The 49,916-nt window shown below is 70.0% G+C and carries 51 protein-coding genes and 1 pseudogene; 30 read left to right on the top strand and 22 right to left on the bottom strand.

The window, feature by feature from the left end; translation table 11 throughout:
• Positions 1-90 precede the first annotated feature (90 nt).
• Positions 91-1,548, bottom strand: coding sequence for a PA domain-containing protein (locus ACIA8G_RS42560; RefSeq protein WP_396424514.1), 1,458 nt, complete (start codon positions 1,546-1,548; stop codon positions 91-93).
• Positions 1,549-1,655: 107 nt separating this feature from the next.
• Between ACIA8G_RS42560 and ACIA8G_RS42555 the strand changes: the two genes are divergently transcribed.
• The 5 genes from ACIA8G_RS42555 to ACIA8G_RS42535 all read left to right on the top strand — a co-directional run bounded on the left by ACIA8G_RS42555 (position 1,656) and on the right by ACIA8G_RS42535 (position 6,152).
• Positions 1,656-2,264, top strand: coding sequence for a hypothetical protein (locus tag ACIA8G_RS42555; RefSeq protein WP_396424513.1), 609 nt, complete (start codon positions 1,656-1,658; stop codon positions 2,262-2,264).
• A gap of 22 nt (positions 2,265-2,286) precedes the next feature.
• The gene (locus ACIA8G_RS42550; protein WP_396424512.1) at positions 2,287-4,572 is read left to right on the top strand and encodes a GH92 family glycosyl hydrolase; all 2,286 of its coding nucleotides are present in this window, start codon (positions 2,287-2,289) and stop codon (positions 4,570-4,572) included.
• Positions 4,573-4,632: 60 nt separating this feature from the next.
• A complete protein-coding gene (locus ACIA8G_RS42545) occupies positions 4,633-5,124 on the top strand; it encodes a phosphatase PAP2 family protein (RefSeq protein ID WP_396424511.1) in 492 nt (163 codons plus the stop codon).
• A gap of 40 nt (positions 5,125-5,164) precedes the next feature.
• Positions 5,165-5,488, top strand: a complete 324-nt coding sequence (locus ACIA8G_RS42540; protein WP_396424510.1) for a plasmid stabilization protein — start codon at positions 5,165-5,167, stop codon at positions 5,486-5,488.
• Positions 5,489-5,597: 109 nt separating this feature from the next.
• Positions 5,598-6,152: a hemerythrin domain-containing protein gene (locus ACIA8G_RS42535; RefSeq protein ID WP_396424509.1), complete on the top strand. Its 555-nt coding sequence runs from the start codon at positions 5,598-5,600 to the stop codon at positions 6,150-6,152.
• Positions 6,153-6,421: 269 nt separating this feature from the next.
• Here the strand turns inward: ACIA8G_RS42535 and tsaA are convergent, their stop codons facing one another.
• On the bottom strand, positions 6,422-6,817 hold the full coding sequence (tsaA, locus tag ACIA8G_RS42530; RefSeq protein ID WP_396424508.1) for a tRNA (N6-threonylcarbamoyladenosine(37)-N6)-methyltransferase TrmO: 396 nt from the start codon (positions 6,815-6,817) through the stop codon (positions 6,422-6,424).
• A gap of 2 nt (positions 6,818-6,819) precedes the next feature.
• Positions 6,820-8,223 carry a YdiU family protein gene (locus ACIA8G_RS42525; RefSeq protein WP_396424506.1) on the bottom strand — a complete coding sequence of 468 codons (1,404 nt, stop codon included), beginning with the start codon at positions 8,221-8,223 and terminating at the stop codon, positions 6,820-6,822.
• Between the two features lie 136 nt (positions 8,224-8,359).
• Here ACIA8G_RS42525 and ACIA8G_RS42520 point away from each other — a divergent pair, with 136 nt between their 5' ends.
• From ACIA8G_RS42520 to ACIA8G_RS42510, 3 genes are all read left to right on the top strand, one after another.
• Positions 8,360-9,277 carry a hypothetical protein gene (locus tag ACIA8G_RS42520; RefSeq protein WP_396424505.1) on the top strand — a complete coding sequence of 306 codons (918 nt, stop codon included), beginning with the start codon at positions 8,360-8,362 and terminating at the stop codon, positions 9,275-9,277.
• Positions 9,278-9,362: 85 nt separating this feature from the next.
• Positions 9,363-9,809, top strand: coding sequence for a hypothetical protein (locus ACIA8G_RS42515; RefSeq protein ID WP_396424504.1), 447 nt, complete (start codon positions 9,363-9,365; stop codon positions 9,807-9,809).
• Positions 9,810-9,878: 69 nt separating this feature from the next.
• Positions 9,879-10,370 (top strand): hypothetical protein, encoded by a 492-nt coding sequence (locus tag ACIA8G_RS42510; RefSeq protein ID WP_396424503.1) that lies wholly within the window; start codon positions 9,879-9,881, stop codon positions 10,368-10,370.
• Here the strand turns inward: ACIA8G_RS42510 and ACIA8G_RS42505 are convergent.
• Both ACIA8G_RS42505 and ACIA8G_RS42500 read right to left on the bottom strand, forming a co-directional pair.
• The gene (locus ACIA8G_RS42505; RefSeq protein WP_396424502.1) at positions 10,367-10,726 is read right to left on the bottom strand and encodes an HNH endonuclease; all 360 of its coding nucleotides are present in this window, start codon (positions 10,724-10,726) and stop codon (positions 10,367-10,369) included. The genes ACIA8G_RS42510 and ACIA8G_RS42505 overlap by 4 nt on opposite strands.
• The gene (locus tag ACIA8G_RS42500) at positions 10,710-11,639 is read right to left on the bottom strand and encodes a LysR family transcriptional regulator (RefSeq protein ID WP_396424501.1); all 930 of its coding nucleotides are present in this window, start codon (positions 11,637-11,639) and stop codon (positions 10,710-10,712) included. The genes ACIA8G_RS42505 and ACIA8G_RS42500 overlap by 17 nt, the downstream gene beginning before the upstream one ends.
• A 70-nt stretch (positions 11,640-11,709) precedes the next feature.
• Between ACIA8G_RS42500 and ACIA8G_RS42495 the strand changes: the two genes are divergently transcribed.
• The 3 genes from ACIA8G_RS42495 to ACIA8G_RS42485 are packed head-to-tail and all read left to right on the top strand — an operon-like array spanning position 11,710 to position 15,389.
• Positions 11,710-12,747, top strand: coding sequence for a TDT family transporter (locus tag ACIA8G_RS42495; protein ID WP_396424499.1), 1,038 nt, complete (start codon positions 11,710-11,712; stop codon positions 12,745-12,747).
• A 49-nt stretch (positions 12,748-12,796) separates the two neighbouring features.
• Positions 12,797-14,377, top strand: a complete 1,581-nt coding sequence (locus tag ACIA8G_RS42490; RefSeq protein WP_396424498.1) for a hypothetical protein — start codon at positions 12,797-12,799, stop codon at positions 14,375-14,377.
• Positions 14,370-15,389, top strand: coding sequence for a hypothetical protein (locus ACIA8G_RS42485; RefSeq protein WP_396424497.1), 1,020 nt, complete (start codon positions 14,370-14,372; stop codon positions 15,387-15,389). The genes ACIA8G_RS42490 and ACIA8G_RS42485 overlap by 8 nt, the downstream gene beginning before the upstream one ends.
• A 61-nt stretch (positions 15,390-15,450) precedes the next feature.
• On the opposite strand, the gene ACIA8G_RS42480 is transcribed toward ACIA8G_RS42485, so the two are convergent.
• The 4 genes from ACIA8G_RS42480 to ACIA8G_RS42465 form a co-directional block, all read right to left on the bottom strand.
• Positions 15,451-15,855 carry a hypothetical protein gene (locus ACIA8G_RS42480; protein WP_396424496.1) on the bottom strand — a complete coding sequence of 135 codons (405 nt, stop codon included), beginning with the start codon at positions 15,853-15,855 and terminating at the stop codon, positions 15,451-15,453.
• A 93-nt stretch (positions 15,856-15,948) separates the two neighbouring features.
• On the bottom strand, positions 15,949-16,254 hold the full coding sequence (locus ACIA8G_RS42475) for a hypothetical protein (protein WP_396424495.1): 306 nt from the start codon (positions 16,252-16,254) through the stop codon (positions 15,949-15,951).
• A 96-nt stretch (positions 16,255-16,350) separates the two neighbouring features.
• Entirely contained in the window at positions 16,351-17,379 is a 1,029-nt protein-coding gene (locus ACIA8G_RS42470; RefSeq protein WP_396424494.1) for an LLM class flavin-dependent oxidoreductase, read from the bottom strand.
• Entirely contained in the window at positions 17,376-17,960 is a 585-nt protein-coding gene (locus ACIA8G_RS42465; RefSeq protein WP_396424493.1) for an NADPH-dependent F420 reductase, read from the bottom strand. Before ACIA8G_RS42465 ends, ACIA8G_RS42470 begins: the two co-directional genes overlap by 4 nt.
• 133 nt (positions 17,961-18,093) lie before the next feature.
• On the opposite strand from ACIA8G_RS42465, the gene ACIA8G_RS42460 reads away from it, so the two are divergent.
• On the top strand, positions 18,094-19,362 hold the full coding sequence (locus ACIA8G_RS42460) for an epoxide hydrolase family protein (RefSeq protein WP_396424492.1): 1,269 nt from the start codon (positions 18,094-18,096) through the stop codon (positions 19,360-19,362).
• A 10-nt stretch (positions 19,363-19,372) separates the two neighbouring features.
• Positions 19,373-20,128 (top strand): class I SAM-dependent methyltransferase, encoded by a 756-nt coding sequence (locus tag ACIA8G_RS42455; protein ID WP_396424491.1) that lies wholly within the window; start codon positions 19,373-19,375, stop codon positions 20,126-20,128.
• Here the strand turns inward: ACIA8G_RS42455 and ACIA8G_RS42450 are convergent.
• Positions 20,112-20,891: an alpha/beta fold hydrolase gene (locus tag ACIA8G_RS42450; protein WP_396424490.1), complete on the bottom strand. Its 780-nt coding sequence runs from the start codon at positions 20,889-20,891 to the stop codon at positions 20,112-20,114. The two genes, ACIA8G_RS42455 and ACIA8G_RS42450, sit on opposite strands and share 17 nt — an antisense overlap.
• Positions 20,892-20,971: 80 nt before the next feature.
• Between ACIA8G_RS42450 and ACIA8G_RS42445 the strand changes: the two genes are divergently transcribed.
• From ACIA8G_RS42445 to ACIA8G_RS42430, 4 genes are all read left to right on the top strand, one after another.
• Positions 20,972-22,438, top strand: coding sequence for an ABC transporter substrate-binding protein/permease (locus ACIA8G_RS42445; protein WP_396424489.1), 1,467 nt, complete (start codon positions 20,972-20,974; stop codon positions 22,436-22,438).
• Positions 22,435-23,202, top strand: coding sequence for an amino acid ABC transporter ATP-binding protein (locus ACIA8G_RS42440; RefSeq protein WP_396424488.1), 768 nt, complete (start codon positions 22,435-22,437; stop codon positions 23,200-23,202). The genes ACIA8G_RS42445 and ACIA8G_RS42440 overlap by 4 nt, the downstream gene beginning before the upstream one ends.
• Positions 23,199-23,786 (top strand): nucleotidyltransferase domain-containing protein, encoded by a 588-nt coding sequence (locus ACIA8G_RS42435; protein ID WP_396424487.1) that lies wholly within the window; start codon positions 23,199-23,201, stop codon positions 23,784-23,786. The genes ACIA8G_RS42440 and ACIA8G_RS42435 overlap by 4 nt, the downstream gene beginning before the upstream one ends.
• An 81-nt stretch (positions 23,787-23,867) precedes the next feature.
• Entirely contained in the window at positions 23,868-24,176 is a 309-nt protein-coding gene (locus tag ACIA8G_RS42430) for a DUF1540 domain-containing protein (RefSeq protein ID WP_396424486.1), read from the top strand.
• A 2-nt stretch (positions 24,177-24,178) separates the two neighbouring features.
• Here the strand turns inward: ACIA8G_RS42430 and ACIA8G_RS42425 are convergent.
• The 3 genes and pseudogenes from ACIA8G_RS42425 to ACIA8G_RS42415 form a co-directional block, all read right to left on the bottom strand.
• Positions 24,179-24,595, bottom strand: a pseudogene (locus tag ACIA8G_RS42425) (MgtC/SapB family protein); the annotation flags it as partial.
• Between the two features lie 189 nt (positions 24,596-24,784).
• Positions 24,785-25,372, bottom strand: coding sequence for an SMI1/KNR4 family protein (locus ACIA8G_RS42420; protein ID WP_396424485.1), 588 nt, complete (start codon positions 25,370-25,372; stop codon positions 24,785-24,787).
• An 8-nt stretch (positions 25,373-25,380) separates the two neighbouring features.
• Entirely contained in the window at positions 25,381-26,205 is an 825-nt protein-coding gene (locus ACIA8G_RS42415; protein WP_396424484.1) for an aldo/keto reductase, read from the bottom strand.
• A gap of 30 nt (positions 26,206-26,235) precedes the next feature.
• Here ACIA8G_RS42415 and ACIA8G_RS42410 point away from each other — a divergent pair, with 30 nt between their 5' ends.
• Positions 26,236-26,877: a TVP38/TMEM64 family protein gene (locus ACIA8G_RS42410; protein WP_396424483.1), complete on the top strand. Its 642-nt coding sequence runs from the start codon at positions 26,236-26,238 to the stop codon at positions 26,875-26,877.
• Positions 26,878-26,958: 81 nt separating this feature from the next.
• Here the strand turns inward: ACIA8G_RS42410 and ACIA8G_RS42405 are convergent, their stop codons facing one another.
• Together ACIA8G_RS42405 and ACIA8G_RS42400 are read right to left on the bottom strand one after the other, a co-directional pair.
• Entirely contained in the window at positions 26,959-27,303 is a 345-nt protein-coding gene (locus tag ACIA8G_RS42405) for an RNA polymerase-binding protein RbpA (protein WP_030466135.1), read from the bottom strand.
• A 237-nt stretch (positions 27,304-27,540) separates the two neighbouring features.
• Positions 27,541-28,296, bottom strand: coding sequence for a thymidine kinase (locus ACIA8G_RS42400; RefSeq protein ID WP_396424482.1), 756 nt, complete (start codon positions 28,294-28,296; stop codon positions 27,541-27,543).
• 224 nt (positions 28,297-28,520) lie between these two features.
• Between ACIA8G_RS42400 and ACIA8G_RS42395 the strand changes: the two genes are divergently transcribed.
• Genes ACIA8G_RS42395 through ACIA8G_RS42385 form a run of 3 tightly spaced genes read left to right on the top strand, consistent with a single transcriptional unit; the run spans position 28,521 to position 30,609 of the window.
• Positions 28,521-28,868 (top strand): PadR family transcriptional regulator, encoded by a 348-nt coding sequence (locus tag ACIA8G_RS42395; protein WP_396424481.1) that lies wholly within the window; start codon positions 28,521-28,523, stop codon positions 28,866-28,868.
• The gene (locus ACIA8G_RS42390) at positions 28,865-29,749 is read left to right on the top strand and encodes a hypothetical protein (protein WP_396424480.1); all 885 of its coding nucleotides are present in this window, start codon (positions 28,865-28,867) and stop codon (positions 29,747-29,749) included. Before ACIA8G_RS42395 ends, ACIA8G_RS42390 begins: the two co-directional genes overlap by 4 nt.
• Positions 29,746-30,609, top strand: coding sequence for a hypothetical protein (locus ACIA8G_RS42385; RefSeq protein ID WP_396424479.1), 864 nt, complete (start codon positions 29,746-29,748; stop codon positions 30,607-30,609). Before ACIA8G_RS42390 ends, ACIA8G_RS42385 begins: the two co-directional genes overlap by 4 nt.
• Here ACIA8G_RS42385 and ACIA8G_RS42380 read toward each other — a convergent pair.
• Both ACIA8G_RS42380 and ACIA8G_RS42375 read right to left on the bottom strand, forming a co-directional pair.
• Complete coding sequence (locus ACIA8G_RS42380; protein ID WP_396424478.1) at positions 30,572-31,981, bottom strand: MFS transporter; 1,410 nt, start codon at positions 31,979-31,981, stop codon at positions 30,572-30,574. The genes ACIA8G_RS42385 and ACIA8G_RS42380 overlap by 38 nt on opposite strands.
• Positions 31,982-32,035: 54 nt before the next feature.
• The gene (locus ACIA8G_RS42375; RefSeq protein ID WP_396424477.1) at positions 32,036-32,797 is read right to left on the bottom strand and encodes a glycerophosphodiester phosphodiesterase; all 762 of its coding nucleotides are present in this window, start codon (positions 32,795-32,797) and stop codon (positions 32,036-32,038) included.
• Positions 32,798-33,061: 264 nt separating this feature from the next.
• Between ACIA8G_RS42375 and ACIA8G_RS42370 the strand changes: the two genes are divergently transcribed.
• The 3 genes from ACIA8G_RS42370 to ACIA8G_RS42360 all read left to right on the top strand — a co-directional run bounded on the left by ACIA8G_RS42370 (position 33,062) and on the right by ACIA8G_RS42360 (position 36,166).
• Positions 33,062-33,403 carry a hypothetical protein gene (locus tag ACIA8G_RS42370; protein ID WP_396424476.1) on the top strand — a complete coding sequence of 114 codons (342 nt, stop codon included), beginning with the start codon at positions 33,062-33,064 and terminating at the stop codon, positions 33,401-33,403.
• Between the two features lie 90 nt (positions 33,404-33,493).
• A complete protein-coding gene (locus ACIA8G_RS42365; protein WP_396424475.1) occupies positions 33,494-35,494 on the top strand; it encodes a putative bifunctional diguanylate cyclase/phosphodiesterase in 2,001 nt (666 codons plus the stop codon).
• 51 nt (positions 35,495-35,545) lie between these two features.
• Positions 35,546-36,166, top strand: a complete 621-nt coding sequence (locus ACIA8G_RS42360; protein ID WP_396424474.1) for a VOC family protein — start codon at positions 35,546-35,548, stop codon at positions 36,164-36,166.
• A gap of 243 nt (positions 36,167-36,409) precedes the next feature.
• Here ACIA8G_RS42360 and ACIA8G_RS42355 read toward each other — a convergent pair whose 3' ends face one another.
• Positions 36,410-36,874: a PPOX class F420-dependent oxidoreductase gene (locus ACIA8G_RS42355; protein ID WP_396424516.1), complete on the bottom strand. Its 465-nt coding sequence runs from the start codon at positions 36,872-36,874 to the stop codon at positions 36,410-36,412.
• Positions 36,875-36,884: 10 nt separating this feature from the next.
• On the opposite strand from ACIA8G_RS42355, the gene ACIA8G_RS42350 reads away from it, so the two are divergent.
• Complete coding sequence (locus ACIA8G_RS42350; RefSeq protein ID WP_396424473.1) at positions 36,885-37,727, top strand: alpha/beta fold hydrolase; 843 nt, start codon at positions 36,885-36,887, stop codon at positions 37,725-37,727.
• Positions 37,728-37,731: 4 nt separating this feature from the next.
• Here ACIA8G_RS42350 and ACIA8G_RS42345 read toward each other — a convergent pair whose 3' ends face one another.
• Positions 37,732-38,928 (bottom strand): diguanylate cyclase, encoded by a 1,197-nt coding sequence (locus ACIA8G_RS42345; protein WP_396424472.1) that lies wholly within the window; start codon positions 38,926-38,928, stop codon positions 37,732-37,734.
• A 200-nt stretch (positions 38,929-39,128) separates the two neighbouring features.
• Between ACIA8G_RS42345 and ACIA8G_RS42340 the strand changes: the two genes are divergently transcribed.
• Both ACIA8G_RS42340 and ACIA8G_RS42335 read left to right on the top strand, forming a co-directional pair.
• Positions 39,129-39,281: a hypothetical protein gene (locus ACIA8G_RS42340; RefSeq protein WP_396424471.1), complete on the top strand. Its 153-nt coding sequence runs from the start codon at positions 39,129-39,131 to the stop codon at positions 39,279-39,281.
• 159 nt (positions 39,282-39,440) lie between these two features.
• On the top strand, positions 39,441-42,503 hold the full coding sequence (locus ACIA8G_RS42335) for a BTAD domain-containing putative transcriptional regulator (protein ID WP_396424470.1): 3,063 nt from the start codon (positions 39,441-39,443) through the stop codon (positions 42,501-42,503).
• 25 nt (positions 42,504-42,528) lie between these two features.
• Here ACIA8G_RS42335 and ACIA8G_RS42330 read toward each other — a convergent pair whose 3' ends face one another.
• Genes ACIA8G_RS42330 through ACIA8G_RS42320 form a run of 3 tightly spaced genes read right to left on the bottom strand, consistent with a single transcriptional unit; the run spans position 42,529 to position 46,769 of the window.
• Entirely contained in the window at positions 42,529-43,731 is a 1,203-nt protein-coding gene (locus ACIA8G_RS42330; protein ID WP_396424469.1) for an MFS transporter, read from the bottom strand.
• A 3-nt stretch (positions 43,732-43,734) separates the two neighbouring features.
• Positions 43,735-45,234, bottom strand: coding sequence for a carboxylesterase/lipase family protein (locus ACIA8G_RS42325; protein ID WP_396424468.1), 1,500 nt, complete (start codon positions 45,232-45,234; stop codon positions 43,735-43,737).
• A 14-nt stretch (positions 45,235-45,248) separates the two neighbouring features.
• A complete protein-coding gene (locus ACIA8G_RS42320) occupies positions 45,249-46,769 on the bottom strand; it encodes a carboxylesterase/lipase family protein (protein WP_396424467.1) in 1,521 nt (506 codons plus the stop codon).
• Between the two features lie 157 nt (positions 46,770-46,926).
• Between ACIA8G_RS42320 and ACIA8G_RS42315 the strand changes: the two genes are divergently transcribed.
• The 3 genes from ACIA8G_RS42315 to ACIA8G_RS42305 are packed head-to-tail and all read left to right on the top strand — an operon-like array spanning position 46,927 to position 49,818.
• A complete protein-coding gene (locus ACIA8G_RS42315) occupies positions 46,927-47,583 on the top strand; it encodes an HAD family hydrolase (protein ID WP_396424466.1) in 657 nt (218 codons plus the stop codon).
• Positions 47,580-48,611 (top strand): phosphotransferase family protein, encoded by a 1,032-nt coding sequence (locus ACIA8G_RS42310; protein WP_396424465.1) that lies wholly within the window; start codon positions 47,580-47,582, stop codon positions 48,609-48,611. Before ACIA8G_RS42315 ends, ACIA8G_RS42310 begins: the two co-directional genes overlap by 4 nt.
• A 1-nt stretch (position 48,612) precedes the next feature.
• The gene (locus ACIA8G_RS42305; RefSeq protein WP_396424464.1) at positions 48,613-49,818 is read left to right on the top strand and encodes an acyl-CoA dehydrogenase family protein; all 1,206 of its coding nucleotides are present in this window, start codon (positions 48,613-48,615) and stop codon (positions 49,816-49,818) included.
• Positions 49,819-49,916 lie beyond the last annotated feature (98 nt).

The following is a 49,916-nucleotide window of genomic DNA, read 5'->3' as shown; positions in this document are numbered from 1 at the left end:
CGTCACCAGCGCAGACAGGCGCAAACACAAGCACCACAACACAACCGAGCCCTGCCACCCACACCCGGACCGAACAGGTTAAAACTCAAGCTAGCGCGGCGCCCACTCGGGTGGCAGGTCGTGCGAGCACGTCGGCGCACCGCCGGCCCGCGCCTGCCGCAGGTCGAGGTAGGGCCCCGCGATCTGCTCCCGGGGCACCGCGCCGAGTGCCAGCACAGCATCGCCGGCGGCCAGCACCTGACGCCGCATGCGTTCGTGGTCGACGGCGTCCGCCCCGAACGAGGGCGCCCACAGCGTCCACGGTCCGGAGATCATCGCCATCGTCGGCACCAGGTGCGAGTGGAAGTGCGTGCCGATGCCGCCGAACGAGCACTGCGGCGGCGCCCGGCCCGGCACCGGGGTATCGCTGCCCGGCAGGACGATGGTGCGATCGACCGCCCGGCCGGCCAGAGCGGTCGTGGCGGTCTGGGCGAGCACCGGGCTGCCCGCGAACCAGCCGGAGATCTCCGCGGCACCCGTGGCTCGCAGCTCGCCTTCGCTGGGCAGGTACTCGCGTGTGCCGAGGTGTTCCAGCACGAACGCGAAGGCGACCGAACCCGAGTCGTAGTCGGCGTCGAGCGCGCGGGCGCGGAACTCGCTGCCCTCCGCCGGGCGGTGCAGGTGCCCGGTCGCGAAGACGAACTCCAGGGTGCGCGGCCGGCAGCGCAGCGGCAGCCGGGCGAAGTGTTCGGCCAGGGCGAGCAGCGCCACCGTGCCGTTCTCCTGCACCCAGCCCACGCCGTCGGTGTTGGTGTCGATGACGATCCGCTCGCTGCTCAGGCCGGGCAGCGTGGCGATCAGCGACCGCGTGGTCGCCGGCGAGCGGCCGGCCAGCACGCCGATGGTCGTGCGCGTCCCCACCTGCAGCTTGAGGGCCGCGTCGGCACCGACGAACACGCCGGGCACGCGGTAGTGCGTGCCGACGTGCGGATCCCAGTAGCCGCGCACCTGCTCGTGGGGGAACGGGAAGGCGACAACGACTCCGGCGGCACCGGCGGTGCCCGCGTCGACCATGTCCTGGTGCAGCAACGGTTCGGCGAAGTAGCCGCGGTCGACAGCGGGGAAGTCGCGCAGCACGACCTTGCCGCGCGCGTTGGCGGCGGTGATGGGTTCGCCCGCGGGCAGTTTGACCAGCGTGCCGGACCGCAGACCCGGTGCGGAGTAGGGGATCGCGCTCGCCACCGGCACGGCGCCGCCGGCGCCGAGGAGGAGGCCGGGGCCGGGGTGCCAGCGCTGGATCCGGAACTGCTCGGACCGCACGGAGATGCCGGGCAGCCGGGTCACGCGCCGTTCCAGCCAGGAGATCAGGCGTTTGTGCGCCGGGCTTCCGGTGGCGCGCAGCCCGAAGCCGGCGACGGTCGCGTTCAGCTCCCGCAGGGAGGAGGCGGACGCGAAGGTCCGGTCGTCGATCGAGGCCGGGCAGTCCTCGGCGGCGGTGGCCGGAGCCGTCAGTTGGAGGGAGAAGATCGTTACGACGCTTATGAATGCAAGGCATCTGGCAGGTCGCACGATGTCGACTGTGACCGATGGCGATCCCGGCTCACAATCCGCCATACGAGACCCTGCGTCATCTGTGAACAGAGAATGGTTCAACCAATTGCCGATACCGTCCCCGGATGCGCTTGAAATCGACGTTCGGCCGCGCCGCGGTGATCGCGTCCGCGCTGGCCTTCCTGTTCGGCTCGACAACCGCGGCGAACGCCTCGCCGGGACGTGAGTGCGCCACCCCGTCCATCGACCGGCTGCAGCAGTGGCTGGCCAGCGGTGAGGGGGCCACCGAGCCCGCGACCGGCAGCATCCTGGTGCCCAAGGGGCGCCACGACTACACGGCTAAGATCAAGTTCTTGGCCGACGACTGGCACGTGATGGTCCTCTGGCTCGGCAACAAGTTCGAGGCCCAGGCCGACCTGTCCAGGTCGGACGGTTTCCTGATGACCTACCGCGCCACCGACGACCTCTACGTCCAGCTGCGACCCGCCTCGGACTGGAGCGGCGGCGCGAAGTGGGTAACGAAGATCCCGTCGACCCGCGGCAGGCTCGTCACGAAGTTCTTCAGCTTCAAGCCAGAAAAGTGGACAACTCTGCCGGAGCTGGGCGCGCCCGCCTACCCGTTGAGCGAGGCACTCGACGACGCCCGTGGCCTGGTCTTCGTCGGCAAGACGCCGAACAACCTGGAGTTCCAGGGGCTCAAGATCGACGGCTATCGGCCACCCTGCGTTTACTGAGTACCGGGTAGCGTCCAGGGACGTGAGAGCGCTCCCGGTCGTTCTGGTCACCGTCCTCACCGCCGCGCTGGCGTCTCCCGCGAGCGCGGCGGTTCGAGATGACACGAGGTACGTCGACCCGCTGATCGGCTCGGCGGGTGGCGGCAACACCTATCCGGGCGCGGTGCGGCCGTTCGGGATGATCTCGTGGAGCCCCACGTCGACCCGCGGCGACCAGACGAACACGGGCGCTGCCAACGGTTACGCCTACGACGCCACGAGGGTGCCCGGCTTCAGCCTCACGCACGTCAACGGCGCGGGCTGCCATCCGGGTGCGGCGGGCGACGTCCCGATCATGCCGCACGTCGGCGCGATCACCTCGTCACCGACGGCGGACACCAAGGACCAGGTCTACGCGAGCGACTTCGCACACGCCGACGAGATCGCCGAACCCGGCCGCTACCGGGTGGGGCTGAAGTCCGGTGCCAGGGCGGACCTGTCGGTGACGACCCGCGCGGGCATCGGAGAGTTCGCCTTCCCGAGCGCTGGCACCGGATCGTTGCTGTTCCGCGTGTCGAACTCGCTCAACGGCAGCGAGGACGCCAAGATCACCATCGACCCGGTGGCGAACACGGTGTCCGGCGAGGTGCTGACCGGCGCGTTCTGCGGCCGCCGCGCCAACGGTGGCGTGAACAACCAGAAGTCGTACTACCGCCTGTACTTCACCGCGTCGTTCGACCGCCCGATCACCGCTCATGGCACGTGGGTCGACGGTGAGCTCAGGCCGGGTACGACGACCGCGCAGGGCGGCGAGGGTTACCTGACCGGAAGTGCCCGCGCCGGCAAGGGTTCCGGCGGTTATGTGTCCTTTGCGGACACTCAGGTGCGCACCCGCGTCGGCATCTCCTACACCAGCCTGGCCGCCGCCCAGCGCAACCTCGAAGCGGAGATCCCGAAGCGCGCCACCGTCGACCAGGTCGCCAAGGAGGCCAGAAAGGCCTGGGCGAGCCGGCTGCGCGCGGTCGAGGTCGACGGCGGAACCGCCGACCAGCGCACGGTCTTCCACACCGCGCTGTACCACGCGTTCCTGCAACCGAACGTGGCCAGCGACGTCGACGGCACCTACCTCGGCAGCGACCGGCAGGTCCACCGGCTCGCGCCGGGTCAGCAAGCGCAGTACGGCAACTTCTCCGGCTGGGACCAGTACCGCGCCCACACCCAGCTGCTGGCCCTGCTGGAGCCGCGGGTGGCCGGCGACTACGCCCAGTCGTTGCTGAACCTCGCCCGCCAGAACGGCGGGGTCTGGGACCGCTGGGTCCACGTCAACGGCCCGACGCACGTCATGACCGGCGACCCGTCCGCCCCGGCCGTCGCGGGCATGTACGCCATGGGCGCCAAGGACTTCGACGTGCACGGCGCGTTCGACTCACTGCTGCGCCAGGCCACCGTGCCGCACCCGGACGGCCTGTCCGACAAGGGCTGCCCCGGGCAGTGTGAGGGCCAGCGCCCGAACCTCGCCGAGTACCTGCGTCTCGGCTACGCCCCGCACGACACCTGTCACTGCTGGGGCGGTGCCGCCGAGACCCTCGAAGACGCCGTGGCCGACCAGGCACTCGCCGACCTGGCCACCCGCCTCGGCCGTCCCTCAGCAGACCTCAAGGCCCGCGCGGGCTGGTGGCGCAACACCTTCAACCCCGCCACCGGTCACCAGCAGGCGCGCCGCGCGGACGGCACCTGGGTCACGCCGTTCAACCCGGCCTCCGACCAGGGCTTCGCGCAGGGCAGCAGCGCCACCTACACGTGGATGGTGCCGCACGACGTCGCCGGCCTGGCCGAGGTGATGGGCGGCAAGGACAACGCCGCGACCAGGCTCGACGCGTTCTTCCACCGCGCGGACGGCTCGTGGGCCACCGGCGGCGACCCGCTGCGCTACGACCCGACGAACGAGCCCGGCATCCACACCCCGTGGCTGTACAACGAACTCGGCCAGCCGCGGAAGACCCAGGAGACCGTGCGCGCGATGGCGACCATGGTCTACCGCACCGGGCCCAACGGCCTGCCCGGCAACGACGACCTCGGCACGATGTCGGCCTGGTACGTCTTCGCCGCGCTCGGCCTCTACCCCCGGACCCCGAGCAGCGCCGAGCTCCACCTGTCGAGCCCGATGTTCCCGAAGGCCCGCATCCCCGGCCGCAACATCACGATCCTCGCGCCCGGCGCACCGAACATCCACGCGCAGAACGTGCGGTGGAACGGCCGGCTGGTCGAGCAGCCGTGGCTGCCGGAGGAGTTCGTGCGCCGCGGAGGTCTCCTGGTGGTGACGCTGTAACTGCGGGGTTCGCCGTGCCGGATCGTGGGAAGTCCACGTCAGGACTCCCGGGAGGCGCACGTGGGCGAGCTCGACGAAGAGGCGATGCACGACAGCGAGGTGCTGCCGGCCGAACGTCCGAACCCGCTCGTGATCGCCGCCGGCATCACCGCGCGAGGTGGCGTGTTGTGGCTGGTGGTAGCCGGATTGCTGGCCCTCGCGGGCAGACCGGCAACAGCGAAACGGGCACTCCTCGCCGCCGCCGTCGCCCTGCCGATCGGCCACCTGACGGGCCTCGCGGTGCCGCGCCGCAGGCCGAGGACGTCGATGCCGGCGAGAACAGCATTGCCGGAACACCCGGACTCGTCGTCCTTCCCGTCCAAGCACGCGGTGACGGCGGCGGCGTTCGGCACCGCCACGGCGCTGGTGGACCGCAAGGCCGCCGCGTTCGTCGTTCCGCTGGTGCTCCTGGTCGCGTACAGCCGGTTGCGGACCCGTGTGCACTGGCCGAGTGACGTCCTCGGCGGCCTGCTGATCGGTGCGGCCGTGGCGCTGGTCCTCACCCGTGTGTGAGTCGCCGCGGGCACGGGTACTCGCGAACCAGGAGGTCGTGATGCCCGCAGGATCGAACGCGAAACGCGAACGCCAGTACGAACACATCAAGGACTCCGCCGAGAGCCGCGGCACGTCGCCGAAGCGGGCGAAGGAGATCGCCGCCCGCACGGTGAACAAGAACCGGGCCCAGGCCGGTGAGTCCAAGACCGCCAGCCGATCGTCCATCAAGGACATGTCGCCGCAGAAGCGCGGCGGGCTGCGGTCGCACTCCGGAGCCCAGGGGCCGACCAGGGACCAGCTCTACAACGAGGCCAAGAAGAAGAACATCAAGGGCCGCTCCAAGATGACGAAGAAGGAGCTCGCCAGCGCCCTCGGCCGCTGACGCCCTGACCATCCACAAACGACGACTCCGCCCGGCAGGCCCACCACGGCACGGCCGCCGCCGGGCGGACCGGCATGCCTCGCGCTATCCGAACTGAAGGAGAACCACCGTGAAGTACGACGTCGTCGACCTGATCATGCAGGACCACCGCGAGGTCGAGCGGCTGTTCGCCGAGCTGACAGACCACCCGGAGAAGCGGCCGCTGCTCACCCCGGTGCTCTGCGGCCTGCTCGTCGCGCACAGCCGCGCGGAGGAGACCGAGGTCTACCCGGCCGCCAAGCAGGAGGCGGGGGAGAGCGACGAGGTGGAGCACAGCCAGGAGGAGCACGCCCAGGCCGAGCGGCTGCTCGCCGAGCTGCTCGACTGCGAGTGGGACTCGCCGAGATTCGACGCGAAGCTGCGCGAGGTCGTCGACGCGGTCACCCACCACGTCGAGGAAGAGGAGAAGACGGTGCTGCCGGGCATGAAGCGCCGCCTGAGCGCCGAACGCCGCCACGAGCTCGGCGAGAAGTTCGCGCAGGTCCGCGCCGACCACCTCGGTGACATCCCCGGCCAGGCCAGCCGCGAGGAGCTGCTCGCGCAGGCCCGCAACCTCGGCGTCCAGAACGCGTCCTCGATGAGCAAGTCCGAGCTGCAGCGGGAAATGCAGAAGGCCGGCTCGTAGCGCGCGTCACCGTCGCGACGTGGGCTGTCCGCGTCGCGACGGTGGCATGTCAGCTGCTCAATGGGTGATCGGGTCCGGCTTGGGTGGCAGCGAGTCGGGGTCGGGAACGGGCGGGCGTGGCTGGTCCGGTCCCGGCTGGGGCAGGGGTTCCGGGGGTGGTTCGGGCTGGGTCATGCCAGGCGGGTACCCGGAATTCGCCGAGCCGCACCGGCATTCCGCGCGGCGACGTCAGCCTTCCGTGCCCAGCAACGACACTCCGCGCGGTGACGTCAGCGTTCGGTGCCCAGCACCGGCTTCACGTCGACGACCGGGGTGCCGTCGATCGCCTCCAGATGGGCGACGTGCACCTTGACGCCGTCGACCGCGAGGATCCGGACCCGGTGCAGCCCGATGGGGTTCGGCCGGTCCGGCGATCGGGTGGAGAACACCCCGGTCTCCGGCCGGGCCGGGTCGCTGCGCGGATGCACGGCCAGCACGCTGCGGTCGGCCTGGTCGAGCCAGGTCAGCACCAGCACGTCCTGACCGGCGGCGAGTTCGGTCATCGCCCGCGCGAACTCCGGTGCGAACACGATCCAGGCGTCCGGCGCGCCCTCGTCGCCCTGCTTGGGGGCCTGCGAGCGGTCGGTGAGCGACGATTTCACGTGGCCGATCGGCTGCAGTTTCATGGTCACGTCCCGCAGAAGGTCCGGTAGGTGGCGCTGAAGTCCTGCGGAGCCGGCGTCGCGTAGTACTCCAGCCCTGGACGTTCTCCATATGGTGCCGTGACGGCGTCCAGCAGCCGCTGCAGGGGGCCCAGGTCGCCATCGGCGCCGGCCGCGAGCGCCTCTTCCACGAGGTGGTTGCGCGGGACGTAGACCGGGTTGACCCGGTCCATCGCGCCGGCGTCCGGTTCCAGTTCCCGCCAGCGCGCGAGCCAGCCGTCGATCCCGGCGAGGTCGAGGAACAACGACCGGGCGGGCTCGGCATCGCCCCGAGCGGCCGCGCCGAGGCGGTGGAACAACGACGTGAAGTCGACGTGGTTCTCCTGCATCAGCGCGAGCAGGTCCTTGACCAGCAGCTTGACGTCACCGGACACCCCGAGCTTGGCCTGCAGGCCCGTCATCCAGGCACGTTCGAACTGCTCCTGGAACGTGCCGAGCGCTTCCATCGCGATCGCGACGGCCTTGTCCTCGTCGTCGGCGAACAGCGGCAGCAGCGCCTCGGCGAGCCGGGCGAGGTTCCACTCGGCGATGATCGGCTGGTTGCCGAACGCGTAGCGGCCGCGGTGGTCGATGGAGCTGTACACCGTCGTCGGGTCGTACGCCTCCATGAACGCGCACGGCCCGTAGTCGATGGTCTCGCCGGAGATCGTCATGTTGTCGGTGTTCATGACACCGTGGATGAACCCCACGAGCATCCACCGCGCGACGAGCGTTGCCTGCGCGGCGACGACCTGCTCGAAGAGTTCGACGTAGGTGCTGCCGGGGTGGTGGCGGGCGATCGCGTGGTCGGCGAGGCGGCGCAGCAGGTCCTGGTCGCCGGTGTTGCGCGCGTACTGGAAGCTGCCGACCCGCAGGTGGCTCGCGGCGACCCTGGCGAGCACCGCGCCTGCCAGCGGCTCGTCGCGCTGCACGGTCGCGCCGGTGCTCACGACCGCCAGGGAACGGGTCGTCGGGATGCCGAGCGCGTGCATCGCCTCGCTGACGATGTACTCGCGCAGCATCGGCCCGATCGCGGCCAGCCCGTCGCCACCGCGCGCGAACGGCGTGCGGCCGGAGCCCTTGAGGTGCAGGTCGCGCAGGCGCCCGTCGGCGTGCGTCAGTTCCCCGAGCAACAGCGCGCGGCCGTCACCGAGCCTGGGGGAGTAGCCGCCGAACTGGTGCCCCGCGTACGCCTGCGCCACGCCGGGCCTGAGGTTGCCGACGAGCAACGGCAGACCGTCGCCCCGCAACCACGCCGGATCGAGGCCGAGCTCCTTCGCGAGCGGCTCGTTGAGGACGAGCAGTTCCGGTCTTTCGACCGGTATTGCCTCCCACTCGACGGCCATCTCCGGCACCGCGGCGGCGAACTCGCTGCTCAGGCTGATTTCCACGTCCCCAACCGTACCTTCCCGGTCCAACCGACCGAAGTGAGCGCGCTCTCATGGAGATCTTTTGTGAACCGTTCTGCGAGCCCGTACGTGACAGGGGTGAACAGGTTGAAAGATGACCAATCAGGAGTGAAAACCCATGCGTCGCAAGCAAGTTGGGATCGTTGCTGCCCTCATCGCGGTCAGCGCCGTCGCACTGTCCGCGTGCCAGACCGGCTCCGCGCAGTCCGCAAACCCCGCGCCCGCACCGGATCAGGCCCAGGAGCAGCAGGCGGCGGCCCCGGCCGAGTCCGAAGTGGACTTCCTGCGCGGCTCGGCCAACTCCAACAAGGCCGACAAGACCACCGGCGACCGCGCCCCGGAGGCCGCGGCCCCCGAGGTCAAGCAGAAGTGGGTGGAACTGCGCGTCGCCAACGCGGGCGGTCTCGACCCGGCGGTGGTGAACGGCGCCGGCCGCACCATCTACTGGTTCAGCGACGACCCGGTGAAGGGCGGAGTGTCCAATTGCAACGATGAGTGCGCCAAGACGTGGCCGCCGATCACCGTCGCGAAGGGCACGAAGCTCTTCTTCCCCGGCATCAAGCGGGAGAACATCGGCTTCATCAAGCGCAAGGACGGCCAGACCCAGGTGACCCTCGGCGGCCGCCCGATCTACCTCTTCAGCAAGGACACCCAGGCGGGTGACATCAAGGGCCAGAACGTCGGCAACAAGTGGTTCGTGATCAACCCCGAGGGCAAGCGCGCCGTCGCCCCGGCCGAGGTCCCGACCACGCAGCCGGCCCCGCCCGCGCCGGGCGCCAAGCCCGCGAACTCCGTCACCTTCTTCAGCGGCAAGAACTTCGACGACTTCAGCGGCAACAACTTCTCCACCGGCGTCAAGGTCGACGCCAAGTGCGGTGACCTGCGCGGCGGCTTCCAGTCGCTGAGCCCCGACGGTGCCGTGAAGATCTGGTCCGAGCCGGGCTGCAAGGGCAAGTCCGCCGTCGTGAGCGAGGACGTCCGCGACACGGCCGCCCTGGACTTCCCGGAAGGCGCGAAGTCCTACATCCGCGCCTGACGTTCCACCCCTGAGGACGGGCTGGGTCACCGGTTCCGGTGACTCAGCCCGTTCCGGGTTGCGGGGAGGGCTAGGGTCTCCTGACGTGCGCTACTCCGCCATTGCGCTGGCATTCCTCCTGGTCGGGTGCGGTACCGGGACCACGTCCCTGCCCACGATCGTCCCGGCACCGCCCTCGTCGTCCGCCTCACCGCTGCCGGACCTGCAACCGAGACTCGACGCGGTCGGCATCCTGCTGACCTCGTGCGTCGCCCGCCTGCGAGGTGAGCCCGTCGACCCGGTCGACAACTGCGCCCACCTCATGACCGACGTGGCCGGCGTGCTCGACGAGGTCGACAAGCAGGCCGACAAGCTCCCGCCCGCCGGCCGCAACGCCGTCGCCGAGGCACGCAGGCAACTCGGCGAGATCGCACCGTGCGAGCCGTGGTTCGCCGGTGGTGGGCAGAGCGCGGACGCGCAGCTCGACGTCCGTTGCACACGGGCCTGGGACGGCCTGTTCGCGAACTACTCCGCGGTGCGCAACTCCGCCTGACCGGACCGAGCAACCTCAGAGGCACTCGGTCCCGTTTGTTCAAGGGACAGAGTGATTTGGGGGTTACCCGTGCACAAAGCCGTCGTGCTGGCGCTGCTGCTCGTGGCGCTGGCGTCCTGCGGCCGGCCATCTGCCGCCACACCGGGCTCCACGCCCGGTGATCCCGGGCTGACCTCGGCGGCGCGGGTGGTCGAGCCGCGCCTGGAGACGGAGTTCGCGGTCAGCTACGCCGGGCTGGAGTTGCGGCACGAAGTGCCCATGATGGTCGTGCACCGCAAGCCCGACCCGGCACTGGACGCCGCGATCGCCGAGGCCACGCCGAACGTGCGGGTGGTGTTCCGGGACGCCCGGTACACGCGGGTGGAGATGCGCGCGGCCGCTCAGCAGGTGATGAACGAGGCCGGCCACTGGCTGGGACTCGGGGTCACGGTGGTGTCCGCGGCGGCGCGGGTGGACGGATCCGGGGTCGCCGTGCAGACCTCGGGCGACGCGGTCGGGGTCGCGAGCCGGCTGCAGCAGCGCTACCCGGCCATGACGTTCCACGTGGAGAAAGCGGGCTAGTCGACAGGCGTGAACCGCGCGACCAGGTCCTTCGAGATCTCGTAGTGCCGCACGAGGAACGCGCGTTCGTCGAGCTTCTTGCGCCGCAGCCAGCCGGTCACCTCGGCGTTGCACTTGCTGGCGTTGCACGACCCGCATGCGGGCACGACGTTGCCGAGCGTGTACCGCCCGCCGCGCGAGATGGCCTGCACGCAGTCCTTCTGCAGCGACGTGGCGGGCGAACTGCAGTAGGCGCAGCCACCCCACGACGTCTTGAGCGCGTCCCACTGCGGGTCGGTGAGGTCGTGGACGACGCGCGCCATCCGCTTCTTGCGCTTGCGGGCCGCGCGAACCTGTTTGCTACCGCCGGTCGGCACGGTGGGTGAGAGTACGCGTGGCGATGGTCAACAGGTCGGAGGCGGGCCCCCGGGGTGTCTGCCCGGCCGGCCACACCGCCCGCAGCGCCCGGTGCAGGTCGAGATCGCTCACCTCGACCCGGACCAGCGTGCGGGTGTCGAGATCGGCCGCCACCGCGTGCACGCTCAGCACCGCGGGGCCGATGCCGCCGATCGCCGCCGCCTTGATCGCCGTGGTCGACGACATCTCCAGCAGCGACCCGGCCGACTCGTCGATGCCCGCCGCCCGCAGCGCGTGTTCCCACGCCTGCCGCGTGCCTGAACCGGGTTCCCTGGTGACCAACGGCGTCGCGGCGACCTTCGCGGCCGTGACCCGGCGGCGTTTGGCCCACGGATGGCCCGGCGCGACCACGAGCACCAGCTCGTCCCTGCTGACGACCCGGCTCGCCAGGCCCTCCGGCACGTCGGTGCTCTCGATGAAACCGAGGTCCGCCCGGCCGGCCAGCACCTGCTCGGCGACGTGCACCGAGTTGCCCGCCGTCAGCACGGTCGCGGTGTCCGGGCTGACCGCCCGCAACGCGATCAGCCACGCGGGCAGCAGGTACTCGGCCACGGTGAGGCTCGCCGCGATCTTGAGGTGGCTCTGCCGGTCCGCCCGCAGACTGGTGATCCCGGCGTCGAGGTCCACCGCCCGCGCGAGCACCGGCGCCGCCCACCCGGCCACGAGCTGCCCGGCCGTGGTGAGCCGCGCGCCGCGCGGGGTCCGTTCGAGCAACGCCACCCCGACGCGCGCCTCGAGGGTGCGGAGCCGTTCGCTGGCTGAGGGCTGCGACATGCCGTGGGCCTTGGCGGCACGCCCGATGCTGCCCAGCTCGGCCACGCTCAGCAGCAGCTCGAAGCTGGTCAGGTCGGTGACCCTGGACGGCAGAGGCATAGGGGCAGCCTATGCCCTCATCGGCGATCGGTGTCTACCGAGGCCGCCGCGGCGCGAGCACTGTTGTGTCGTGACCGCTCTCGCACCTCAAACACACACCGTGCCCCTCGAGGTGCGACGAGCGGCACCCTTCGGCCCGAACCTGTTCGCCTCGGTGATGGGCACCGGCATCGTCGCCACCGCCGCCGCATCCCTGCCGCTGCACGTGGCGGGCCTGCGCGCGACCGCCACGATCGTGTGGGCACTCGACGCCACGCTCCTGGTGCTGCTCGTCGTCGCGGCGGCACGCCGCTGGACGCGGACGACCGTGCGCACGCAACTGGCCGACCCGGTGATGGCCCAGTTCTGGGGCGCGCCGCCGATGGCGTTGATGACCGTCGGCACCGGCGCCCTGCTGCTCGGCGCCGACTGGATCGGCCTGCCCGCGGCTCTGGCGATCGACTGGACACTGTGGACGGCCGGCACCGCGCTCGGCCTGGCAACGGCCGTGGTGGTCCCGCTGCGGATGATCGGCAGCGGCGAACGCGCGTTCGGCGGCTGGCTGATGCCCGTCGTGCCACCGATGGTCTCCGCCGCGTCCGGCGCCCTGCTGGCGCAGCACCTGCCGGAGGGCGGCTTCCGCCAGGCGATGGTCCTCGCCTGCTACGCCCTGTTCGGCGTGAGCCTCTTCGCGACGATGGTGATCGTGCCGCAGATCTGGCAGCGCCTCGTGCAGCACGGCCTGGGCGCCGCGAACACGGTGCCGACGCTGTGGATCGTGCTGGGCCCGCTCGGCCAGTCGATCACCGCCGCGAACCTGCTCGGCGGTGTCGCCGTGCTGCCGGGCCAAGCCGCGTTCGGCGTCCTGTACGGCACGATCACCTGGGGCTTCGCCCTGCTGTGGCTAGCGATCGCGGCGGCGGTGACCCTGCGAACAGTCCGAAGTGGACTTCCGTTCGCCTTGACGTGGTGGAGCTTCGTGTTCCCGCTCGGCACGGTGGTGACCGGCACGAGCGCGCTCGCCGCCCATGTGCCGTCGGTGTTGTTCACCGTCGTCGCGGTCGTGCTCTACGGAGCGCTGGTGCTCGCGTGGATCACCGTGGCGGTCCGCACAATCCGGCACCGCTGAACGCTCACACGACGTAAACTCCCCAAAAGATCTGCTGGGGGGCGATCGCATGAGTGTCAAATATTTCGTCATTCTCGTTGAAGGCCAACGAACTCCGCACGCCGTGGTGAGGCTGACCGGCGCTGTCGAGGAAGCCTTCACCCACACCCTGCGGTGGGAACCGGCCAACCTGCTGAGCCGGGTGCCCGCCGAGCCGACGTGGACCGTCCGGGAAGAGGAGCTCGGGTACGCCAACGGATTCCTCGTCAGCTTGGTGCGCGGTGTGCGCTTCCAGCGGTACGAGTCGCCGCTGACCGACTACCGCTACTACGCGGTTTTCAAGGACACGATCGGGGTGCTCGACCTCGACAACGCGTACATGCTGATCCGCCGGCCAGACGACTACACCGAGGAGACGTACACCGGGTACGGCAGGTGGGGCGGCACGGACAAGCTGTACCGCCTCGACTCCGGCCGGGACTGGACCGAGGAGTACATCCCGGTCAGCGAGGCCGAGGCCGAGTACCTGAAGCAGCGGATCGACGCCCGCTGGGCAGAGATCCGGCGCCACTACATCCTGTCGGTCGACCAACGGCCGCTCGCCGTCGTCGCCGTGCACAAGGACCCGGACGCCCGGGATCGCGAGGTCGCGTTCATGGGCGACGACTTCGTGCAGTCGGAGCTGATGAGCGGGGCGGAGCGGGAACCGAGCGTGGTCGTCCACGAGGTCCGGTTCGCCTCCGCCGTCGAGATGATGGCCATCTTCACCCGGTTGCGCCGGGAGAGCACGGTCGCGCAGCTGACCGGTGGCTACGCGGTCTTCCACCGGCCGACCGACGTGCTCGACCTGTACGCCGCCGAGGAGATCGTGCGCAAACCCAAGCGCACGGACCTGACCGTCGTCCCGGTGAGCGTGCCGGAGGCGCAGCAGGTCGCGTTGCGGATCTTCGTCCGGCACGAGCGCCGGCACGTCAAGCCGATCGACGGCCACCACTACTTCGCGGTCTTCCCGAGCCGCACCGACGTGCTCGACGTCCGCAACGCGCACTCCGTGGTCCGCTGCACGCCGGACCAGGCGCGGTGGGAGTTGTTCCTGCGCAAGGGGGTGTGGCTGCGGTCGGCGCGGCCGCGGACGGTCTTCCCGCTGCCGATCGGCAAGGCGGACGTGCGCCGGCTGACCACGATGCTCAAGGCCACGCGGGTCCGGTACTTCGAGGTCCGCGGTGAGCTCGGTCCGGTGGCGCACGTGCGGCTCGACGGCCGGAACGAGGCTTCCGTTCGCGACCTCGGCTGGGAACCGTCGGATCTGCTCGAAAGCCGGCAGGACGAGGACTGGGTCTTCTACGAGAAGGACGAGCACCGCACGGAGATGTCCAGGTACATCTCCGCCCGCATGGACAGAACCGTGCTGCACCGCGACGACGCCCGCCAGTACTTCGGCCTCTTCTCCAGCGAGGCGGACGCGCTGGCACTGCGCAACGCGCTGGCGGTGGTGCGCCGCGAGAACGGCGTCGACGAGGGCTTCGCCGGACCGGCGGGATGGCAGCCGACGGACCAGCTCACCAGGGCCGAGGCCAGCGTCCGCCCGCGCGTCCTGCCGCTCGACGAGCACGAGGCGGCGCGGCTCACCGGAGGAGGCAGCCGTGGCTGACCGCGATGTCAGTTCGCTGTTCGCCGACTACCGCTACTACGGCGTGTTCGAGAACCGGCAGGACCTCAGCAACCTGGACAACGCCCACGGCCTGATCCGGCGACCGGAGATCTACGGCGACGAGCAGTACAACGGCCAGCGCGACTGGAGTCGCAGCAGGTTCGACGAGCGGTCCTACGACCACATCGTCGCGGTCAGCCAGGCCGGCGCCGAGCACATCGCCCGGCGCCTCGACCGGGTCGCGTGGGACGGCTGGCGGTGCCACGTGCTGTCCGAGAAGGGCCGCCCGTTCGCGGTAGTCATGACGAAAACGGGCCGTGAGCTGGAGTTCGACGGGCGCCTCCGCGTCCGGTGGTCGAAGTCCGACCTGATGATCCGCCTGCCGGACGAACCGTCGTGGAGCGCGGAAGAGACCGATGTGGACAGTGCGCTGCCCGCGATGGCGGCTCTGGTCCGGCAGCGCCGCGAACGGCATCGGGCCGAGCTGACCGCGGGCTGGGCGCTGTTCCGCGACCCGGTCGACGTGCTGGACCTCGGCTCGGCCTACGCCGTGGCCGTGGAACCGGGCGGGAACACAGCTCTGCCCCTGGACGAGCACGAGGCGGCCAGGCTCGTACCCCGGCTCGTGGTCCGCAACGCCCGCCGCACCGCCGAACTGATCGACGGGCACCACTACCTCGCCGTCTTCGACTCGCTCCAGGACTGCGCCGCCGTCGGGACAGCGCGCTCGCTCGTCCGCTGCACACCCGACGAGGAGCACTGGGAACTGTTCGTGGGCGACGACGAATGGCCGCCGACCACACGTCCCTACCTCGAGCACACCCTGCCGATCGGCCGGCCGGACTTGGCCGAGGTGATCGGCAAGCTCGCCTCCGTGACCCGGAATTTCGACGTCATCAGCCCGAGCCTGGGCTGTGTCGCCCACGTCGAGCTCGCTCCCGGTGAACGACCTGGACTCGCGCTGCGGCAGTGGCGAGATCGGCCGACCTGGTACGTCCGCGACCGCTGGTGACGTCACCCCCGTTCACCGTGTCCAGAGTGGACACGGTGAACGGGGTGATCAGCTCGTCCCGCTAGGGGTTGTGGTTGAACGGGATGTTCTTCGTGCAGTAGGTGACGCGGTTGTTGATGTCCGTCGCGCTCACGGCGATCACGACCCGCCGGCCGTTGACCGTGGCGAACACGTTGAGCGGGTGGCTGTCGTCGATGAACACGTCACGCTGTTCGTCGTCGTCATCGTCGTGGAACACCAGGAACACCCGGCCTGCCCTGCCGGGCAGGATCTCGGTGAGCCCAGGTCCGGTGACCCTGATGTTCCAGGCGTTGACGGGCTGCCCGGTCCTCGCATAGGCCTGGACCCGGTCGCCGCAGTCTCCCGGCGGCGGCATCCGCAGGGCCTGCTGTGCGGCGTTCGCACCCGCGACGGGATGCACCAGCACCAGGAAAAGTGCAGCGAGCAGTGCAACTACTGTCTTCACGGTTCCCCCCAGGAATCGACAGTGCGCGTATCGCGCGTTCTCGATCCTGGCCTACCCCGTTCGGCCGAGCGCACCGCCGATCGGGTGAACAGATCAAGACCCTGGCGGGTGCTCCATCCGCTTGACGAGTCCCAGGAACTGCTGCGAGAGCGAGCCCGCCCGCGTGATGTGCTCCTCGAACTCGTCCAGCACACGGGCCGCATCAGCGTCGAGGTTCGTGCCGGCACGCACGCGCCGGGCGACCTCGATGCCGGAGAAGGCCAGCATGGTCATGACCCCGCTGAGGATCTCGCTCTCTTCCCTGCTCGCCGGTCCGTCGACCGACGTGGCCTCGTGCAGGTCCATCAACGCCTCGCGGATCAGGCGCCGTCCGTCCTGCGTGATCGGGCCGTTCGTCATCGCGTCCCCCTCTGCTGCACGGCGGTCGACCGCTCCACCCCGTCCACAGTATCTTCAGGCCGAACCTGAAGAGTCCAGTGTGGACGGGGTGATCAGTTAGTTCTGGTCCGCCAGCCGCTCGCGCACCTGCGGCACCACCTTCGTGCCGTACAGCTCGATCGTCCGCATCAGGGACTCGTGCGACAGCCCGCCGATCCCGTACTTCAGGTCGAACCGGCTGGCCCCCAGCACCGTCATCGTCTTGGCCATCTTGGCGGCGACCGTGTCCGGCGACCCCACGAACAGCGCGCCGTGCGGACCGACCTCGTGGGCGTACGACTGCGGGGTCGGCGTCGCGAACCCGCGCGTCTTGCCGAGGCGGCCGATCACGTCGAGGTAGTGCGGCCAGAACTCCTCCTGGGCCTGCTCATCGGTCTCCGCGACGTGGCCGGGGGAGTGGATGCCGATCGGCAGCGGTGAGCGGCCGAACTTCTCCAGGGCGTGCCGGTAGAGCTCGGAGAACGGGGCGAAGCGCGACGGGTGGCCGCCGATGATCGCGAGCATCAGCGAGAACCCGTACGAGGCCGCGCGCACGACGGACTGCGGGCTGCCGCCGACGCCGATCCACGTCGGGAACGGCTCGGTGAACGGCACGACGTCCTGCTCGTGCAGCGACGCGCGGGTCTTGCCCTGCCACGTCACCGGACCGCCCTTGAGCAGCTCGGCGAACAGGTGCGTCTTCTCCTCGAACAGGTCCTCGTAGTCGGCCAGGTCGTAGCCGAACAGCGGGAACGAGTCCACACTGGACCCGCGGCCCAGGATGACCTCCGCGCGGCCGTCCGACAGGGCGTTCAACGTCGAAAATCGTTGGTACACCCGGACCGGGTCGTCGGAGCTGAGCACCGTCACGGCCGAACCCAGGTGGATGCCGGACGTGCGGGCGGCGATCGCGGCCAGCACGACATCCGCCGCCGACAGGGGCATGTCCGGCGTGTGGTGCTCGCCGATGCCGAAGAAGTCGAGGCCGACCTGGTCGGCGAGCACGCCCTGCTCGACCAGGTTGCGGATGGTCTGGGCGTGCGTCAGGGGCGCGCCCGAGGCGTCGTTGGTGACGTCGCCGAACGTGTCGAGTCCGAACGTGTTCATGACAGCTCCTTCGCGAACTTCTCGAATTCCGGCCTGCCGGCCGCCACGCCGAAGACGGGGCTGCCCGGTTCCAGCAGCCGTCCCGCGGCCAGGGTCCCCACCCGCACCGGGTCGAACCCGATGCGCTCGAGGAAAGAGGCGACGACGTCCACCGCGGCCGGGTCGTCGCCGGCCAGTCCGACGGCACGGCCGTCCGGCGGCTCCATGTCCTGGTAGGCGACGTGGTTGAGGGACTTGACGACGCGGGCGCCGGCCAGCCGGGCCGCGACCTCCTCGCTGGTGCCCAGCGGAGCCCCCGCGGGCGGCCACTGGTTCATCGCGTCCACGACGAGCTTGCCGTCGAACAGGCCCGGTTCGAGCGTCCCGAACCGGTGCCACGGGATCGCCAGCACCACGAGGCCGGCGTCCGCGACCGCGTCGGCGGCCGAGCTGGCCACCGCGCCCGGCGCGAGGAACTCGGTGATCATCTCGATCCGCGCGGGATCGCCGGAACCCGCGATGGCCACCGGGAAACCGGCCGCCAGGGCGAGCCGCGCGACGACGGGACCGACGTGGCCCGCACCGAGAACTGCGATCTTCACAGCGCACCCGACCTAGTTAGTTGACGTGTCATCCAACCTAACGGGCCTGGCGCGCGGATATTCCCGATGACGTACCGGAACGCCGTCACCCGACGCTCGCGACGGCCGGTGCGCCATTCCTACGGTCGGGACCGTGTTCAACGAGCCGTCCCGCCGCACTTTCCTGTCCGCCTCCACCGCCGCAGCGCTCACGTTCGGGCTGCTCAAAGCGTCGCCGGCCCAGGCGACAGGAAGCATCCGGCCGTTCCGGGTGCGGATCCCCGAGCGCGACCTGGTCGAGATGCGCCGCCGCGTCCTCGCCACCCGCTGGCCGGACACGGAGACCGTGACGGACCTGTCGCAAGGCGCGCCGGACAGGACGGTCCGCGCCCTCGCCCGCTACTGGGCCCACGAGTACGACTGGCGCCGCACCGAGGCCAAGCTCAACGCGCTCCCGCAGTTCATGACCGAGATCGACGGCCTGGACATCCACTTCCTGCACGTCCGGTCCAAACACGAGAACGCGCTGCCGTTGCTCGTTTCGCACGGCTGGCCCGGCTCGGTCATCGAGCAGCTCAAGATCATCGGACCGCTCACCGACCCGACCGCGCACGGCGGCAAGGCCGAGGACGCCTTCCACCTGGTCATCCCGTCGATGCCCGGCTACGGCTTCTCCGGCAAGCCGACGACGACCGGTTGGGGCCCCGACCGCATCGCCGGCACGTGGATCGAGCTCATGCGGCGCCTGGGCTACGACAGGTATGTCGCGCAGGGCGGCGACTGGGGCGCGTTGATCGTCGACCTGATGGCGCTGCGGAAGCCGGCCGGACTCCTCGGCGTGCACACCAACCTGCCCGGCGCGGTACCCGTCGACATCGACAACGCCGCCCGCGCCGGCGGCCCGCAGCCACCCGGCCTGCAGGCCGACGAGCTCAAGGCGTGGCAGGACCTGCTCGTCCGCTACGGCAGGGGCCAGGCCTACGCCCGGATCATGGGCACCCGCCCGCAGACGCTGCGAGCGCTCACCGACTCACCGGTCGGGCTGGCGTCGTTCCTGATCGACCACAACACGGCCAGCCTGGAGCTGATCGCGAAGGCGTTCGACGGCCACCCCGACGGGCTCAGCAGGCGGGACGTCGTCGAGAACATCTCGCTGTACTGGCTGACGAACACAGCGATCTCCGCCGCCCGCCTGTACTGGGAGAGCAAGTACTCGGTGATCGCCGCCAAGGGCGTGCAGCTACCCGTCGCGGTGAGCGTGTTCCCGGCCGAGGTCTACCAGGCGCCCCGGAGCTGGGCCGAGCGCGCCTATCCGAACCTCGTCCACTACAACCGGGTCGCCAAGGGCGGGCACTTCGCGGCCTGGGAACAGCCGCAGCTGTTCGCCCAGGAGTTGTGGGCGGGCTTCAGGTCGCTCCGCTAGCTTCGAGAGCGTGTGGGATCTCGGGGACGCGTACGAGCGGTACGTGGGTCGGTGGAGCAGGCCGGTGGCGGCGGAGTTCGTGCGGTGGCTCGACGCGCCACCCGGCCGGACGTGGCTCGACGTCGGATGCGGCACCGGCGCGCTGACCGAGACCGTGCTGGAGCACGCCCAGCCGGCCGCGATCACCGGCGTCGACCCGTCCGCGGGCTTCCTCGACCTGGCCGCGCAACGCGTGCCGGGCGCGACGTTCGAGGTCGGTGACGCGTCCGACCTGGGCTCGCGCCAGGCCGATGTCGTGGTCAGCGGGCTCGTGCTCAGCTTCGTGCCGGACGCGGCCCGCGCCGTGGCCGAGTTCGCGCGTGCCGGTTCGTACGTGGGGTCCTACGTCTGGGACTACACGAGCGGCATGCAGATGATGCGCCACTTCTGGGACGCCGCGAAGGACATCGACCCCGCCTCCGCCGCCCACGACGAAGGCCCGCTGTTCGCCCCGGTGTGCCTGCCGGGCCCGTTGCGGGCCCTGTGGACCGGCGCAGGACTGCGCGACGTCGAGGTGTTCGGCATCGTCGTGCCCACGGTCTTCCGCGACTTCGACGACTTCTGGGAGCCCTTCCTGGGCCGCACGGGAGCGGCGCCCGCCTACGTCGCGACGCTGCCCGACGACCACCGCGACCTGCTGCGCGACCTGCTGCGTTCGCGCCTGTCCAACGGCGGCGGCCCGATCGAGCTCACCGCCAGGGCGTGGGCCGTCAGAGGTGTGCGCTGAGGAACCTCCGCAGGTGCGGGTTGACGTCGTCGGCGTGGGTGAGGCTGAGGAAGTGCGCACCGTCCTCGACCGTGACCAGCGGCTCGGCGTTCGGCAACGCGGCGACGATCTCCTCGGCCCTCGCGACTGCGTAGGCGACGTCCGCCGTACCGTGCAGTACCAGCGCGGGCTGCCGGATCTCGCCGAGGCGCACCAGCACGCCTTCGCGGTCGACGAGCGCGTTCATGATCAGCCGCAGCCGCTCGCCTTCGATCTCCCGCCACTTCGCCGTCCACTCCGACGCGTCGTAGTCGCCCAGGCAGATCTTGGCCACGGCGTCGATCACCGTGTCCGGCCCCTGCGCGATCCAGACCTCCGCGAGCTGGTGGTACGCGGCGGCGATCTGCTCGTCCTCCGGCTCAGCAGACGTGCCCAGCAGCCCCAGCGCCGTGACCCGCTGCGGTGCGAGCAACGCCATCCGCAGCGCGACGAACCCGCCCTGACTCGTTCCGACGACGGCCGCCGACGCGATCCCGAGATCGTCGAGCACGGCGAGAACGTCCTTCGCGACGTCCCAGTGGTCGAACGGCCCGTTCGCGGGCGTCTGGCCGTGGCCGCGTTCGTCGACCGCGATCAGCCGGAAGGCGTCGCCGAACGCCTCGACCTGCGGCGCCCACATCGTCGCGTCCATCAGGAAGCTGTGCAGCAGCACGACCGCCGGGCCGTCACCGCCGTGATCCACGTAGGACACCGGCTGCCCGCCGTCCGTCGTCACGGTCCCCATGCCACACCCTCACATCTCCCGCGCCGTCCCGCATAGTGGATCATCAGCGCCACCTGCCCTGTTCGCTCTACCCTGCCCGAATGCGACAAGTGATCAGGGGCGTGGTGCTGCTCCTGCTGTTGTTGATCGTCGTCCCCCCGACGGCGGCGGCGCAAGAACAACAGCCTGTGGTCCGGGTCGGCACCGAGGGCACCTATCCGCCGTTCTCGTTCCACGACCCGCAGAGCCAGGAACTGACCGGCTACGACATCGAGGTGATCAAGGCGATCGCCGCGAAGGCCGGCTGGCGGCTGGAGTTCGTCGAGACGCAGTGGGACGCGATCTTCCCCGCCCTCGACGCCGCCCGGATCGACCTCATCGCCAACCAGGTGTCGGTCAACGACGAACGCAAGGCCAAATACGGCCTCTCGAACACCTACACCTACTCGCGCGGCGTGATCGTCCGCCGCACCGGCGACGACCGGGTCAAGACCCTCGCCGACCTCAACGGCAAGACCACCGCCCAGTCGAGCACCAGCAACTGGGCCAAGGTCGCCCGCGACGCCGGCGCCCGCGTGGAGGCCGTCGAAGGCTTCGCCCAGGCCGCCGCCCTGCTCACCCAGGGCCGGGTCGACGCGATCGTCAACGACAACATCGCCGTGCTCGACTACCTCGCCTCGACCGGCTCGAAGGACGTCGAGATCGCCGGCGACGCGGGCCAGTCCGGCAGCGAGCAGGTCCTGGCCCTCCGCAAGGCGGACAGCGCGCTGCTGGGCCAGGCCAACCAGGCGATCGACGCCCTGAAGGCCGACGGCACGCTGCGTGGCATCTCCGAGAAGTACTTCAAGGCCGACGTGTCCAAGGCGGACGGCGGCACCGCGGATCTGTCCCAGGGCAGAGGCCCGCGCAGCACGTGGGACGTCCTGCGCACCACCGCGTGGCCGATGTTCGTGGGCCTGGTGAAGGTCACCATCCCGCTGACGGCGCTGTCGTTCGCGATCGGCCTGGCACTGGCCCTGCTGGTCGCGCTGGCGAGAATCTCGCCGTACCGCGTGCTGTCCGGCCTCGCGCGGGCGTTCATCTCGATCATCCGCGGCACCCCGCTGCTGCTGCAGCTGTTCATCGTCTTCTACGGCCTGCCGCAGATCGGCCTGAAGTTCCCGCCGTTCACCGCCGCCGTCGTGGCGTTCTCGCTCAACGTCGCCGGCTACGCGGCCGAGGTAGTCCGCTCGGCGATCCTGTCCGTGCCACGCGGCCAGTTCGAGGCGGCGTCGACCATCGGCTTCGGCTACACGCAGACGTTGCGCCGCATCGTGCTGCCCCAAGCCGCGCGCACCGCCGTGCCGCCGCTGTCCAACACCTTGTTGTCGTTGCTGAAGGACACGTCGCTGGGCTCGGTCGTGCTGCTGACCGAACTCTTCCGCGAGTCGCAGCTGGCTGCGGCCGAGAGCAACGAGTTCCTCGCCCTGTACTCGTTCGCGGGGCTCTACTACTGGGTGATCTGCGTGGCGCTGTCGGCGGCGCAGAAACGACTGGAGACCAGGCTGAACAGGTACGTGATCGCATGACCGACATCCGCATCGAGGTCTCTGGCCTGCACAAGTCGTTCGGTTCGCTGGACGTCCTGCGCGGCATCGACTTCACCACCCCGCGCGGCACCTCCACCGCCCTGCTGGGCCCGTCCGGCTCCGGCAAGACCACCCTGCTGCGCGCGCTGAACGTCCTCGACACCCCGGACAGCGGCGTGATCCGCATCGACGACGTCTCGGTGGACTTCTCCGCGCTGCCGCCGGGCAAGGCGGGACGCGCGGAAAGCCAGCGGCTGCGTGCGCAGAGCGGGATGGTGTTCCAGTCCCACAACCTCTTCCCGCACCGCACGGTCCTGGAGAACCTCACCGAGGGCCCGGTCGTCGCCCAGAAACGGCCCGAGGACGAGGTCCGCGAGGAGGCGCGGGTCCTGCTGGATCAGGTGGGGCTGGCCGACCGCGCTTCGTCGTACCCGTACCAGCTTTCCGGTGGGCAGCAGCAACGTGTCGGCATCGCCAGGGCGCTGGCGTTGAAGCCGCGCGTGGTGCTGTTCGACGAGCCGACCTCGGCGCTCGATCCCGAGCTGGTGGGGGAGGTGCTGGCGGTGATCAAGGATCTGGCCTCGCAGGGGTGGACGACGGTGATCGTGACGCACGAGATCCGGTTCGCTGAGCACGTCGCGGATCAGGTGCTGTTCCTCGATGGCGGGGTGATCGTGGAACGGGGGAGTCCCGCGCAGGTGATCGGAGATCCTCAGGAGGAGCGGACGCAACGATTCCTCAAGCGCGTCCTCGACCACGGATGAAGCTGACCGAGTGGCCGTGGCAACCTCTGCGCCCTGAGGAGGTCGCCGGCCTGTTCGGCGGCATCCACTGGTGGATCGCGGGCGGCTACGCCATCGAGTTCGCGGTCGGCCGGACCTTGCGCCCGCACGGCGACATCGACGTGCTTCTGCTGCGCCGCGACCAACTGGCGGCGCAACGAGCGTTGTCCGGCTGGGAGTGGTGGGCCGCCGACCCGCCGGGCGCGCTCCGACCGTGGCGGCCCGGCGAGATCCTGCCCGCGGACGTCCACGACATCTGGTGCCGCCCGTCCGCGTCCGCTCCGTGGCGAGTGCAGGTGATGCTGGACGAATCCGACGGCGACGACTGGGTTTCCCGGCGTGACCCGCGGGTGCGGCGTCCTGTCGGCACGCTCACCCACACCACTGAGTCCGGCATCCCGTACCTGGCACCGGAGATCCAGCTCTGCTACAAATCGAAAGCGCCGCGCGAGAAGGACCAGATCGACTTCGACGCGGTGTTGCCGCTGCTCAGCGATGTGCAACGGCGATGGCTCGCGGACGCGATCGGCGGCCCGCATCCCTGGCTGACGCGCTTGTCCGAATGACATTTCCTCGAATTGCGGGGCTCCTGCCGTGGTGGCATCGTCCGGAAACACCGAACCTTTCCCACCACGGCAGGAGCGGACATGACCACCCTCGAGAACCCGGCGATGCCCGCCGTCCACGACTGCAGCGTGAGCGAGTGCTCGTACAACCACGACGGCTGCCACGCCTTCGCGATCACCGTGCGCGGCGACAACGGGGCTGCCGACTGCGGCACCTTCATCCCGTTGACCACGAAGGGCGGGCTGGACAAGGTCGTCGCGCAGGTGGGTGCCTGTCTCCGCACCGACTGCACGCACAACGCCTCGCTGGAGTGCACGGCGCAGAGCGTGCGCATCGGCCCTGGTGCGGGCGACCACCACGCGAACTGCCTTACCTACCAGCCCCGCTAGTCTTCTTCTTTGCGGTCGACGGCTCGGCCCAGTTCGCGCAGGCCGACGTTGAACGCGATGATCGCCACCGTGCCGACCGCCGCGACGACGTGCAGGCCGGCGCCCGCCAGTGAGCCCACCGCGGCCGCGCACCACAGCGTGGCCGCGGTGTTGAGCCCGCGCACGGACAGGCCGTCGCGCAGAATCACGCCGGCGCCGAGGAACCCGATTCCGGACACGACCTGAGCGGCCACCCGCGTGGGGTCGCCCTGGCCGTCGAATCCTTGTGCGGACAGCAGGACGAACAACGCGGCTCCCACCGCCACGAGGGCGTTGGTCCGCAGGCCCGCCATGCGCGAGCGGTACTGCCGCTCGAAACCGATCAACGCGCCGAGGCCCATGCTCTCGGCAATGCGCAGCGTCATGTCGAAGACGTGCATCGTGTGACTCCCCTTGGTCAGGGGGTGTGCGTCACACGCCAGAACTGGAGCGTGCGAGGTGAAGTGACCTGCGCTGGCTACTGTCGCCTGGCATGTGTCGCTCACCTCGCTTCCTGTGTCTGGCCGGTTGGACGGTCCGTGACGCTACCGGGCCGGTCGTGAGGCCGTCGTGAGAGTGGGACGCGCGTCTCATTCCCAGTAGAAGCTGTCGTGCTCGAACACCAGCTTGTGCTCGTTGTCGCCGCCGCTGTCGAGCGCTCGCAATGCGTGGTCGAACATCTCCGTGACGTTGGGCCACAACGGTTCGCCTTCCGCGCCGCCGTACTTGTCCCACTCCATGACGCAGCCGTGCGCCGGGCCGCCGCGCAGGTCCACGAAGAGTTCCCAGCCGCAGCCGTCCGCGGCGATCGGCAGCCAGGCGGGCAGCCACAGGTCGGAGCACGGGGTGCCCGCGGGCTCGGCCAGCGCCGTCGCCTCGTAGGCCGCTTCCTCGTCGGGTGAGGAGAAGGCGATGCCCCGGATCGCGTCGATCATCAGCGTGCGGAAGTGCAGCGCCTCGCGCAGGGAGTGCGGCTGCCAGGACGGCGGGACGAACTCCCAGCGGGTGTACTCGTCACCGACGCCGCCGTACTGCCGCCACCACGCGGCGAGATCGCCTGGCAGTGCCCGCCCGAGGGTTTCCTCCGCGGCGGCGATGTCCGCGGCCGAGGAGGGCGGCAGGAAGACCAGCTCGGGGAGATTCGTCCGGGCCCACGCCTCGATACCGGTCCAGCTCACGAACGGAACTAAAGCATGGCGAGCGGCTCCGGCCCGGCAGGGGGCGGGTAGGCGCGGTCGAGGTCGGCGAGGTCCTGTTCGGACAGCCGCAACGACAGCGCGGCGGCGTTCTCCCGGACGTGCTCGACGGAGCCGGCTTTGGGGATGGCGTTGACGTACGGCAGCCGCAGCACCCACGCCAGCGCGACCTGGGCGGCGGTGGCGTCGTGGCGGCGCCCGATCTCGGCCAGCAGGGGATCGTCGAGCAGGCGGCCCTGCTCGACGGGGGAGTAGGCCATGATCGGGATGCCCTGGGAGGCGAGCCACGGCATCAGGTCGTGCTCGGGGCCGCGGCGGGACAGGTTGTAGAGGATCTGGTCGGTCTGGCAGAAGCCCGGCAGCGCGGTCAGCTCTTGCATGTCGGCCAGCTCGAGGTTGCTGACGCCCCAGTGGCGGATCTTGCCGGCCTCGGCCAGTGCCGCGAAGCCGTCGAGGGTCTGCGCCAACGGGAAGCGGCCGCGCCAGTGCAGCAGGTAGAGGTCGATGCGGTCGGTGCCCAGACGGCGCAGGCTGGACTCGCACGCGCGCACGGTGCCGGTAGCGCTCGCGTTGCCCGGCAGCACCTTCGACACGAGGAACACCTCGTCGCGGCGCCCGGCGATGGCCTCGCCGACGAGCGCCTCGGCCGCGCCGCCGGCGTACATCTCGGCGGTGTCGATCAGGGTCAGGCCGAGGTCGAGGCCGGCTCTGAGCGCGGCGATCTCGCCGGCGCGGTGAGCGAGGTCCTCGGCCATCATCCAGGTGCCCATGCCGAGCGCCGGGATGGTCTCTCCAGACGGCAGCGCGATCGTCATGGGCGCAAGGATGCCCGGTACGTTGGACCGATGCGACGTGCGGGCCTGGTGGTGCTGGCGCTGCTCGTCGTGGCGCTGGCCGTCGTGGCCCAGCTCGCCGACATCCCGGACGGCGCCGGGCTGCGTGAGCTCGTCCGGACGGCGGGACCGGCGGCGCCGGTCGTCTTCCTGGCCGTCTGCGCGTTCGGCACTGCGGTGTTCTTCCCGAAACCGGTGCTCGCCACGGCGGCGGGGCTGCTCTTCGGCGTCGGGTGGGGGAGCGTTCTCGCGATCGCCGGGTTCACCGCCGGGGCGATGATCGCGTTCACCGTCGCCCGCATGCTCGGGCGTGACGCCATCGCGGGCTGGATGGGGGAGCGGCTCAAGGTCGTCGAAGAAGTCTTCGCACGGCGCGGTGTCGAGGCCACGCTCGTGGTGCGATTGCTGCCCATCGTGCCGTTCGCGCTGGCCAACTACGGCGCGGGTGTCACGTCGGTGCGGGGCCGGGACTTCGCGGTGGGCACGGCGCTGGGGCTGGTGCCGTCGACCGTGCTCGCGGCGGTGCTGGGCGATGCGCTGAGCGACCTGGGGTCGCCGCGGTCGATCGTGGCGCTGTCGATCTGGGCGGTGCTGGCCGTCGCCGGCCTGTGGTGGGGCCGAAGCCTCGTCAAAGCCGCCCGCGTGGACACCTAGCGAGACGCAAAAGCCGTCCCGGCGGGAGACCGGGACGGCTTGAGACGTCTGCGACTTGCTCTTGCGACGACCTCTGGGAGGTCAGGCCGTGCGGGTGCGGCGTCCGCGCAGCTCTTCGAGGCGCTCGTCGAGCAGCTCCTCGAGCTCGGGGATCGACCGGCGCTCCAGGAGCATGTCCCAGTGCGTGCGCGGCGGCTTGACCTTCTTCACCTCCGGCTCGACACCGTCGATGATCTTCGACTCGGTGCCGTGGAGACGGCATTCCCAGGTCGGCGGCAGCTCGGCGTCGTCGGAGAAGGGGACCTCGAAGTCGTGTCCCTTCGGGCAGGCGTACCGCGCTGCCCGGCGCGGAGCGAGGTCGTGGTTGCGGTCGGTCTCGTAGCTGACTGCTCCGAGCCGGCTGCCACGCAAAACGCGGTCGGCCATGGCGGTGTCCTTTCGCTCGGCTCAGGGCCGGGGCCCAGGCTTCTTGCTCACCGTGTGCAACGCCCGGATTGCTCCGTTTGTTTCCGGTTCGCTCTCATGGTCGCCCACAGTGACGTCGTTCACTCGTCAACGAAGGCTTCCTACTAATGGATGCGATCGCCACAGGATCGTGACGCGTTATCAAGCTACTGCGCTCATGCGTCACTCTAATGGCCTAGCAGGGCCTGTGGGTAGTCGCTAGGCCAAGCGAAGCTGACCACTTTGTGCGACGTCAGGGCCTAGGTCACCCAACCGGAAGTGACGCCGACAGAGCACTTGATAGCGGACAGTAGTTTCCGTGTTATCGGTTACACAGTTGCTCTCTGTACCCGATCGGTGCTGCTCCGTGTCCGGCTTGGTATCGGCGACCAGAACCGTGTCTCCGGCGCGAATCACCCGACCGGCCCGCACTCGCGCGTTGAACCGCCCTTGCACGCCGCACCAGCACAGGACTTCGACCTGAATCGCCTTGAGTTCGTCGGCCAGTTCGAACAACCGCGCCGAGCCGGGGAACATCTCCCCGCGGAAGTCGGTGGCCAGCCCGAAGCAGTACACGTCGACCTGAACGTCGTCGGCGAGCTCTGCCAGCTGTTCCACCTGAACGGGGGAGAGGAACTGCGCCTCGTCCACGATCAGGTAGTCGACCCGGTGCCCCTGCGCCCACTGGGCTCGCACGAGCCGGCGGAGATCTTCTTCGCCCACCTCCACGGCCTCCCGGGTGATCCCGATGCGGCTGGAGATCTGCGCGTGGCCCGACCGGTCGTGGCGCACGAGCAGCAGGCCGCGGCGGCCCTGCCGGGAGTTGTTGTGGTCGATCTGCAGTGCGAGCGTCGACTTGCCGCAGTCCATGGGGCCGAAGAAGAACTTCAGATGTCCCACCACCGGCGTAGATCGTCGGGAACCCGCGACAGGTAAGGCGGACAGGGCATCTGTCGGATCGGGAAGGGCGTCCACGGCGGGTCACCCTAGTGCCTGGCACCTGATCAACATGAATCCCCACGAGGTAGCGCTGAGTCCTTCCGGCTCCGGCCGGATCGTGGCGTGGGCATAGCCGCTGCGGTGATCGTCGAAACATCCGGATCACTCGAATTGCTCTATTGCTTCAGTGTTGACTAAAAGTGGACCGCTCCGCTTGTTCCGCTTCCCGATATAGCTCGCGCGGCGATATATTCAACGACATGAGTGGTCGGGTCATGTCCGAGCAGACGTTCCTCGTGCTCACCGCGCTCGCGGAGGAGCCGTTGCACGGCTACGCGATCGTGCAGGCGGTGGAGCAGCTGTCCGAGGGGCGGATGGCGCTGCGGGTGGGCACGTTGTACGGGGTGCTGGACCGGTTGGTGGCGGACGGGTTCGCCGAACGCGACCGCGAGGAAGTGCACCAGGGGCGGCTGCGGCGCTACTACAAGCTCACCGACTCCGGGGTGCGGGCGTTGCAGGCGGAGGTCGCGAGGCTGAGCGCGAACGTGCGCGCGGCTTCGGCGGTTCTGAGGGGGAGGGGCGTCCAGGCATGGGCGAGGCGGGTATGAGGAACCTGGAGCGCCGTTATCGGGCGCTCTTGCGGGTCCTGCCGAAGTGGTACCGGCAGGACCGCGAGGAGGAGATGGTCGGTCTCTTCCTGGTCGAGCGGACCGACGAGCTCGATCTGGAGCACAGCTGGCCGGGGTGGGGCGAGACGTTCGCGATGCTCGGTCTCGCGGTGCGGACGCATCTCGCGGCGGGGAGCGGGATGACGCAGGCGCCGGCGAAGGCGGTGTGGCGCGGCGAGGTCGTGCGGGCGCTCGGGATGATCGGGTTGCTGCTGGGCGTGTTCTACGCGGGCGGGGCGATCACGAGCATGGCCTTCGCCTACAACCACCCGGAGATCGTCAACGCGCTGACGTGGCTGCGGGTGTTCGACTTCGCGCCGGTCGTGGCGTTCGTGGCGCTGCTGGCGGGGAAGCGGACGCTGGCCAAGGTGGCGGCGCTCGCGGCGGTGATGCCGGCGTTCGTGTCGCTCGCGGATCTGCAGCACATTCTGTCGTGGCTCGCGTTCCAGGTGCCGTCGATCGTCACTTTCGTGGCCCTGTGCCTGGGTTTCCACCGGGAGGCGCCGACGCCGCCCGTGCGCAGGCTGGCGTGGTGGGGCGGCGGAGCGCTGCTGTTCGGTCTGGCCGGCGGGTTCGCGTTGGGGGCGGGGCCACTGGCGGTCGTGCTGGTCACGTTCATCGTGCGGGTGGTGGCGTTCGTGCGGGGTGATGTGGTGCTGGGGCGGGCGCTGTCGTTGTTCGCGGTGCCGCAGCTGGTGCCGCTGGTGTGGCTGGTCGGGAGTGAGGTGCACGGGATCGTGGTCGGGCTGCTGGCGGTGCTCGTGATCACCATCGTGGCTCCGGTGCGGCGGCCGTCGGCACAGAAGTTCCGGGTGTCGTGAACAACCTCGAGCGTCGTTATCGGACGCTGCTGAAGGTCCTGCCGCGGTGGTACCGGCAGGACCGCGAGGAGGAGATGGTCGGGCTGTTCCTGGCCGGACGGACCGACGAGCTCGATCTGGAGCACAGCTGGCCGGGGTGGGGCGAGACGTTCGCGATGCTGGGTCTCGCGGTGCGCACCCGGTTCGCGGCCGTGGGCGAACAGGTGTGGCTGGGTGAGGTCGTGCGGGCGGTCGGTGTGCTCGGCATGCTGCTCGGGCTCACCTACGTGGTGCCGTCGGTCTACCGGACTTTCGCCCCGCAGGACACTCCTGTGTGGACGATCGGCTGGTTGCTGTGGGCGCTGGCGCCGCTGGTGGCGTTCGGGTTGCTGCTGGGCGGGCGGCGCACGGCGGCGAAGGTGGTGTCCGGTCTGCTGCTGATGCCGCTGGCGTTGCAGGTGGCGATGCCGGGGACGGGGTTCACCGCGCTGCTCTACCAGTTGCCGCACGTGGTCACGTTCGCGTGCCTGTGCCTGGGTTTCCACCGGGACGCCCCGGCACCGCCGGCTCGCAGGCTCGCCTGGTGGGGTGGGGGAGCGCTGGTGCTCGGGCTCGCCGAGATGCTGGTGTGGGGGAGCGGGGGCACGGTGATCGCGGTCGCGGTGTTCGGGGTGCGGGTGTTCGCGTTGGTGCGCGGCGACTTCGTGCTCGGCCGCGCGTTGTCGATCTTCGGGGTGCTGTTGCTGGGGCCGCTCGCGATCATGATCGCGTACGGGCCGCGGGAGACCGCGGTGTTCGCCGTGGTGGCGGCGGCGCTGCTCGTGGTCAGCGCCGCCGCTCCGGTCAGACGAGTGAGGGTTCCTGGTTTCCCACGGCCTTGATGGCCCGGCGGACGGGCACGAAGATCAGCAGGATGAAGCCGGCGACGAAGAAGATGATCAGGGCGAGGATGGCGGGCCGCAGGCTGCCGGTGGCCTGGCCGACGCCGGCGAACACCAGCGGGCCGAGCCAGCTGGTGGAGCGCTCGCCGACCTCGTAGAGCGAGAAGTACTGGGCTTCCCGGCCGGGTGGGACCATCTGGCTGAAGAGGCTGCGGGACAACGCGTTCGTGCCGCCGAGCACGATGCCGATGCCGGCGGCGACGAGGTAGAACTGCATCTCGTCGCCCGCCTGCACGAAGAACGCCGCGGTGATCACGACGATCCACACCAGGAGTGAGCCGAGGATCGTCTTCTTGGCGCCGACGCGCTTGGCCACGAAGCCGTGCAGGACGCCGCCGATGAAGGCGACGAACTGGACGATCAGGATCACCGTGATGAGGGTCTGCTGTTCGAACTTGAGCTCGACGCTGCCGTACTGGGCGGAGACGTTGGCGACCGTGGCGATGCCGTCGGTGTAGATCAGGTAGGTGCCGAGGAAGGCCAGAGTGAGCGGGAAAGCCTTGGCCTGCTTGATGGTCGTGCCGAGTTCCTTGAAGCCGGCCTTGACCACCGAGGCGCCGTGTTCGCGGCCGTGCGGTGACTGGTGCTCGGTGAGGCGGGTCAGCGGGATGATCGTGAACGCCGCCCACCAGATGCCGGAGATGACGAACGCGATGCGCGCGGCGTCGCCGGAGGTGATGCCGAGGGAGTCGGCGGAGAGCGTGATGCCGAGCTGGATGGCGAGCGCGACGCCGCCGCCGAGATAACCGAAGGCCCAGCCGCGGCTGGACACGGCGTCGCGTTCGTCGGGTGTCGCGATCTCGGGCAGGAAGGCGTAGTAGACGACGACGCTGGCGCCGTAGCAGATGTTCGCGAGGACGAAGAAGAGCACGCCGAGTTTCCAGTTGGTGCCCTGGACGGTGGCGAGCGCGATGGTGGCCGCGGAGCCGGTGAAGGCGAAGGCGGCGAGCATCTTCTTCTTGTTCTGGGTGCGGTCGGCGATGGCGCCCATGATCGGCAGCACGACGACCTGGATCACGGTCGCGAGTGAGAGCAGGTAGCCCCACAGCGAGCCGGAGGGGAACTGCAGTCCGAGGAACGTGACGTCGCAGTGGTCGAACGCGTTGTCGTTGGCGCAGGGGTTCGCCCCGTTGAGCGCGGTGTCGGCTCTGGCGGCGTTCTCCGCGATGCTCGTGAGGTACAGCGAGAAGAAGACGGTGACCACGGACGTGGGGAACACGGAGTTCGCCACGTCGTACCAGACCCAGCCGCGCTGTTCCCTGCGGCGGCTGGCGGTGTTGGCGTCGGCGGCGTCGTCGCCCTTGACCTTCATGTCGGCGGACTGTACTTGTCCGCCGACTCGTCCCATGATCGACTGTCCAAGCTGTTACCAGGTACCGCGCGAGCGGAGTACCTCGCGCAGGACGTCGGGCCGGTCGGTCACGAGTCCGTCGACGCCAAGATCGAGCAGTGCCCGCATGTCGGCCTCGTCGTCGATGGTCCACACGTGCACTTCGAGTGCTCTGCGGTGGGCGGCTTGGACGAAGCGGCGGTCGACGACGGTGAGGCGGCCCTGGCTGCGTGGCACCTGGGCGACCTGGCCGCGCACGGCGAGTCCGGCGAACGGGATCCGCCCGGCCGCCCAGAGCGCGCCGGCGCTGCGCGGTCCCATGGACGTCAGCAGGTCGGGTCCGCCGCTGCGGCGCAGCCGGGCGAGCCGGCTGTCGGAGAAGCCCGCGAGGCACACGCGGTGCAGCGCCTTGGCCTTGCGCAGCAGCGCCAGGATCGGCTCGACGGCGCCGTCCGCCTTCACGTCGATGTTGAAGAACGTGTCGGGCAGTTCCTCCAGGACGTCGGCGAGGCGGGCGATGGGTTCGCGGCCGCCGATGCGGGCGTGGCGCACCTCGGTCCACGGGAGGTCCGCGACGTGGCCCTTGCCGTCGGTGGTGCGGTCGAGCGTGTGGTCGTGGTGGACCACGACCTCGCCGTCACTGGTGGCGTGCACGTCGGTCTCGATGTAGCGGTAGCCCTCCTGCACGGCACGGCGGAACGAGCTCAGCGAGTTCTCCATGCCGGTGAGGTCGTCGACGTGCCAGCCGCGGTGGGCGAAGGCTCGGGGGTGCGGGCCGGCGAGGTACGGGTGGGTCACGTCCCGAGTGTGCCTGCCTGCGGTGGCTCCGCGGTGGACAGTGGGTGGCGAGACACTTTCTTCTTCATCTCGATAACTTCAGTGCAGCCTGAACTCAGTCGTCTGAGTCCTCCGGCAACATCAACAACTCACCGCTCCAAACCACCAGGGCCCCACCCGAACCAACACCAAACGACGCAGCGGTACTGTCCGGTTCCCTACGAAGGTCGTGCTTTCTGGCGCGTCGCTGGAGACGGCACTCCGGACCCGCTACCTTCGCTCGCCATGGAGCGCTCCATGGAGGCGGATGAGCCCAGGCACTGTGCGTGGTGCGGGCGGCGGTTGCCGGGGAGTGGGAGGATCGGCCGGCCGAGGCGGTACTGCGCGCAGCCGTGTCGTCAGCGTGCGTACGAGCGGCGGGCGGCGTTGCAGCGCGGTGGGTTGCCGGAGGACGCGGTGGTGCTGAGCACCGCGGAGCTGGCTGATCTGCAGGACAGGTTGTTCCAGCTGCGGTGCGCCGCGGAGGATGTGGTGACGGCGGCGCAGGACGGTGCGGAGAACGAGGAGCTGCGGAAGCTGGCGGCTGACCTGGTGGAGTCGGCGAAGGGCTTGGAACGGCTTCGCTGAGCTGTTCGTAGATCAAGCCCGTTCGCCCAACAGCGAACCTACCGGCGTAGCGGGTTGCTTACGTCCGGTGATCGGACGATCATGACGCGCGTGACCTCCTATTGCCGCACGGTGCTGGACCGCGCGGATGTCGGCTATGCCGTGACTGACGCGCGCGGGAACCTCCTGTGGTGCAACCGGGCGCTGGGCGTTGTGCTCGGGGTGTCGGTGGAGCAGGCGTACGGCCGGTCGTTGCCGGCGTTGCTGCCGGGTGTGCCCGAGGCGCCCGCGCCGGCGCGGGAAGTCCTGGCTCCGGGTCCGAAGTGGCTCGAGGTGCGGTGCTCGAACCTGGGTGACGACCTGATGTACGAGGTCGTGGACGTGTCGGCGTGGCGTGATCGTGAGCTGGCGGTGACGCAGGAGGCGGACGCGCTGCGCAGGGCGCAGGCGCTGGGCCGGATGGGCACGTGGGAGTGGTCCATCGCGGACGATCGGGTGACGTGGTCGGACACGCTGCTGGAGATGTTCGGGTTCGCGCCGGGGACGGCGTTCGACTTCGAGCTGTACTCGCAGCTGGTGCATCCCGACGATCTGCCGATGATCGAGGAGACGCTGGACGCGGCGCTCAAGACGGGGTCGGTGTTCACGTACACGCATCGGATGCTGCGCCCGGACGGCAAGGAGCGCGTGTTCGAGTGTTTCGGTGAGGTCGTGGTCGGTGACAACGGTGCGCCGTTGCGTGCGCTGGGTACGGCGCATGACGTGACGCAGTCGTCGCGTGTGCACGACGAGCTGGTGAGGATGGCGGAGCAGGATCCGTTGACGGGTCTGCCGAACCGCAGGGCGTTGACGCGTGCGCTCGAGCAGGAGCTGGCGAACAACGGTTCGGGTGCGCTTCTGGTGCTGGATCTGGACAACTTCAAGGACGTCAACGATCTGCGCGGGCACGCGGTGGGCGATCGTGTGATGCGGATGCTGGCGTCGGCGTTGCAGTCGAGGCTGGGTGATCGGCTGATCGCGCGGCTGGGCGGTGACGAGTTCGCGGTCGTGTTGCCGGGTGCGTCGCCGAAGGACGCGTCCGAGGTGGCCGATGGTCTTCGGGACGCGGTGGCGGGGTTCCCGCTGGCGGGGATCGGGACGCCGGCGCGGATCACGGTGAGCACGGGTCTGGCGGAGTTCGGTCCTGGGGATTCCTGGGAGTTGGTGCTGGCGAACGCGGATCTGGCGTTGTACGCGTCGAAGGCGGCGGGTCGTGACCGGGTGACGGTGTACGAGCCGACGCACTACGCGGACACCGTGAAGCGGGTGAGCGTGCTGGACCGCTTGAGAGCGGCGCTGGCCGGGGGCGGGCTGGCGTTGCACGGCATGCCGATGGTCGAGCTGTCGTCGGGCAAGGTGCTGGGGCACGAGTTGTTGCTGCGGCTGGAGGACGGGCAGGAGCCGTATCTCGGTCCCGCGGACTTCCTGCCGGTGGCGGAGCGGTCGAACCTGATCCTGGAGGTCGACCGCTGGGTGCTGTCGACGGCGATCGACGCGCTGGTGGCGGAGCCGGACTCGAGGTTGCGGTTCAACGTCAACGTGTCGGGCCGGACGCTGGAGGATCCGGATTTCGGCGGGTTCGTGCTGGACAAGCTGGGTTCGGCGGGGGTGGCGCCGGGGCGGCTGGGGCTGGAGATCACGGAGACGGCGGCGGTGACCAATCTGGACGCGGCGGTGTCGCTGGCGACGCAGCTGCGGCAGTTCGGGTGCCGGATCACGCTGGACGACTTCGGTTCGGGTTTCGGGTCGTTCGTGCACCTGAAGCACCTGCCGATCACGGGCATCAAGATCGATGGCGAGTTCGTGAAGGGCATCGAGACGAACGACGCGGACGCGGTGCTGGTGTCGGGGATCGTGCAGATCGCGACGGGGCTGGGTCTGTCGGCGGTGGCGGAATGGGTGGAGCGTCCGTCGCAGGTGGAGGCGTTGCGACGGCTCGGTGTGCGGGTGGGGCAGGGGTTCCACCTCGGGCGGCCGGTGCCGTTGCGTGATGTGGTGAACGCGGAGCGCATGCCGCCGAATGGCGCATTGTCGTCTCAGGTGGTCGGAGCAGAGGATGGTGCGCGCTCCTGATCACCGCCTGATGGGATGCCCGTGTCGTCTTGTGGTCTGCGTCGTCTTGAGTTGAGCGTTGCCGAGCCTGAGTTGTCGGTGGACTTCTTCGCCGGTGTTCTCGGCTGGGCGGTGATACCGGAGCCGGACGGGTCGTTCACGGGCTGGGTGGGTGACAGACTTGCGGCGCATGTTGTTGCGGGAGAACAGGGTTGGCGTGTGTTCTTCGGTGGTGACGAGCCGCGTGAGCTGGCCGGGAACTCCTCTGTGGACACTGGCCGGGTGTTGCACGGTCCGTGGGCGCCGGCGCCGCGGGCCGGTGAGCCGTGCTGGGTCGAGTTGATGACCGGCGCTCCGGATGACGCGTACTGGGCCGGGGAGCTGGGCTGGGCGATCGAGCCCGGTACGGAGGATTTTGTTCTTTTCACGTCGTCGCGGCACGGCGATCCGCGTCCGGTGGCGGGCCGGTTGACGACCACGCGCGGGGACGGCTGGACGGTGTACTTCGCGGTGGACGATCTGGAGGCGGCGTGCGCGCGGGTGTCCGAGTTGGACGGTCGGGTGCTGCTGGAGCCCACGACCGTGCCAACTGGACGGATCGCGTCGATCGCCGGTCCGCGTGGTGGTGAGTGCGTGTTGCTGGAGCGGCCGGCGGGGTGGGGCGGTACCTGGGCTGCCAGGCACCTGACCTGAGGATCCTGTCCGAACCTCGGGATCGTTGGCGCTTTTGGCGCTGTTGGCGTCTGCAAGTACCGCCAACTCTTGATCGAATCGCCCTGGACCACACCCAACCTGTTCGCCGGCCGCCGAACAGACGCCCGGTGTTCTGGGGCGCGATGTTCCCTGTTGGTAGTAGAAGAGTGCCTGTTGATGTCGAGTTGGTGGTACTTGCGGACGCCAGTCAGGGCTGGGGCGCGGGTTGCTGGGCTGTGGAGCTCAGGCTTCCAGCTCGGGCGGGAAGCCGCCGGTCGCGATGGGACCCCAGGAGTCGATGGTGATGCGCACGAGCGCCTTGCCCTGGCGGATCATGGCGGCGCGGTATTCGTCCCAGTCGGGGTGTTCGCCCGCGATGCAGCGGTAGTACTCGACGAAGTCCTCGAGCGCGTCGGGCAGGTCGAGGACTTCGGCGGTGCCGTCGATCTGGACGTAGGGGCCGTCCCAGTCGTCGGAGAGCACGCACATGGTGACGGCCGGGTCGCGGCGCGCGTTGCGGACTTTGGCGCGTTGCGGGTAGGTCGAGATGACGATGCGGCCCTGGGTGTCGAGTCCGCAGGCGACGGGGGAGACCTGCAGGCCGTCGGTGGTGGAGCGGCGGGTGATCAGGACGCCGTGGTGTCTGGTGCGCAGGAACTCGAGCAAGTGCGGCCGGTCGACGAGGTCGGCGGTGGCGATCTTCGGCATGATGTGCAGCATGGCACGGTTCACCTCGTTCGACGGCACGCAGCTCGCCTATCGAGAAGCGGGGGAGGGCGCTCCGCTCGTGGTGCTCGCCGGTGGTCCCGGCCGGGCGTCGGTGTACCTGGAGACGCTGGGCGGGCTGGACGCGCACCGGCGGTTGATCATCCTGGACAACCGGGGCACGGGGGAGTCCGACGAGCCGGCGGATCCGTTCACCTACCGGCGGGACATGCTGGTGCGGGACGTGGAGATGCTGCGCCGGCACCTGAGGCTGGACGTCGTCGACGTGCTGGGGCACTCGGCGGGCGCCGGGATCGCGATGGGGTATGCCGCGGACTTCCCGGACCGGGTCGGCAGACTGGTGCTGCTGACGCCGGCGTTGCGCAGTGTCGGGCTGTCGCCGGAGCAGAGTGACTGGGACACGTTCCTGGCCTCCCGTGCGGATCGGCCGTGGTTCGCGGCGGCGACGGCGGCATTGGAGCGCAATGCGGCGGGTGACGACTCGGTGGAGAACCGTGTCGCCGCCTCTCCGCTGCTGTACGCCCGGTGGGACGAGCGGGCGCAGGCGCACGCGAACGCGGAGCTCGGGCAGTGGAAGTACTCGGTGGCGTTGGGCTACAACGCCGAGGGTGCGTTCGTGCCGGGGATTCTGCGGCGGGCGATGGAGGAGTTCGACCACCCGGTGCTGGTGTACGCGTGCACGGTGGACCCGATCGCGCCGGTCCGTCGGTGTGCTGAGCTGGCCGGGTTGTTCCCGAACGCCTCGATGTACGTGCACGAGGGCGTGGGGCACTATCCGTGGGTGGAGGAGCCGGACCAGGTCGCCAAGCAGATCGCGACCTTCCTGGACGGCTAGGCGGTCAGGCGGTGGCGACGCGGTCCCGGCCGTTGTTCTTGGCCTGGTAGAGCGCTTCGTCCGCGGCCAGCAGCAGCGGGCTGAGCTCGGTCGCCGTATCCGGGAACACGGCGGCGCCGATCGAGGCGGTCAGGCCGATGATGCGCTGCGGCTCGCCCGAGCGGTCGATGACGTCGACCTCGAGGCGGGCGATGTCGAACCGGATGCGTTCGGCGGTCGCCCGCACCTCGTCGGTGCCCACACCGGGCAGCAGGACCGCGAACTCCTCGCCGCCGAACCGGCCGACCAGGTCGTAGGAGCGGACGGCGTGCTTGACCACGTCGGCGATGGCGCGCAGGACCCGGTCGCCGGCGAGGTGGCCGTAGGTGTCGTTGATGAGCTTGAAGTGGTCGAGGTCGAGGATCATCACGCCCACGGTGGACACCAGGCGGCGGGCGCGGGCGAGTTCGCGTTCGGCGACGTCGTGCCAGAACGTCGCGTCGACCAGGCCGGTCTTGGAGTCGGTGCGGGCGGCGACGCGGAACTGGGGCAGCAGCAGGCCCATGTGCAGCGCGAGCACGGTGAGCAGCAGGATCGGGGACAGCCACGGGCGGGCGGTCGCGATGATGGCGATGCCGGAGCCGAGTCCGACCGACGCGGTCACGATCAGGATGTCGGAGGCGTGGCCGAGTGCTGTGCGGACCGGGTTCGCCGGGTTGGACATCATGATGGCGCCCACGACCAGGGCGTAGTTGACGAACCAGTACAGGAATCCGGCGATGACGAGGGCGAGCAGCCCGCGTGGGCCGTCCAGCTGGGACGGGTCCGATGCCGAGAACATGGCGAGCACCCATTGCGCTGCGGCGCACCCAAGTACGACAGTGGCGGCGGAGAACAGTTTCCGGTAGAGAACCGCCCGGCGTTTGTAGACCCGCAGCCACGCGTGCAGGTAGATGGTCACGACCAGCAGGACGACGAGTGGCATGGGGAGTACGAGCACGCCCGCGAACTGCCACACCGACTGCATCTGCGCGTGGGGGACACCCTCAGCGGAGACTTCGCGGATCCGTTCGATACCGCGCGCCAGTTCGAGGTGCACCAGGGCGGCTACGCACAGTGCCGCGAACCAGTACCAGTCGCGCACCTCGAACGGGGTAAGCCGTGCGGTTGCGAGCGTGACGAGTGCCGCTGTCACGGCAATCGTCACGACGTAGGTCAGCACGACTGGAGGAAGGGACCATAACTTCCACCGGCGCGGGTCGAGCCAAGGCACGCTGCCACCCCCACCGAAAACCATCAGGAACCAACCACTGTAGCTACCGGGTCACGCGAAGTCGTGGCTCCATGTGGGGGACCTCACCCTGAGTAGTCCTCGCGTTTCACACCCCTTGTAACACCTTCATTTCCCACAAGGAGACGGTCATGATGAACCGCGCGCTGTCGACTGACTGGACCTGCACCTCCACTTCGACGGACTGGACCTTCAAGGCCAGCACCGACTGGACGTTCCACTCGACGGACTGGACGTTCGCGAGCACCGACTGGACCTTCGCGTCGACGGACTGGACTGTCTAGGGACGCTCGGCGGCCATGGCGGCGGAGGGTGTACGCCGGCACCCTCCAGTGCCGTCGACCTGGCGTTTCCCGGCAGACTCGCGCGCGCGACGAGACGCGCTGGTTGAATGACCGCCTGCGGCGGGGGCCGTGCCGCGATGGTGTCGTCGGGGGTCAGGCGTGTTGACGTTCGGAGTGCTCGGACCGCTGGAGGTCTTGCGGGACGGGTCTGCCGTGCACGTCAACGGACCGCAGCAGAGAGCTCTGCTCGCCACGTTGCTGTTGCGGGCGAACACGGTCGTGCCCGTGACCGTGATCGTCGCCAGGCTGTGGGACGAGGACCCGCCACCGGCCGGTCGCAAGTCCGTGCAGATGTACGTGCTGCGGCTGCGTCGCCTGCTGGCCGACGGGGCCGTGATCGAAACCCATCCGCACGGCTACCTGCTGCGGATCGACCCGGCGACGCTGGACCTGGCGCGGTTCCGCGACGCCGTGCGGGCGGCGGGGCTCGCGCAGCCCCGCGACGAGCTGGCTCTGCTGAGTCAGGCGCTGCAGTGCTGGCGTGGGCCGATGCTCGACGACGTCGACTCGGAGTCGTTGCACCGCGAGGACGTGCCGCCGCTGGCCGAGCAGCTGCTGCGGGTGCGGGAGCGGTTCTTCGACGCGAGCCTCGAACTGGGTCAGCACGGTGAGGTGATCAGCGAGCTGATCCGGGCGACCGAGGAACATCCGTGGCACGAGGCGTTCTGGGCTCAGCTGGTGACCGCGTTGCACCGCACGGGCAGACGCGCGGACGCGTTGCAGACCTATCAGACCGTGCGTCGCAGGTTCGCCGAGGAGCTCGGCGTGGACCCCGGCTCCGGGTTGCGGGCCGCCCACGAGGCTGTGCTGGCCGCCGACGATCCCGCGCCCGCTGTGGCGCAGCTGCCCGGTGACGTGAACCGGTTCATCGGCAGGGACACCGTCATCGCCGGCTTGGACGAATTCGCGTTCACGCCCGGCGGCGATCGCAACATCGTGATCTCCGGGCCTCCCGGCGTCGGGAAGACCACCCTCGCCGTTCATGTCGCTCACCGGTGGCGGGAGAAGTTTCCGGACGGACAGCTGTACGTGAACCTGCAGGGCTTCGCGGCCGACCCGCCGCTGTCACCGTCGACGGCGCTGACGCGGTTCCTCGGTGCGCTCGGGTTCGGTCGCGATCGAGTGCCTGACGACGTCGAGGAGCAGTCGGCGTTGTTGCGCAGCGCGCTGACCGGACGCCGCATGGTGCTGGTGCTGGACAACGCCGCCGACGCCGACCAGGTGCGGCCCCTGCTGCCGGGTCAGCCCGGCTGCGTCGTGCTGATCACCAGCCGCCACGATCTGCGTGGCCTCGTGGTCAGCCCTGGGGCCAGCGGTGTGCCGCTCGACGTTCTCGACGACGACGAGTCCCGTGCGGTGCTCGCCGACCTGCTCGGTCCTGAGCGTGCCGCGGCCGAGGCCGGCGCACTCGGACAACTCGCCAAGACCTGCGCGCACCTGCCCCTGGCGCTGCGGATCGCGGGCGCGAACCTCGCCGCCGACCCCGGTTGCAGCATCGCCGACTACACCACCGAGCTCACCACCCGAGGCCGGGTCACCGCGCTCGCCATCGACGGCGACGAACGCAACGCTGTCCGGGCCGCGTTCGACCAGTCCTACCTGCGGCTGAACGTGGCCGATCGCGCGTTGTTCCGGCTGCTGGGCCTCGTGCCGGGCCCGGACATCGGCGTCGCCGCCACGGCCGCGCTCGCCGATACCGACGTGCCGCACGCGCGCCGGGCAGTCGACCGTCTCGTGGCCGCCGGTCTCCTGCAGCGGACCGCGCCCGGCCGGTGCGGCTTCCACGACCTGATCCGCGAGTACGCGGCCGGGCTCGCCGGCGTTGACGGCGATCCGGCGATGTTCAGGCTGGTCGAGCACTACCTGCGCCGCGCGGCCGAGGCCGCGCGGATCGCTTACCCCGTCGCGGCAGTGCGTGACGTTCCAGCGGACCCCGCTCTCACCGAGGCGGACGCGGTGCGCTGGTTCGACGACGAGCACCACAACCTGCTCGCGGTCCTCACCTGGGCGGCGACCCGTCCGGCCGCCCAGCACCTGGCGTGGCGGATGGTCGAGGTGCTGCACGGCTACCTGCAGATCGGCGGGCACACCAGGGAGGCCATCGCCACGTCCACGGCGGCGCTGGGTGCCGCGGACGCAGCCGGAGACCACCAGGCCCGCGTCTCGCTGCTGGATCTGCTCGGGCTGCTCTTCCACGACCTCAGCGAGTACGACCAGGCCTACGTGCACCACGTGCAGGCACTGACCATCGCCAGACAGCTGGGGGACCTCGACGGTGAGGCCGACGCCCTGCGCAACATCGGCCGTCAGCAGGTGCAGCAGGGCCGGCCGCAGGACGCGCTGACGTACTTCGACAAGGCCCTCGCTGTGGCCCGCTCGGCGGGAAACACCGAGTCGGAGTCGCGGACGTTGAACTTCATCGGTGTCGCCACCACGTACAGCGGTGACCCGCAGACAGCCTTCGACCTGCACGAACAAGCACTCGCGCTCGCCCGCAAGATCGACCACCGCGAGCTGGTGCACCGCTGCCTCAACGGCAGGGGCATCGCCTGGTGGGCGCTCGGAAGGCTGGACGAGTCGGTGGCCGACCACGAGGAGGTGCTCGCCTACTGCAGGCAGACCGGGCAGAGCGTGGGCGAGGGGGCGTCGCTGATGAGCCTCGCCGAGGTGCATCTCGACGCGGAGCGGGCCGACCTGGCCGCGGGGCTCGCCGCCGAGGCTCTGCTGGTGAGCCGGGAGGTGGCCGAACGCCGGACGCAGGCCAACACGATCACCTTGCTCGCCGCGATCGACAACCACCGGGGCGACCACGCCGAAGCGGCCACGAAATGCGGTCAGGCCCTGGAACTCGCACGGGAGATCGGGTTCGGTTTCGGTGAGGTCGCCGCACTGCTCGGGCTGGCCACCGCGCACCGCGGCCTCGGTGATCCCGGCACCGCGCTGCTGCACGCGGGCAAGGCGCTGGAACTGGTGCGCGCCAGCCGCCAACTCCTGCTCGAAGCGGACGTGCTCACCGAACTCGCCCGCGACCACCTCGACCTCGGTGACTCCACGGCCGCCGCGGACACGGCCACCGAGGCCGTCCGGGTGGCCGCGAACCAGGGCCGGAGCCTCGTCGAACAACGCGCCCGCACGCTGCTGGCAGGACTTCGTTCGCGGTAGCCACGGGAGGGTGCGCGCGTCGCACTCACTGGCCCGCCTGCGCGAATGATCGCGCGGCGTGGCGCCACGACCACGCCGCCCCTCCGGCGGCCAGCGCACCCACCGCCCCGGCCGCCGCGACCACCTGGTGCGGGGGCCACCACTCGGCGGCCACCCCGGCGGCCGCGATCCCCAGCCCCTGCGACACCCGCAACGCGGTGACCGCGAGACCGAAAGCCTGCCCGCGCGTGGCGTCGGGCACGGTGCGCACGAACGTCGTGTTCGCCAGCAACTGGTAGGCACTCGCCGCGCCGGACAGCCCGACCAACACCAACGACCACGCCAGGCCCGGTGCGAGTGCCATCGGCAGCAACACCACGCACGACGCGATCGACAGCCAGGGCATCAACCGCATCCCCAGGCCGCGTGGCATCCGGGCGAGCAGCACCATGCCCACCGTCGTGCCGGCGGCGAACACACCGAAGATCGCCCCCACCGCCGCGGGACCCGCACCCAGCCTCGCCGCCAACGGCGCCGCCAGCGCCTCCGCCGTGATGTAGAAGCCGGACACGCAGGCGAGCGCCACCAGCGCCCGCAACCGGCGATCACCCCACACCAGCCGCGCCCCGCCCACCAGATCCGCGGGCCACGCCCGCACGTGCGGGTTGGCCGGAGCGGGCCGATCGAGCAGGAACACCCCCACCAGGAACGCCGAGACGCAGAACGTCACCCCATCCGCGACCAGCACCAGAGCGGGCCCGAGCCACGCGACCAGCGCGCCGCCGGTGAGGAAGCCCGCGACCTGGGCCGCCTGCGTCACCGTGCTCAGCACCGCCTGACCCAGCGGATAGCGGTCGTCGGGCAGGATCTGCGGCAGCAACGCCGCCCGCGCCGCGCCGTGCGGTGCCCCCGCGAACTGCACCAGCACCAGCAGTGTCGCGAGCAGCCACAACGGCAACAGCGGCACGGCCATGAACAACAACAACGCCGCCCGCACGAAATCGGCGGCCACCATGACCTCTTTACGCGCGAAACGGTCGGCGAGCCCCGAGAGCAGGGGCCCGCCGACCAGGTCCGGCAGGAACGTCAACGCGTAGGTCAGCGCGGTCAGGCCCGCGCTGGCGGTGCGGTCGTAGACGTGCACCGTCAGCGCGACCCTCGCGAACTGGTCCCCGGCCACCGACACCACGTGCGCCACGAACAGGGCGCGGAACTCACCATCGCGGGCGAGCTCGCGGTAGCCGGGCATGAGCTACAGGATGGAGGACCAGAACCCGCACCGGTGATCTCGGGCGAAATCGGTGCCCTTGATTGCTCCGGGTGCCAGCGACTGCACGTCCGAACGCCACCCCGGGTCACCGGTGCGCGCGAACCGGCCCCACGCCGTGAGCATGTAGTCCGACACCTCGCGCTGCTGCGGCGAGAGCGTCACGCCGGGGAACTCGAACAGCATCAGCAGCTCAGAGCCGTGGTAGGCCTTGTAGTCCGGGAACGGCGGCAGCGGGAAGATCAGCGGCACGTCCTGGTCGGCGAACTCGTAGCCCGACACCCGCGCATAGCGGCCCAGCTCCTTGCGCGCCACCTGCGTCGGGCACGCCCACGACGCGTCGGTCAGCACCTGCGCGAGCTCGTCACGGGCGTCGTCGTTGCCGTTGACCGGGTACTTCGCCAGGACACGATCCGCCTTCGCCTCACCGAACAAGCCGGCCAGCTGCGCCCGGTAGGTCGCCTCCGGCAGCGGCTGCGGATAGATCAACGCCGCGAACAACGTCGCCTCGTCGTGCGTCGTCCCCACCAGCGTCGGCACGTGATGCACGCGGCCCGTGCGCTGCGCCACCACCGGGTCGATCGGCAGGATCGCCGTGTCGAACGAGGGGAGGCCGAACTGCTCGTGCACGCTCAGCAGCTTCGCCACCGGCTGCGCCCGCAGACACGCCACGTCCGCGCACCCCAGGGTGCCCACGCCCGCGTTCTCCGTGTCCGTGCGCGACCGCCACAGGTGGATGAGCTTGCCGGGCTCGGTCGGTGACGGCGAGGTCAGCCCGGCGGGACCGGACTGGATGATCGCCTTGGCGAACAGCCCACCGGCACGCGGCGACGCGAGCTGCGCGGTCACGCTCAGCCCACCCGCCGACTCACCGAACACCGTCACGTTGCCCGGGTTGCCGCCGAACGCACGAGCGTTGCGCTGCACCCACTTCAACGCCGCCTGCTGATCGGCCAGGCCGAACGTGCCGGAACCAGGCAGACCGGGATGACCGAAGAACCCGAACACCCCGAGCCGGTAGTTCACCGTCACCACGACGACGTCGTTCTTCGTCGCGAGCTGCCGGGCGTCGTACTGCGACGCCGCACCGGCCGTGAACGCGCCACCGTGGATCCACACCATCACCGGCCGCGGCTTGCGCGCCTCACCGGCAGGCGTCGTGACGTTGAGGTACAGGCAGTCCTCGGTCTCCGACGCCGGCATGCCGAGCTGCGAGGTCTGCGCGCAGATCGGCGCCGGCCTCGTCGCGTCCCGCACGCCCTGCCACGCCGCGGCCGGCTGAGGATCCCGCCAGCGGTTCTCACCCACCGGCGCAGCAGCGAACGGGATGTTGCCGAACGTGCGATACGTGCTGGTCACCGTCCCGGAGACCAGACCCTTGTCTGTCCTGACCACCGCGCCGCCGCCCTCAGCGGCAGCGGCAGGGCTCACGATGACGGCACCAGCCATCGCCGCGGCAACGACCGCCGTCAACAGTCGTGACATCAGACGAACACCCCTCACTGTTCTCCCCAGAAATCAGAACTTCCCCAGAAACCGCACTGGTGGTCCTTCGCGAAATCAGCCGGCCCCACCGCCCCCGCCGCGAGCGACTGCACCTCGGCCCGCCAGCCGGGATCACCGGTGCGCGCGAAACGCCCCCACGCCCTGACCATGTAGTCCGACAACTCCCGCTGCCCAGGCGAGAGCGGCAGGCCGAAGTCGAACAACACCGGCAACTCCGCCGCGTGATAAGCCCGGTAGCCGCCCGGGAACGGCGGCATGTCCGGGAAGAACATCGGCACATCGGTGTCCGCGAACTCGTACCCCGGCGCCTTCAACCGCCGGCGGGCGTCCTGCGACGGGCACGCCAGCGACCCGTCCGTGAGCACCGTCGCGATCTCGTCGCGCGCGTCACCGTTGCCGTTGACCGGATAGCGGGCCACCACCTGGTCGGCGAGCGTCTCCCCGTACAGCCCGGCGATGCGAGCCCGGTAAGTGCTCTCGGGAATCGGCGCGGGCTCTGCCAGCCCCACGAACACCGTCGCCTCGTCGTGCGTCGACCCGATCATCGTCGGCACCCGGTGCAACCGGCCCGTGTTCTGCGCGACCAGCGGATCGATCGGCAACACCCGCGTACCGAACGCCGGGAACGCGAACGCGCTGTGCACCGGCAGCAGCTTCGAGACCGGCAACGCCCGCAGGCACGCGAGATCCGGACACCCCAGAGGCTGCGCCGCGCCCGTGCGCTCCACCTCCGCCCGCGACCGCCACTGCGTCGCGAACCGCCCCGGCTCCCGGCCGGGGAACGTCGTCCCGCACGCACCCGACTGGATGATCGCCTTGCCGAACAGCCCCGCCGCCCCCGGCGACGCGAGCTGCGCACAGACACTCAACCCACCGGCGGACTCACCGAACACCGTCACGTTGCTGCTGTCACCACCGAACGCACGGGCGTTGCGCTGCACCCACCGCAGCGCGGCCTGCTGGTCCGCGAGCCCGAACGTCCCCGAACCCGGCAGACCGGGATAGCCGAAGAACCCGAACACCCCGAGCCGGTAGTTCACCGTCACGACCACGGCGTCGTTCTTCGTCGCCAGCCACCGCGCGTCATAGGTGCCCGCCGCGCCACTGGTGAACCCGCCACCGTGGATCCACACCATCACCGGCCGCGGCTTCGACCGCTGGGCCGGTGTGGTGACGTTCAAATACAGGCAGTCCTCGACCACGGACCCCGGCAACCCCAGCGCCGGTGCCTGCGCACACAGCGGTGACGGCGTGGTCGCGTCCCGCACGCCCTGCCACGGCGCGGCCGGTTGCGGGTCCCGCCACCGGTTCTCACCGACCGGCGCCGCGGCGAACGGAATGTTGCCGAACGTGCGATAGGTACTGGTCACCGTGCCGGACACGGCACCCTTGTCAGTCTTGACGACCCTGCCGTCGCTCTCAGAGCTCATAGAGCTGTCAGCGTGAGCGACCGGGACCTGGATGGCGGCGAGCGCCAGCGCGGCGGCCACAGCCACCGCGGGAATCCTTGCCATGAGTTGTCCGACCCCCTTCGGACTCGAACGTATCGCCGGACAGGGCAAGCCGGATACCGGATAAAGAGACATGTCCCATCCACCGAAAGTGGATGTGCCCGATCACCGGTCGCCTCACCGGTTGCCGACATACCGACCGGTCGGTACCCTCCGACTCGTGGGTGACACAACGCTTCCGCCGCAGCCGCTCGTCGACGCCCTGGTCTTCGACTGGGGCGGCGTCCTGACGGTCTCCGTACCCGAGTTCGTCGGCGCGTGGCTGCACGCCGAGGCCATCGACCGCGAGGTCTACGGTCGCGTCATGCGCGAATGGCTCGGCCGCGACGCGCTCCCGGACAACCCGGTCTTCCGCCTGGAGACCGGCGAGCTGACCGTGGCGCAGTTCGAACGGCTGCTGGCCGCCGAGCTGATCACCACCAGCGGCGCGGCGATCGACGAGAACGGGCTGCTCAAGCGCATGTTCGGCGGCGCGACACCCGACCCGGCGATGGTCGAGCTCGTCCGCAAGGCCCGCGCCGCCGGCCTGCACACCGCGCTGCTGTCCAACAGCTGGGGCGAGGGGTACCCGAAGGACCTGCTGCTCGAGCTGTTCGACACCGTCGTGATCAGCGGCCGCATCGGCATGCGCAAGCCCGACGAACGCATCTACCGTCACACCCTCGACCAGATCGGCGTCCCCGCCGGCCGCGCGGTGTTCTTCGACGACGCGCCGATCAACGTCGAAGCAGCCCAGGCCGTCGGCATGCACGCGTTCCGCCACACCCACGCCGACGACACCCGCGCCACCCTCGCCACCCTCGGAGTGAACCTGTGACCGGCACCCCTGGCTCTTCAGACTCACCCGGCCTTCCCGGCCTCGACCTGGAGGCACTGGCCACACACCTGGGCACAGGCCCGCTGTCGGGCGAGCTGTTCCCCGGCGGCCGCTCCAACCTCACCTACCGCGTCACCGACGGCACCCAGCGCTGGGTCCTGCGCCGCCCGCCCCTCGGGCACGTGCTGGCGACCGCGCACGACATGGCCCGCGAGTTCCGCGTGATCTCCGCACTGGAACCCACGTCGGTGCCGGTGCCCCACGCGCATCAGCTCGTCGAGGACACCTCCGTCATCGGCGCGCCCTTCTACCTCATGTCGGAGATGCCCGGCGTCGCGCTGCGCGAGCGCAAGCAGTGCCCGTGGCTCAACTCCGAGAAGGCCACCGTCCTGTCGCGCAAGCTCGTCGACGTGCTCGCCGACCTGCACTCCGTCGACCCCGACGCGGTCGGCCTCGGCGACTTCGGGCGCCCGGAAGGATTCCTCGCCCGGCAGGTCAAGCGGTGGGGCAAGCAGCTCGACGCCTCCCGCAGCCGCGACCTGCCCGGCATCGACGAACTGCGCGACAAACTCGCCGACACCGTCCCGGACTCCCAGCGCGTGGCGATCATCCACGGCGACTACCGCCTCGACAACGCGCTGGTCACCCAGTCACCACTGCAGATCAGCGCGGTCCTCGACTGGGAGATGGCCACCCTCGGCGACCCGCTCGCCGACCTCGGCCTGCTCTACGTCTACTGGCAGGGCCTCGGCGTCGACAACGACCCCATCACCGGCAGCGTCCCGTCGATGCCCGGCTTCCTGTCCGCCGACGAACTCGTCGCCCGCTACACCACCCGCACCGGCACCGACACCTCCGGGCTGGGCTGGTACATCGCCTTCGGCTACTTCAAGCTCGCCGTCATCGTCGAAGGCATCCACTACCGCTTCGCCAGCGGCAAAACCGTCGGCGCCGGGTTCGAGAAGCTCGGCGCGTTCACCGTTCCCCTCGTGCGGCAGGGTCTCGCCGCCGCCCACAAGGAGCTCTGACATGGACTTCGCCTACGACGCCAAGACCGAGGAACTGCGGGCCAGGCTGCTCGCCTTCATGGACGAGTTCGTCTACCCCGCCGAGGCCGTCCTCGAGCAGCAGCTGCACGACGCCGCCGACCCCTGGGAACGCCAGCCCGTCCTGGAATCGCTGAAGGTCGAGGCCCGCAAGCAGGGCCTGTGGAACCTCTTCCACCCCGAGCACAGCGACGGCCTCACGAACCTGCAGTACGCGCCACTGGCCGAGATCACCGGCCGCAGCCCCCACCTCGCCCCTGAGGCGTTGAACTGCGCCGCGCCGGACACCGGCAACATGGAGGTGCTGACGATGTTCGGCACCGACGAGCAGAAGAAGCAGTGGCTGCAGCCGCTGCTCGACGGCGAGATCCGCTCCGCGTTCTGCATGACCGAACCCGACGTCGCCTCCTCCGACGCCACCAACATCGCCACCCGCATCGAACGCGACGGCGACGACTACGTCATCAACGGCCGCAAGTGGTGGTCCTCCGGCGCGATGAACCCCAACTGCGCCATCTTCATCGTCATGGGCAAGACCGACCCCGACGCCGACCGCCACCGCCAGCAGTCCCAGATCCTCGTCCCGCGCGACACCCCCGGCATCACCGTCAAGCGCGCCATGACGGTCTTCGGCTACCAGGACTACGCCCACGGCGGCCACGCCGAGATCCTGTTCGAGAACGTCCGCGTCCCCGCGTCGAACCTCATCGCCGGCGAGGGCGAGGGCTTCGCCATCGCGCAGGCCCGCCTCGGCCCCGGCCGCATCCACCACTGCATGCGCCTGATCGGCATCGCCGAACGCGCCCTGGAACTGCTGTGCCGCCGCGCCTCCTCGCGAGTGGCGTTCGGCAAGCCCATCGCCGCGCAGGGCGTCGTGCACGAGTGGATCGCCGAAGCCCGCGTCCGCATCGAACAGGCCCGCCTGCTCGTGCTCAAGACCGCCTGGCTGATGGACACCGTCGGCAACAAGGGCGCCCACACCGAGATCCAGGCCATCAAGATCGGCACCCCGCTGATGACCGAATGGGTCCTCGACAAGGCCATCCAGGCCCACGGCGGCGGAGGCGTCAGCCAGGACACCCCGCTCGCCGAGCTGTGGGCCGCCACCCGCACCCTGCGCATCGCCGACGGCCCCGACGAGGTCCACCGCATGTCGCTGGCCAAGCGAGAGCTCAAGAAGTACCTGTAGGGCCAAGCCGGGGGGGCGGATCTCGCACCCCCGGCTGCAGAACCCCGACTAGGACCCTCGGCTACAGGACCCCCGGCCAGCGCCCCCTGGCTACCGCG

The sequence above is a fragment of the Lentzea sp. NPDC051213 genome (assembly GCF_044455585.1).
In the GTDB taxonomy this organism is placed as follows: Bacteria; Actinomycetota; Actinomycetes; order Mycobacteriales; family Pseudonocardiaceae; genus Lentzea.
The sequence above is the reverse complement of the archived record's forward strand: the minus strand, read 5'-3'. Positions and strand labels throughout refer to the sequence as shown.

What these genes read in the sequence shown, in the direction of transcription:
- ACIA8G_RS42555 (WP_396424513.1), top strand. Translation starts at nt 1,656, where the DNA reads ATGCGCTTGAAATCGACGTTCGGCCGCGCCGCGGTGATCGCGTCCGCG.
- ACIA8G_RS42500 (WP_396424501.1), bottom strand. Translation starts at nt 11,639, where the DNA reads ATGCCTCTGCCGTCCAGGGTCACCGACCTGACCAGCTTCGAGCTGCTG.
- ACIA8G_RS42380 (WP_396424478.1), bottom strand. Translation starts at nt 31,981, where the DNA reads ATGAAGGTCAAGGGCGACGACGCCGCCGACGCCAACACCGCCAGCCGC.
- tsaA (WP_396424508.1), bottom strand. Translation starts at nt 6,817, where the DNA reads ATGAAACTGCAGCCGATCGGCCACGTGAAATCGTCGCTCACCGACCGC.
- ACIA8G_RS42325 (WP_396424468.1), bottom strand. Translation starts at nt 45,234, where the DNA reads ATGTCACGACTGTTGACGGCGGTCGTTGCCGCGGCGATGGCTGGTGCC.
- ACIA8G_RS42305 (WP_396424464.1), top strand. Translation starts at nt 48,613, where the DNA reads ATGGACTTCGCCTACGACGCCAAGACCGAGGAACTGCGGGCCAGGCTG.
- ACIA8G_RS42430 (WP_396424486.1), top strand. Translation starts at nt 23,868, where the DNA reads ATGACCACCCTCGAGAACCCGGCGATGCCCGCCGTCCACGACTGCAGC.
- ACIA8G_RS42350 (WP_396424473.1), top strand. Translation starts at nt 36,885, where the DNA reads ATGGCACGGTTCACCTCGTTCGACGGCACGCAGCTCGCCTATCGAGAA.
- ACIA8G_RS42355 (WP_396424516.1), bottom strand. Translation starts at nt 36,874, where the DNA reads ATGCCGAAGATCGCCACCGCCGACCTCGTCGACCGGCCGCACTTGCTC.
- ACIA8G_RS42405 (WP_030466135.1), bottom strand. Translation starts at nt 27,303, where the DNA reads ATGGCCGACCGCGTTTTGCGTGGCAGCCGGCTCGGAGCAGTCAGCTAC.
- ACIA8G_RS42470 (WP_396424494.1), bottom strand. Translation starts at nt 17,379, where the DNA reads ATGAACACGTTCGGACTCGACACGTTCGGCGACGTCACCAACGACGCC.
- ACIA8G_RS42540 (WP_396424510.1), top strand. Translation starts at nt 5,165, where the DNA reads ATGCCCGCAGGATCGAACGCGAAACGCGAACGCCAGTACGAACACATC.
- ACIA8G_RS42415 (WP_396424484.1), bottom strand. Translation starts at nt 26,205, where the DNA reads ATGACGATCGCGCTGCCGTCTGGAGAGACCATCCCGGCGCTCGGCATG.
- ACIA8G_RS42440 (WP_396424488.1), top strand. Translation starts at nt 22,435, where the DNA reads ATGACCGACATCCGCATCGAGGTCTCTGGCCTGCACAAGTCGTTCGGT.
- ACIA8G_RS42395 (WP_396424481.1), top strand. Translation starts at nt 28,521, where the DNA reads ATGAGTGGTCGGGTCATGTCCGAGCAGACGTTCCTCGTGCTCACCGCG.
- ACIA8G_RS42490 (WP_396424498.1), top strand. Translation starts at nt 12,797, where the DNA reads ATGAGTGTCAAATATTTCGTCATTCTCGTTGAAGGCCAACGAACTCCG.
- ACIA8G_RS42445 (WP_396424489.1), top strand. Translation starts at nt 20,972, where the DNA reads ATGCGACAAGTGATCAGGGGCGTGGTGCTGCTCCTGCTGTTGTTGATC.
- ACIA8G_RS42410 (WP_396424483.1), top strand. Translation starts at nt 26,236, where the DNA reads ATGCGACGTGCGGGCCTGGTGGTGCTGGCGCTGCTCGTCGTGGCGCTG.
- ACIA8G_RS42340 (WP_396424471.1), top strand. Translation starts at nt 39,129, where the DNA reads ATGATGAACCGCGCGCTGTCGACTGACTGGACCTGCACCTCCACTTCG.
- ACIA8G_RS42450 (WP_396424490.1), bottom strand. Translation starts at nt 20,891, where the DNA reads ATGGGGACCGTGACGACGGACGGCGGGCAGCCGGTGTCCTACGTGGAT.
- ACIA8G_RS42435 (WP_396424487.1), top strand. Translation starts at nt 23,199, where the DNA reads ATGAAGCTGACCGAGTGGCCGTGGCAACCTCTGCGCCCTGAGGAGGTC.
- ACIA8G_RS42475 (WP_396424495.1), bottom strand. Translation starts at nt 16,254, where the DNA reads ATGACGAACGGCCCGATCACGCAGGACGGACGGCGCCTGATCCGCGAG.
- ACIA8G_RS42320 (WP_396424467.1), bottom strand. Translation starts at nt 46,769, where the DNA reads ATGGCAAGGATTCCCGCGGTGGCTGTGGCCGCCGCGCTGGCGCTCGCC.
- ACIA8G_RS42520 (WP_396424505.1), top strand. Translation starts at nt 8,360, where the DNA reads ATGCGTCGCAAGCAAGTTGGGATCGTTGCTGCCCTCATCGCGGTCAGC.
- ACIA8G_RS42390 (WP_396424480.1), top strand. Translation starts at nt 28,865, where the DNA reads ATGAGGAACCTGGAGCGCCGTTATCGGGCGCTCTTGCGGGTCCTGCCG.
- ACIA8G_RS42370 (WP_396424476.1), top strand. Translation starts at nt 33,062, where the DNA reads ATGGAGCGCTCCATGGAGGCGGATGAGCCCAGGCACTGTGCGTGGTGC.
- ACIA8G_RS42330 (WP_396424469.1), bottom strand. Translation starts at nt 43,731, where the DNA reads ATGCCCGGCTACCGCGAGCTCGCCCGCGATGGTGAGTTCCGCGCCCTG.